The 55778-nt window shown below is 63.3% G+C and carries 56 protein-coding genes, 1 tRNA gene and 1 pseudogene (2 of these 58 running past the window's edge); 23 read left to right on the top strand and 35 right to left on the bottom strand.

The features are described from left to right. Together CAG00_RS21470 and CAG00_RS21465 are read left to right on the top strand one after the other, a co-directional pair. Positions 1 to 108: the 3' portion of a MoxR family ATPase gene (locus tag CAG00_RS21470; RefSeq protein ID WP_013973748.1), read on the top strand. The gene continues 738 nt to the left of window position 1, outside the view; only the last 108 of its 846 coding nucleotides appear in the window; its start codon lies off the left edge, out of view; the stop codon is at positions 106 to 108. A gap of 13 nt (positions 109 to 121) precedes the next feature. Continuing rightward, on the top strand, positions 122 to 1300 hold the full coding sequence (locus tag CAG00_RS21465; RefSeq protein WP_013973749.1) for a VWA domain-containing protein: 1179 nt from the start codon (positions 122 to 124) through the stop codon (positions 1298 to 1300). Between the two features lie 114 nt (positions 1301 to 1414). Here CAG00_RS21465 and CAG00_RS21460 read toward each other — a convergent pair whose 3' ends face one another. From CAG00_RS21460 to CAG00_RS21445, 4 genes are read right to left on the bottom strand one after another with little or no spacing between them, the layout of a single operon-like run. Continuing rightward, positions 1415 to 2332, bottom strand: coding sequence for a biotin-dependent carboxyltransferase family protein (locus CAG00_RS21460; RefSeq protein ID WP_085665288.1), 918 nt, complete (start codon positions 2330 to 2332; stop codon positions 1415 to 1417). After that, the gene (gene pxpB / locus CAG00_RS21455) at positions 2329 to 3015 is read right to left on the bottom strand and encodes a 5-oxoprolinase subunit PxpB (protein ID WP_085665287.1); all 687 of its coding nucleotides are present in this window, start codon (positions 3013 to 3015) and stop codon (positions 2329 to 2331) included. The genes CAG00_RS21460 and pxpB overlap by 4 nt, the downstream gene beginning before the upstream one ends. Further along, positions 3012 to 3791, bottom strand: a complete 780-nt coding sequence (locus CAG00_RS21450; RefSeq protein WP_085665286.1) for a 5-oxoprolinase subunit PxpA — start codon at positions 3789 to 3791, stop codon at positions 3012 to 3014. Before CAG00_RS21450 ends, pxpB begins: the two co-directional genes overlap by 4 nt. 9 nt (positions 3792 to 3800) lie before the next feature. Then, positions 3801 to 5087, bottom strand: a complete 1287-nt coding sequence (locus CAG00_RS21445) for an MFS transporter (RefSeq protein ID WP_013973753.1) — start codon at positions 5085 to 5087, stop codon at positions 3801 to 3803. A 128-nt stretch (positions 5088 to 5215) separates the two neighbouring features. Between CAG00_RS21445 and CAG00_RS21440 the strand changes: the two genes are divergently transcribed. After that, positions 5216 to 6127, top strand: coding sequence for a LysR family transcriptional regulator (locus CAG00_RS21440; protein ID WP_015271343.1), 912 nt, complete (start codon positions 5216 to 5218; stop codon positions 6125 to 6127). Between the two features lie 134 nt (positions 6128 to 6261). On the opposite strand, the gene CAG00_RS21435 is transcribed toward CAG00_RS21440, so the two are convergent. Genes CAG00_RS21435 through CAG00_RS21425 form a run of 3 tightly spaced genes read right to left on the bottom strand, consistent with a single transcriptional unit; the run spans position 6262 to position 8087 of the window. Continuing rightward, entirely contained in the window at positions 6262 to 6783 is a 522-nt protein-coding gene (locus CAG00_RS21435; RefSeq protein ID WP_085665285.1) for a DUF2937 family protein, read from the bottom strand. Positions 6784 to 6792: 9 nt separating this feature from the next. Next, positions 6793 to 7566, bottom strand: a complete 774-nt coding sequence (locus tag CAG00_RS21430; RefSeq protein WP_085665284.1) for a class II glutamine amidotransferase — start codon at positions 7564 to 7566, stop codon at positions 6793 to 6795. 14 nt (positions 7567 to 7580) lie between these two features. After that, positions 7581 to 8087 (bottom strand): MFS transporter, encoded by a 507-nt coding sequence (locus CAG00_RS21425; protein ID WP_085665283.1) that lies wholly within the window; start codon positions 8085 to 8087, stop codon positions 7581 to 7583. A gap of 246 nt (positions 8088 to 8333) precedes the next feature. Here CAG00_RS21425 and CAG00_RS21420 point away from each other — a divergent pair, with 246 nt between their 5' ends. Next, complete coding sequence (locus tag CAG00_RS21420; protein WP_085665282.1) at positions 8334 to 10376, top strand: S9 family peptidase; 2043 nt, start codon at positions 8334 to 8336, stop codon at positions 10374 to 10376. Positions 10377 to 10514: 138 nt separating this feature from the next. On the opposite strand, the gene CAG00_RS21410 is transcribed toward CAG00_RS21420, so the two are convergent. Further along, positions 10515 to 10793: a hypothetical protein gene (locus CAG00_RS21410; protein WP_085665281.1), complete on the bottom strand. Its 279-nt coding sequence runs from the start codon at positions 10791 to 10793 to the stop codon at positions 10515 to 10517. A gap of 131 nt (positions 10794 to 10924) precedes the next feature. Here CAG00_RS21410 and CAG00_RS21405 point away from each other — a divergent pair, with 131 nt between their 5' ends. Next, the gene (locus CAG00_RS21405) at positions 10925 to 11296 is read left to right on the top strand and encodes a YajD family HNH nuclease (RefSeq protein ID WP_003259546.1); all 372 of its coding nucleotides are present in this window, start codon (positions 10925 to 10927) and stop codon (positions 11294 to 11296) included. Positions 11297 to 11368: 72 nt separating this feature from the next. After that, positions 11369 to 11839, top strand: coding sequence for an RNA methyltransferase (locus tag CAG00_RS21400; protein ID WP_025340213.1), 471 nt, complete (start codon positions 11369 to 11371; stop codon positions 11837 to 11839). Between the two features lie 168 nt (positions 11840 to 12007). Here the strand turns inward: CAG00_RS21400 and CAG00_RS21395 are convergent, their stop codons facing one another. The 6 genes from CAG00_RS21395 to gabP all read right to left on the bottom strand — a co-directional run bounded on the left by CAG00_RS21395 (position 12008) and on the right by gabP (position 19863). Next, entirely contained in the window at positions 12008 to 13498 is a 1491-nt protein-coding gene (locus tag CAG00_RS21395) for an aldehyde dehydrogenase (protein WP_025340214.1), read from the bottom strand. Between the two features lie 2 nt (positions 13499 to 13500). Next, the gene (locus CAG00_RS21390; RefSeq protein ID WP_085665280.1) at positions 13501 to 14403 is read right to left on the bottom strand and encodes a dihydrodipicolinate synthase family protein; all 903 of its coding nucleotides are present in this window, start codon (positions 14401 to 14403) and stop codon (positions 13501 to 13503) included. A gap of 74 nt (positions 14404 to 14477) precedes the next feature. Then, positions 14478 to 15806 (bottom strand): MFS transporter, encoded by a 1329-nt coding sequence (locus CAG00_RS21385; protein WP_075046027.1) that lies wholly within the window; start codon positions 15804 to 15806, stop codon positions 14478 to 14480. A 182-nt stretch (positions 15807 to 15988) separates the two neighbouring features. Beyond that, the gene (locus CAG00_RS21380; RefSeq protein ID WP_085665279.1) at positions 15989 to 17308 is read right to left on the bottom strand and encodes an FAD-binding oxidoreductase; all 1320 of its coding nucleotides are present in this window, start codon (positions 17306 to 17308) and stop codon (positions 15989 to 15991) included. Between the two features lie 61 nt (positions 17309 to 17369). After that, positions 17370 to 18086, bottom strand: coding sequence for a GntR family transcriptional regulator (locus tag CAG00_RS21375; protein WP_085665278.1), 717 nt, complete (start codon positions 18084 to 18086; stop codon positions 17370 to 17372). Positions 18087 to 18465: 379 nt separating this feature from the next. After that, entirely contained in the window at positions 18466 to 19863 is a 1398-nt protein-coding gene (gabP, locus tag CAG00_RS21370) for a GABA permease (protein WP_025340219.1), read from the bottom strand. A 273-nt stretch (positions 19864 to 20136) separates the two neighbouring features. Between gabP and CAG00_RS21365 the strand changes: the two genes are divergently transcribed. After that, a complete protein-coding gene (locus CAG00_RS21365) occupies positions 20137 to 20478 on the top strand; it encodes a DUF2892 domain-containing protein (protein WP_075046031.1) in 342 nt (113 codons plus the stop codon). 240 nt (positions 20479 to 20718) lie between these two features. On the opposite strand, the gene CAG00_RS21360 is transcribed toward CAG00_RS21365, so the two are convergent. Both CAG00_RS21360 and CAG00_RS21355 read right to left on the bottom strand, forming a co-directional pair. Beyond that, positions 20719 to 21927 carry a hypothetical protein gene (locus CAG00_RS21360; protein ID WP_085618063.1) on the bottom strand — a complete coding sequence of 403 codons (1209 nt, stop codon included), beginning with the start codon at positions 21925 to 21927 and terminating at the stop codon, positions 20719 to 20721. 41 nt (positions 21928 to 21968) lie between these two features. Then, a complete protein-coding gene (locus tag CAG00_RS21355; protein WP_025340222.1) occupies positions 21969 to 22418 on the bottom strand; it encodes a YcgN family cysteine cluster protein in 450 nt (149 codons plus the stop codon). Positions 22419 to 22562: 144 nt separating this feature from the next. On the opposite strand from CAG00_RS21355, the gene CAG00_RS21350 reads away from it, so the two are divergent. Further along, entirely contained in the window at positions 22563 to 23156 is a 594-nt protein-coding gene (locus CAG00_RS21350; RefSeq protein ID WP_075046033.1) for a nitroreductase family protein, read from the top strand. Positions 23157 to 23287: 131 nt separating this feature from the next. On the opposite strand, the gene CAG00_RS21345 is transcribed toward CAG00_RS21350, so the two are convergent. The 5 genes from CAG00_RS21345 to CAG00_RS21325 all read right to left on the bottom strand — a co-directional run bounded on the left by CAG00_RS21345 (position 23288) and on the right by CAG00_RS21325 (position 28008). Continuing rightward, on the bottom strand, positions 23288 to 24220 hold the full coding sequence (locus CAG00_RS21345; RefSeq protein ID WP_085665277.1) for a D-2-hydroxyacid dehydrogenase: 933 nt from the start codon (positions 24218 to 24220) through the stop codon (positions 23288 to 23290). Between the two features lie 2 nt (positions 24221 to 24222). Then, positions 24223 to 24516 (bottom strand): YcgL domain-containing protein, encoded by a 294-nt coding sequence (locus tag CAG00_RS21340; protein ID WP_015271354.1) that lies wholly within the window; start codon positions 24514 to 24516, stop codon positions 24223 to 24225. After that, positions 24513 to 25646, bottom strand: coding sequence for a ribonuclease D (rnd, locus tag CAG00_RS21335; protein WP_075046034.1), 1134 nt, complete (start codon positions 25644 to 25646; stop codon positions 24513 to 24515). The genes CAG00_RS21340 and rnd overlap by 4 nt, the downstream gene beginning before the upstream one ends. A gap of 193 nt (positions 25647 to 25839) precedes the next feature. Further along, positions 25840 to 27477 (bottom strand): phosphoethanolamine transferase, encoded by a 1638-nt coding sequence (locus CAG00_RS21330; protein ID WP_085618055.1) that lies wholly within the window; start codon positions 27475 to 27477, stop codon positions 25840 to 25842. Between the two features lie 165 nt (positions 27478 to 27642). Then, positions 27643 to 28008 carry a 5-carboxymethyl-2-hydroxymuconate Delta-isomerase gene (locus tag CAG00_RS21325; RefSeq protein ID WP_085665276.1) on the bottom strand — a complete coding sequence of 122 codons (366 nt, stop codon included), beginning with the start codon at positions 28006 to 28008 and terminating at the stop codon, positions 27643 to 27645. A 118-nt stretch (positions 28009 to 28126) separates the two neighbouring features. Here CAG00_RS21325 and CAG00_RS21320 point away from each other — a divergent pair, with 118 nt between their 5' ends. After that, entirely contained in the window at positions 28127 to 28366 is a 240-nt protein-coding gene (locus tag CAG00_RS21320) for a YdcH family protein (RefSeq protein ID WP_085665275.1), read from the top strand. Positions 28367 to 28512: 146 nt separating this feature from the next. Here CAG00_RS21320 and CAG00_RS21315 read toward each other — a convergent pair whose 3' ends face one another. Further along, entirely contained in the window at positions 28513 to 29697 is a 1185-nt protein-coding gene (locus CAG00_RS21315) for a PLP-dependent aspartate aminotransferase family protein (protein ID WP_085665274.1), read from the bottom strand. Between the two features lie 92 nt (positions 29698 to 29789). Between CAG00_RS21315 and CAG00_RS21310 the strand changes: the two genes are divergently transcribed. Then, positions 29790 to 30251 carry an Lrp/AsnC family transcriptional regulator gene (locus tag CAG00_RS21310; RefSeq protein WP_039613985.1) on the top strand — a complete coding sequence of 154 codons (462 nt, stop codon included), beginning with the start codon at positions 29790 to 29792 and terminating at the stop codon, positions 30249 to 30251. Positions 30252 to 30368: 117 nt separating this feature from the next. Here CAG00_RS21310 and CAG00_RS21305 read toward each other — a convergent pair whose 3' ends face one another. Next, positions 30369 to 32699, bottom strand: coding sequence for an FdhF/YdeP family oxidoreductase (locus CAG00_RS21305; protein WP_085665273.1), 2331 nt, complete (start codon positions 32697 to 32699; stop codon positions 30369 to 30371). Positions 32700 to 33047: 348 nt separating this feature from the next. On the opposite strand from CAG00_RS21305, the gene moaA reads away from it, so the two are divergent. Together moaA and CAG00_RS21295 are read left to right on the top strand one after the other, a co-directional pair. After that, entirely contained in the window at positions 33048 to 34052 is a 1005-nt protein-coding gene (gene moaA / locus CAG00_RS21300) for a GTP 3',8-cyclase MoaA (protein WP_075046042.1), read from the top strand. Between the two features lie 20 nt (positions 34053 to 34072). After that, complete coding sequence (locus CAG00_RS21295) at positions 34073 to 34972, top strand: bestrophin family protein (RefSeq protein WP_075046043.1); 900 nt, start codon at positions 34073 to 34075, stop codon at positions 34970 to 34972. Between the two features lie 130 nt (positions 34973 to 35102). Here CAG00_RS21295 and moaB read toward each other — a convergent pair whose 3' ends face one another. Next, positions 35103 to 35642, bottom strand: a complete 540-nt coding sequence (gene moaB, locus CAG00_RS21290; RefSeq protein ID WP_003259533.1) for a molybdenum cofactor biosynthesis protein B — start codon at positions 35640 to 35642, stop codon at positions 35103 to 35105. A gap of 140 nt (positions 35643 to 35782) precedes the next feature. Between moaB and CAG00_RS21285 the strand changes: the two genes are divergently transcribed. Continuing rightward, on the top strand, positions 35783 to 36670 hold the full coding sequence (locus tag CAG00_RS21285) for a LysR family transcriptional regulator (RefSeq protein ID WP_085665272.1): 888 nt from the start codon (positions 35783 to 35785) through the stop codon (positions 36668 to 36670). Here the strand turns inward: CAG00_RS21285 and CAG00_RS21280 are convergent. Further along, positions 36658 to 37440 carry an AraC family transcriptional regulator gene (locus CAG00_RS21280; protein WP_085665271.1) on the bottom strand — a complete coding sequence of 261 codons (783 nt, stop codon included), beginning with the start codon at positions 37438 to 37440 and terminating at the stop codon, positions 36658 to 36660. The two genes, CAG00_RS21285 and CAG00_RS21280, sit on opposite strands and share 13 nt — an antisense overlap. Positions 37441 to 37820: 380 nt before the next feature. Between CAG00_RS21280 and CAG00_RS21275 the strand changes: the two genes are divergently transcribed. From CAG00_RS21275 to CAG00_RS21250, 5 genes are all read left to right on the top strand, one after another. Continuing rightward, on the top strand, positions 37821 to 39437 hold the full coding sequence (locus CAG00_RS21275) for an APC family permease (protein ID WP_085665270.1): 1617 nt from the start codon (positions 37821 to 37823) through the stop codon (positions 39435 to 39437). A 148-nt stretch (positions 39438 to 39585) separates the two neighbouring features. Beyond that, the gene (locus tag CAG00_RS21270) at positions 39586 to 40512 is read left to right on the top strand and encodes a 4-hydroxyproline epimerase (protein WP_085665269.1); all 927 of its coding nucleotides are present in this window, start codon (positions 39586 to 39588) and stop codon (positions 40510 to 40512) included. Positions 40513 to 40557: 45 nt separating this feature from the next. Continuing rightward, a complete protein-coding gene (locus CAG00_RS21265) occupies positions 40558 to 41505 on the top strand; it encodes a dihydrodipicolinate synthase family protein (protein ID WP_013973780.1) in 948 nt (315 codons plus the stop codon). A gap of 157 nt (positions 41506 to 41662) precedes the next feature. Continuing rightward, a complete protein-coding gene (locus tag CAG00_RS21255) occupies positions 41663 to 43240 on the top strand; it encodes an aldehyde dehydrogenase (NADP(+)) (protein ID WP_085665268.1) in 1578 nt (525 codons plus the stop codon). 2 nt (positions 43241 to 43242) lie between these two features. After that, positions 43243 to 44490 carry an FAD-binding oxidoreductase gene (locus CAG00_RS21250; RefSeq protein ID WP_085665267.1) on the top strand — a complete coding sequence of 416 codons (1248 nt, stop codon included), beginning with the start codon at positions 43243 to 43245 and terminating at the stop codon, positions 44488 to 44490. A gap of 135 nt (positions 44491 to 44625) precedes the next feature. On the opposite strand, the gene xenA is transcribed toward CAG00_RS21250, so the two are convergent. Further along, positions 44626 to 45717, bottom strand: a complete 1092-nt coding sequence (xenA, locus tag CAG00_RS21245) for a xenobiotic reductase XenA (protein ID WP_025340240.1) — start codon at positions 45715 to 45717, stop codon at positions 44626 to 44628. A 50-nt stretch (positions 45718 to 45767) separates the two neighbouring features. On the opposite strand from xenA, the gene CAG00_RS21240 reads away from it, so the two are divergent. Continuing rightward, the gene (locus CAG00_RS21240) at positions 45768 to 46103 is read left to right on the top strand and encodes a helix-turn-helix transcriptional regulator (protein WP_085665266.1); all 336 of its coding nucleotides are present in this window, start codon (positions 45768 to 45770) and stop codon (positions 46101 to 46103) included. Between the two features lie 36 nt (positions 46104 to 46139). On the opposite strand, the gene CAG00_RS21235 is transcribed toward CAG00_RS21240, so the two are convergent. The 5 genes from CAG00_RS21235 to CAG00_RS21215 form a co-directional block, all read right to left on the bottom strand. Continuing rightward, positions 46140 to 46766: a hypothetical protein gene (locus CAG00_RS21235; protein WP_085665265.1), complete on the bottom strand. Its 627-nt coding sequence runs from the start codon at positions 46764 to 46766 to the stop codon at positions 46140 to 46142. A 97-nt stretch (positions 46767 to 46863) separates the two neighbouring features. Continuing rightward, the gene (locus CAG00_RS21230; protein ID WP_085665264.1) at positions 46864 to 47484 is read right to left on the bottom strand and encodes a metalloregulator ArsR/SmtB family transcription factor; all 621 of its coding nucleotides are present in this window, start codon (positions 47482 to 47484) and stop codon (positions 46864 to 46866) included. Then, on the bottom strand, positions 47484 to 48128 hold the full coding sequence (locus CAG00_RS21225) for a hypothetical protein (protein WP_085665263.1): 645 nt from the start codon (positions 48126 to 48128) through the stop codon (positions 47484 to 47486). The genes CAG00_RS21230 and CAG00_RS21225 overlap by 1 nt, the downstream gene beginning before the upstream one ends. Before the next feature lie 260 nt (positions 48129 to 48388). Beyond that, on the bottom strand, positions 48389 to 50026 hold the full coding sequence (mqo, locus tag CAG00_RS21220) for a malate dehydrogenase (quinone) (RefSeq protein WP_075046052.1): 1638 nt from the start codon (positions 50024 to 50026) through the stop codon (positions 48389 to 48391). Between the two features lie 328 nt (positions 50027 to 50354). Then, complete coding sequence (locus CAG00_RS21215; RefSeq protein WP_003254720.1) at positions 50355 to 50546, bottom strand: YhfL family protein; 192 nt, start codon at positions 50544 to 50546, stop codon at positions 50355 to 50357. Between the two features lie 257 nt (positions 50547 to 50803). On the opposite strand from CAG00_RS21215, the gene CAG00_RS21210 reads away from it, so the two are divergent. From CAG00_RS21210 to CAG00_RS29150, 4 genes and pseudogenes are all read left to right on the top strand, one after another. Next, entirely contained in the window at positions 50804 to 51421 is a 618-nt protein-coding gene (locus CAG00_RS21210; RefSeq protein WP_025340245.1) for a LysE family transporter, read from the top strand. A gap of 440 nt (positions 51422 to 51861) precedes the next feature. Beyond that, complete coding sequence (locus CAG00_RS21205; protein WP_085665262.1) at positions 51862 to 52125, top strand: hypothetical protein; 264 nt, start codon at positions 51862 to 51864, stop codon at positions 52123 to 52125. A 73-nt stretch (positions 52126 to 52198) separates the two neighbouring features. Then, a complete protein-coding gene (locus CAG00_RS21200) occupies positions 52199 to 52471 on the top strand; it encodes a DUF3077 domain-containing protein (protein WP_085665261.1) in 273 nt (90 codons plus the stop codon). Then, positions 52468 to 52644 (top strand): annotated as a pseudogene (locus CAG00_RS29150) (putative addiction module antidote protein); the annotation flags it as partial. The gene CAG00_RS21200 and the pseudogene CAG00_RS29150, both read left to right, overlap by 4 nt. Positions 52645 to 52992: 348 nt before the next feature. Here the strand turns inward: CAG00_RS29150 and CAG00_RS21190 are convergent. The 4 genes from CAG00_RS21190 to purC form a co-directional block, all read right to left on the bottom strand. Further along, entirely contained in the window at positions 52993 to 54081 is a 1089-nt protein-coding gene (locus CAG00_RS21190) for a macro domain-containing protein (RefSeq protein ID WP_085665259.1), read from the bottom strand. Further along, complete coding sequence (locus tag CAG00_RS21185; RefSeq protein WP_063913089.1) at positions 54065 to 54685, bottom strand: DUF4433 domain-containing protein; 621 nt, start codon at positions 54683 to 54685, stop codon at positions 54065 to 54067. Before CAG00_RS21185 ends, CAG00_RS21190 begins: the two co-directional genes overlap by 17 nt. Positions 54686 to 54986: 301 nt before the next feature. Beyond that, positions 54987 to 55076 (bottom strand) — tRNA-Ser (locus CAG00_RS21180). 91 nt (positions 55077 to 55167) lie between these two features. After that, positions 55168 to 55778, bottom strand: the 3' portion of a protein-coding gene (gene purC / locus CAG00_RS21175) for a phosphoribosylaminoimidazolesuccinocarboxamide synthase (RefSeq protein ID WP_004375217.1). The gene runs 100 nt beyond the window's last position; only the last 611 of its 711 coding nucleotides appear in the window; the start codon falls outside the window, past its right edge — the gene reads right to left on this strand; it ends in the stop codon at positions 55168 to 55170.

The following is a 55778-nucleotide window of genomic DNA, read 5'->3' as shown; positions in this document are numbered from 1 at the left end:
GACCCGACCAAGGCCATTCCACCGCTGGCCGGGGCGCTGGTGAAGAACGAGCAGGACGTGCAACTGCTCGAGCGCCTGGCCTTCATGAGCCGGCGCGGCAACCGCTGACAGGAGCCGGGCCATGCTGCTCAACCTGTTCAATGAAATGCGCGCGGCCAAGGTGCCGGTGTCGGTACGCGAACTGCTCGACCTGCACCAGGCCCTGCAAAAGCGCGTGGTGTTCGCCGACATGGACGAGTTCTACTACCTCGCCCGCGCCATCCTGGTGAAAGACGAGCGCCACTTCGACAAGTTCGACCGCGCCTTCGCCGCCTACTTCAAAGGCCTGGAGAACCTCGACCGGCACATCGAGGCGTTGATCCCCGAAGACTGGCTGCGCAAGGAGTTCGAGCGTTCGCTGACCGATGAGGAGCGCGCGCAGATCCAGTCGCTGGGTGGCCTGGACAAGCTGATCGAGGAGTTCAAGAAGCGCCTCGAAGAGCAGAAGGAGCGTCACGCCGGCGGCAACAAGTGGATCGGTACCGGCGGCACCAGCCCGTTCGGCTCGGGCGGCTTCAACCCCGAGGGCATCCGCGTGGGCGAGGCCGGCAAGCGCCAGGGCAAGGCGGTGAAGGTGTGGGACCAGCGCGAATACAAGAACCTGGACGACCAGGTGGAGCTGGGCACGCGCAACATCAAGCTGGCCTTGCGCCGGCTGCGCAAGTTCGCCCGTGAAGGCGCCGCCGAAGAGCTGGACATCGACGGCACCATCGACCACACCGCGCGGGATGCCGGGCTGCTGAACATCCAGATGCGCCCCGAGCGGCGCAACACGGTGAAGCTGCTGTTGCTGTTCGACATCGGTGGTTCGATGGACGCCCACGTCAAGGTCTGCGAAGAACTGTTCTCGGCGTGCAAGACCGAGTTCAAGCACCTGGAGTACTACTACTTCCACAACTTCGTGTACGAGTCGGTGTGGAAGAACAACCTGCGCCGCACCTCGGAGCGCTATTCCACCTTCGACCTGCTGCACAAGTACGGCGATGACTACAAGGTTGTGTTCGTCGGCGATGCGGCCATGGCGCCCTACGAGATTACCCAGCCGGGTGGCAGCGTGGAGCACTGGAACGAAGAAGCCGGGTATGTGTGGATGCAGCGATTCATGGAGAAATTCAGGAAGATCATCTGGATCAACCCGTACCCGAAGCAGGCCTGGGACTACACCGCATCGACCCACCTGGTGCGGGACTTGATCGAAGACAAGATGTACCCGCTGACCTTGCAGGGGTTGGAGGAAGGGATGCGTTACCTGTCCAAGTGATTTTGCCGGTACCGGCCTCTTCGCGGGCTCGCCCGCTCCCACAGGTATTGCGCAAGCCTTGAGGCCTGTGGGGTACTTGTGGGAGCGGGTTCACCCGCGAAGAGGCCGGCAGCCTTAACGCCAACGGTCCAGATATACCTGCTGCTCCCGCCACGCCTCATCCTGCACCACCGCCCGGAACCGCACCACCGCCCCCGGCATGCACTGCGCCAGTTGCGCCAGCGCCAACGGCGTCAATGCCCCCAGCCGCGGATAGCCGCCAATGGTCTGCCGGTCATTGAGCAACACGATCGGCTGCCCATCCGGCGGCACCTGCACCGCCCCCAACGGAATCCCCTCGGAAATCATCGGCGCGCCCTGGTAGACCAGCTGCGGCCCCAGCAGGCGGATGCCCATGCGGTCGGCACGGCTGTCCAGCGTCCAATCGCGGTTGAACGCCTCGAACAGGCTGGTACCGCTGAAGTCACCGATCTGTGCGCCGATCACCAGGTCAAGCACTGGCTTTTGTGCGTACTGTGGCCGCAGCGCTGCCGGTACCTCACGCAAGGTCGCTGAAGCGCTGGAAAATGCCAGCAGCTGGCCTTTGCCGAGCGCAGAGCCCTGGCCATCGATACCGCCCAGTTCTTCCCGCACGACCGTGGCACGGCTGCCCAGCACATCCTCGCCCAGGAAGCCGCCAGGTGCTGCCAGGTACGCCCGCACGCCCTGCTTCGGCTGCTTCAGGGTCAACCGCTGGCCCTTGACCAACGCAAAGCTGCGCCAAGGCGCCAGCGGCTGATCATCGACCCGCGCATCCAGGTCGGCACCGGCCAGGGCCAGCACACAATCCTGCTCTGCGACCACACAGAAACCACCTAGCGCCACCTCGACCACCGGCGCCGCCAACGGGTTGCCCAGCAGCCAGTTGGCCCAGTGCATCGCCACCCAGTCCAGCGCCCCGCCCTGGGTCACGCCCAGGTGGCGTACGCCAAAGCGCCCGGCATCCTGCAACTGGCACAGCGGCGTACTGGCCTCGATCTTCAACTGCTTCATGCTTGTGCCTCCACATCACCGCCCAACGCCACGAACTCGCTGCGCGTAACCGGCACGAAGCGCACCCGATCACCGGGTTGCAACAGGCTGTAGCCCTCGCGTTCACGGTCGAACAGGCGCACCGGGGTACGCCCGATCAGGTTCCAGCCACCCGGCGATACCGCCGGATAGGCCGCCGTCTGGCGCTCGGCAATGCCGACGCTGCCGGCCGCCACGCGCTTGCGCGGGGTGCTAAGGCGCGGGCTGGCCAGGCGTTCGTCCACCAGGCCCATGAAGCCGAAACCGGGGGCGAAACCCAGGGCGAACACCGGGTACTCGCGCTCGCTGTGCAAGCGGATCACCTCTGCTTCACTCAAGCCACTGCTGGCCGCCAACACCGGCAGTTCCGGGCCGACGCTGGCGTCGTACCACACCGGGATCTCATGGCGGCGGCCACCGCTGCCCGTGTCTGGCTGCAAGCCCTCCAGCGCACGGATGATCAGTGCCCTCGCCTCACCCGGTGGCAGGTCGAACTGCACCATCAGCGTGGTGTAGGACGGCACCAGGTCCAGCAAGTGCTCGCCGAACGCCGCACGCAAGCGCTGGCTGGCAGCAAGCATCCACGGCATGTTGCCCTCGTCGATGGAATCGAACAGGCGCACCATCAGGCTGTCGATGGCCACAACTTCAATACGCGGCTTCATCGCGACTCCAGGGCATCGAGGGCCTGGCGAATCTGCCGCACTGCCGCAACCGAACTGTCGTTGTCGCCGTGTACGCACAGGGTGCTGGCCGCCAGCCTCAACGCACTGCCATCGTCCGCCACCAGCGTGTCGCCACGGGCCAGGCGCACGGCCTGCTCCACCACCAGCGCCGGGTCGTGGTGCACCGCGCCGGGCAGGCGCCGCGACACCAGGTGCCCACTGGCGGTGTAGGCGCGGTCGGCGAATGCTTCGAACCACAGCGGCACGCCAATTTCATCGCCCAGGGCCTGGGCGGCGCGGTTGTCGGCGGTGGCCATCAGCATCAGCGGCAGGCCGCCGCCATAGGCCGCCACAGCCTCCAGTACGGTACGCAGCTTGAGCGGGTCGGCCATCATGTCGTTGTACAGCGCACCATGGGGTTTCACGTAGGCCACACGGCCGCCCAACACTTTGCAGATGCCGTCCAGCGCACCGATCTGGTAATGCAGCAGGTCGCGGATTTCCTCCGGGCTGCAGGCCATGGAACGGCGGCCGAAGCCGACCAGGTCCGGGTAGGCCGGGTGCGCGCCGATGGTCACGCCGTGCTCCAGCGCCAGGGCCACGGTGCGGCGCATGATGCTGGGGTCGCCGGCGTGGTAGCCGCAGGCGATGTTGGCGCAATCGATGTAAGGCATGACTTCGGCATCCAGGCCCATGCGCCAGCTGCCGAAACTCTCGCCCATGTCGCAATTGAGTAGCAAGCGTTCCACCGCACGGCCTCCGTTGTCGTTGTTCATATGCCTACCTTAACGCGCCTGCAGCTGTTTGCCGCGGGTTTCCGGCAGGCTCAGCGCCGCCACGATCACCACCCCGTAGGACACGGCGGAGAACACGCCGATACCCAGGCCCAGCGGTACCTTCTGGCCGAGCACGCCGATCAGCAGCGGGAACAGTGCCGCGATGACCTTGCCGATGTTGTAGCAGAAGCCCTGCCCCGAACCGCGGATACGCGTGGGGAACAGTTCGGTGAGGAACGCGCCCATGCCGCTGAAGATGCCCGAGGCGAAGAAGCCCAGCGGGAAGCCCAGCCACAGCATCACGCCGTCGCTGACCTGCATTTGCGTGTACAGCAGCACGATGACGAACGAGCCCACGGCGAACAGGATGAAGTTCTTCTTGCGCCCCAGCAGGTCGGACAGGTACGCACTGACCACATAGCCGACGTAGGAGCCGACGATCACCATGGCCAGGTAGCCACCGGTACCCAGCACGCTCAGGCCGCGCTCGTTCTTGAGGAAGGTCGGCAGCCACGAGGTAATGGCGTAGTAGCCGCCCAGCGCGCCGGTGGTCAGCAGGGACGCACGCACGGTGGTCCAGAGCATGCCCGGGGCAAAGATCTCGTAGAACTGCGCAGGTGCCTCGGCGTTTTCCACCGCCTTGGCCTCGCGGTATACCTCGGGGTCCTTGACCAGGCGGCGGACGAAGATCACGAAGATCGCCGGTACCAGGCCCAGCAGGAACAGCGCGCGCCAGGCCTGCTCGGCCGGCAGCCAGGAGAACAGCAGTGCGTAGAGGATGGCGGTGAGGCCCCAGCCAAGGGCCCAGCCGGACTGCACCATGCCCACCGCCTTGCCACGGTCCTGGGCGCGGATCACCTCGCCGATCAGCACCGCGCCGGCGGTCCACTCACCGCCAAAGCCGAAGCCCATCAGGGTACGGGCGATCAGCAGCTGTTCGTAGTTCTGGGCGAAGCCGCAGAGGAAGGTGAAGAAGGCAAACCACAGCACCGTCAGTTGCAGGGTGCGCACGCGGCCAATGCGGTCGGAGAGAATGCCGGCCACCCAGCCACCCACGGCCGAGGCGATCAAGGTGCTGGTGTGGATCAACCCGGCTTCGGTGGTGGTGATGCCCCACAGCATGATCAGCGTCGGAATGACGAAGCTGAGCATCTGTGTGTCCATGCCATCCAGGCCGTAGCCGATCTTGCAGCTCCAGAACGTCCGGCGCTGCTGTGAGTCGATGTCGCGATACCAGGCGAAGGGCCCGGACGAAGATGGGGAGCTGACCTGCTGCTGCACGCCGGTGGGGTTCATGCTTGCCTCGGCTTGTTGGTATTGTTTTATGGGCGACAATGAGTCGCGGCCTGGCTGCCATTGTTCAGACGCCGCGCCATTTGCGTCCAACGAGAAAAACCGCCGGTCTGGAACAAGAAAAACTGATCATGAACCTTCGCTTCCTCGAAACCTTCGTCTGGGTCGCCCGGCTCAAGAGCTTCCGCCTGACCGCGGAAAAGCTGTTCACTACCCAGGCCTCGGTGTCCAGCCGCATTGCCGCGTTGGAGGCCGACCTGGGCGTCAAACTGCTGTTGCGCGACTCACGTGGCGTCAGCCTGACCCCGGAAGGCGGCAAGGTGCTGGAATATGCCGAGCGCATGCTGGAAACCGCCAAGGCCATGAAGCAGTCGCTGGACAGCGACCGGGCCAAGGTCGGGCGCATCCGTATCGGGGTGATGGACACGGTGATCCACACCTGGATGAGCGCGCTGGTGGCGGAGCTGACCGAGCGTTACCCGCAGGTGGAGATCGAACTGGTGGCCGACACTGCGCTGAACCTTCGCGAGCAATTGCAGAAGGGCTTTCTCGACGTGATCCTGCAGACCGACCTGCTGCGCGAGCAGTCGATCCGCAGCCTGGACCTGGCGCGCTACCCGATGGGCTGGGTGGTGGCCGCCGGCTCGCACCAGCACCGCGACTACGCCTCACTGGCCGAGCTTGGGCGCGAACGCATCATCACCTTCTCGAAGAACTCGCGGCCGCACCAGGAAGTGTTGAGCCTGCTGCTGAGTGCCGGGGCCGAAACGCCGCGGCTGAACTGCGTGAACTCGGTGGCGGCGATTACCCGGCTGTTGCGCGACGGGTTTGGCATTGGTGCGTTGCCGCCGGCGCTGGTGGATGCCGAGTTGAGCCGGGGCGAGCTGGTATTGCTGCAGGGGCTGCAACCGCCGCCGAGCCTGGAGCTGGTGGTGGCCTGGCAGACTGGGGTGGCGTTGGTGGATGAAGTGGTCGGGGTTTGCCGGCAGGTGCTGGAGCGGTATGCGCGGGATGTGGGTGGGCAGCGCATAGTGTTGGTCTGACAGATTTGCAGTGCCTGTGCTGGCCTCTTCGCGGGTAAACCCGCTCCCACAGAGTCACCACAGGTCTTGAGGGCTGCGCAGTACCTGTGGGAGCGGGTTCACCCGCGAAGAGGCCAGCACAGGCACTGCAAAAATCAGCGCCAGCTCTCTTTCACCGCCCCACGCCGCCCGCCCAGGATCACCCAGCCAATCGCCAGCAACAGGCTCTCGACCACGAAGGCCAGCACAAACCCTGCACCAAGCCCCCAGCCAACCGCCTCGGGCACCAGCAGGATCTGGTAGCTGTAGCCATTGAGGGTTTCTTCGCGCAACCGCGGGTCGGCCTGTACCAGCACGTGCCAGGTACGCTGCGCCCATGGCGCTTGCAGCGCCTGCCATTCGTTTTCCAGCAGTTCGTTGCGGATCATCAGGCTTTCGATGCTGTTGGCATCACTGTTGAACACTGGGTCGTCGCTGCTGCGGTAATGCCGCAGCAGCGCCTGCAGGTCACCATTAAAGAAACGTTCGGCGGTCTGCCGGAAGCCGTCGAGCGCCTCGCGTGATTCGAACAGGTGCGCCTCGACCCGCTGGCTGTAGTCCTTCACCAGCCCCGGGACCTGGATACCGGCCAGCAGGCCGAAGGTAAACAACAGCAACCGCAGGTAACTTCTGAACATGCCGCGTCCTTAGCTCTGGCCGTGCGCTACGCACTCGCCGTGCCGCCACAGGGCCCACTGACCCGGCTCGTAGCGCTGCCAGGTCTCGTTCTCGGTCAAGGCCTCGGTGGCGATCACCGTGACCACGTCATTAGGGGTGGTTTCGGTGTGAAAATCGACGATCAGGTCGACATCCTTCAACCGCGCCGCACCAAAAGGTGCCCGGCGGGTAATGTGCACCAGCTTGGTCGAACAGAAGCAGAACAGCCAATCGCCGTCGCTGAGCATGCAATTGAACACGCCCTGGCCGCGGTAGCCGACACAGGCTTCGACCAGCACCGGCAGCAGCTGTTCCACCGGCACGGGCTCGGGGAAGGCGCTGCGAATGCGGTTGAGCAGGTCGCAGAAGGCCGCCTCGCTGTCGGTGTCGCCCACCGGCCGGTAGAAACTGGCCTGGCCCTTGAAGTCGCCCAGCTGGCCATTGTGCGCGAAGCACCAGTTGCGGCCCCACATCTCCCGCACGAACGGGTGGGTGTTGGACAGGCACACCTTGCCGACGTTGGCCTGGCGTATGTGGCCGATGACCACTTCGCTCTTGATCGGGTAACGCTGCACCAGGTTGGCCACTTCCGACTCGCTGCTCGCGGCCGGGTCCTGGAACAGGCGCAGGCCACGGCCTTCGTAGAAGCCGATGCCCCAGCCGTCACGGTGCGGGCCGGTACGGCCGCCGCGCTGCATCAGGCCGGTGAAGCTGAAGACGATGTCGGTGGGGACGTTGGCACTCATGCCCAGCAGTTCGCACATAGGCGTGTCTCCGCTTACAGACGTGGCTCGACCCGGCCGCCGCCTCGGGAGACGGCTGGGGCGGCAGGGGGTGGCGCATCACGGTAACGGTCGCGGCGCTCTGCGGCCAGCGGGCCCTGGGCGCCAATCTGGTCATCTTCGGCAGCCTGGCGCTGGGCAGCGGCCTCGGCCTGCGCGCGGCGCTCGCGGGCGCGCTTTTCCAGCGGCAAGCGCAGCAGTACGAAAAGGAAATACAGGGAAAACGCGCCCATGCCGTACATCGCGAAGTCGGATACCGCGCGCCAGGCGTTGTTGCCGACCTTGAAGGCGACATCCAGGGCGGTGATGGCAATGGCCGGGGCGAAACTGTCCTTGACCGGGTCGACGATGGTCGGGGTCAGCAGCAGCACCGCCAGCACCACCCGCAGCGGTTCGCGCAGCCAGCGCCACATCCAGCCGGTGAGCTTGAAGCCCACCATCAGGCAGCCCAGGGCGGCAACGGCGTAAAGGCCCCAGGCGAGGGTGTAGTCGTTCTCGGTCATGGTGTTCGTGCAAGCCAGGCAAAGAGATGCCTATGATAAACACTTTTCCGGGCGCAGACAGTGTTTGCCTGTACCGGCCTCTTCGCGGGTAAACCCGCTCCCACAGGATCACCACAGATCTTGAAACTGTGCAGTGCCTGTGGCTCTCACAGGAACACCACAGTTCTTGAAAGCTGTGCGGTCCCTGTGGGAGCGGGTTTACCCGCGAAGAGGCCGGCACAGGCAACCCCAATCAAGAGATCCTCAATGCCAACCAAGCCCCAACCCCCGATTGCCCACCAGGCCCAGGCCAGCGACCCGTACGCCTGGCTGCAACAGCGTGACACCCCCGAGGTGCTTGCCTACCTGCAGGCCGAGAACGCCTACCAGGAAGCCTGCCTGGCCGACCAGGCGCCGCTGCGCGAACAACTGTTCGAAGAGATCAAGGGCCGCATCCTGGAAACCGACCTGTCGCTGCCGGCGCCCTGGGGCCCCTACCTTTACTACACCCGTACCACCGCGGGCGACGAGTACCCGCGCCACTACCGCTGCCCGCGCCCGGCCGACGACTCCAACACGGTCGATGAAAGCCAGGAACAACTGCTGCTCGACCCCAACGCCCTGGCCAATGGCGGTTTCCTGTCCCTCGGCGCGTTCAACGTCAGCCCCGACCACCGCCTGCTGGCCTACAGCCTGGACACCAGCGGCGACGAAATCTTCACCCTGTACGTGAAGGACCTGGCCAGTGGCAGCGTCACTACCCTGCCCTTCGACGACTGCGACGGCAGCCTGACCTGGGCCAACGACAGCCAGACGCTGTTCTTCGCCGAACTGGACGACACCCACCGCCCATGGCGCCTGCGTCGCCACACCCTGGGCAACGAAGGCGCGCAGACCGTGTTCGAGGAGCCCGACGGGCGCTTCTTCCTGCACTGCTACCGCACCAGCTCCGAACGCCAGCTGGTGCTGCTGCTCAACAGCAAGACCACCAGCGAAGCCTGGGTACTGGACGCGGAAACCCCGCAGGCACCGTTCACCTGCCTGGCGCCACGGGTCGAAGGCCACGAGTACTTCCCCGACCACGGCCAGCTCGACGGCCAGTGGCGCTGGTTCATCCGCACCAACCAGGACGGCATCAACTTCGCCTTGTACCACGCCCCAGTCGCACCGGTGCCCAGCCGTGAGCAATGGCAGGTGCTGGTAGCGCACCGCGACGCGATCATGCTCGAAGGCCTCAGCCTGAATGCCGGCGCGCTGACCCTGAGCCTGCGCGAAGGCGGCCTGCCGATCATCGAGGTACGCCCGCAGGGCCTGGCGGCCTACCGCGTCGAACTGCCCGACGCGGCCTACAGCCTGTACGTGCAGGACAGCCTGGAGTTCGCCAGCCCACGCCTGCGCCTGCGCTACGAAGCACTCAACCGCCCGGCCCAGGTACGCCAGCTGGAGCTGGCCAGCGGTGCCCAGGCGGTGCTCAAGCAAACCCCGGTGCTGGGGCCGTTCGATGCCGACGACTATGTCAGCGAGCGCCTGTGGGCTACCGCAGCGGACGGCACCCGGGTGCCGATCAGCCTGGTGCGCCGCCGCCAGGACCTGGGCCAGACCGTGCCGCTGTACCTGTATGGCTACGGCGCCTATGGCGAAAGCCTCGACCCGTGGTTCTCGCACGCGCGCCTGAGCCTGCTGGAGCGCGGCGTGGCCTTTGCCATCGCCCATGTGCGTGGCGGCGGTGAACTGGGCGAAGCCTGGTACCGCGCCGGCAAGCAGGAGCACAAGCACAACACCTTCAGCGACTTCATCGCCTGTGCCGAGCACCTGATCGCCGAGGGTGTCACGGCTGCCGACCGCCTGGCCATCAGTGGTGGCAGCGCCGGTGGCCTGCTGATGGGCGCGGTGCTCAACCTGCGCCCCGAGCTGTTCCGCTGTGCGATTGCCGAAGTGCCGTTCGTCGACGTGCTCAACACCATGCTCGACCCCGAGCTGCCGCTGACCGTGACCGAGTACGACGAATGGGGCAACCCTGAGGAGCCGGAGGTGTATGAGCGGATCAAGGCCTACGCACCGTACGAGAACGTGAAGGCACAGGCCTACCCGGCGATGCTGGTGGTGGCGGGCTACAACGACAGCCGCGTGCAGTACTGGGAAGCGGCCAAGTGGGTGGCGCGGCTGCGTACGCGCAAGACCGACGACAACCTGCTGCTGCTCAAGACCGAGATGGGGGCTGGGCATGGCGGGATGAGCGGGCGGTATCAGGGGCTCAAGGATGTGGCCCTTGAGTACGCGTTCGTGTTCGGCGAGTTGGGTGCGGTGTAAACCCCGGATTTGAGCACCCGCGCGATCCCTGTGGGAGCGGGCAAGCCCGCGAAGAATTCAACGCGGTAGTTGGCACCGGCTGCGCCGGTGTTCGCGGGCATGCCCGCTCCCACAAGGGGCGGTGCAGGCCGGTTGAATTCAATCATCCTGCACCGCCGGCTTCGGCGGATCCTGGCGCAACCCCGGCAATGACTGGTCCTTCGGCGGCCCGGGCACCGGCATCGGCGGCAACAGGGGCGCCCCCGGCTGGCTGTCATAGGCCTTGGGCGGCGTACTCGGGGTAATCTGCGGATATGGCGTAGGCGTCGGCGTACCCGGTGCACCGGGCACCGGCGTGCTCAACCGGGGTGGCGTGCTGGCAGCTTCGGCCATGGGCAGGCCGGCGAACAACAGCACAACGAGGATCGCGCGAAACATCAGCAACCTCCTGTCGGGAACCTTCCTACAGGCTACGCCTAAATCACGGCTTTCGCCTGTCCGCCTGCCCCGCAAGCGCGCTAGACTCAATGCATAACCGTCATTTGCCTGATCAGAACAAAGGAAACACCATGAGCTCCACCTCTTCCGCCGCCGCCACCGCGCGCCTGGACCGCATCCTGGCCGATGCCAAGCGCGACAAGGAAATGGGTTACCGCGACAAGGCCCTGAAAATGTACCCGCACGTCTGCGGCCGCTGCGCCCGCGAGTTCTCCGGCAAGCGCCTGAGCGAGCTGACCGTGCACCACCGCGACCACAACCACGACAACAACCCGCAGGACGGCTCCAACTGGGAGCTGCTGTGCCTGTACTGCCACGACAACGAGCACTCGCGCTACACCGACCAGCAGTACTTCAGCGAAGGCTCCACCAGCACCCCGAGCATCGCCAAGGCCACCCACAACCCGTTCGCCGGGCTGGCGGGCATGCTGAAGAAAGACTGACCATCGATTCGGCCCCCGCTGCTACCGGGCAGCCCGTATAATCGCGCTTTTTTTCGCGAAGGGCCCCGGTACGTGGCAAACAAACGATACAGCTGCATCGGCCTGTTCAACCCCAAGTCGGCAGAAAACGTCGGCTCGGTGATGCGCGCCGCGGGTTGCTACGGCGTCAATTCGGTGTTCTACACCGGCAAACGCTACGAGCGTGCCCGTGACTTCGTCACCGACACCAAGCGCGTGCACTACGACATCCCGCTGATCGGCATCGACGACCTGCAGCGCATCATCCCGCTGGGCTGCACGCCGGTGGCCGTGGAATTGGTGGAAGGCGCGCGGCCATTGCCGGAATACACCCACCCGGACCGGGCCATCTACATCTTCGGGCCGGAAGACGGCAGCCTCAGTGCCGATGTGCGGGCGTGGTGCGAAGAGACCATCTACATTCCGACCGAGGGCTGCATGAACCTGGCAGCGACGGTGAATGTGGTGCTGTATGACCGCATGGCCAAGGGGCTGAATACCCGTTCGGGGCCCAAGTTCAAGTAGTAAAAAGGCCGCCACTGCGGCAGCAGGACCGGCCCTTTCGCGGGTAAACCCGCTCCCACAGACTGTGCATTCCCTGTGGGAGCGGGTTTACCCGCGAAGAGGCCGGCACTGACAACACAGGGCGGCCAGGTGCCGAACTCCGTCAGAACAGCACCGGTCTTGCTCAGGTCACGAAGCGTTGATCCAGATGGTCTTCAGCTCCGTGTACTGGTCATGGGCCCAGATGGACTTGTCGCGCCCACCGAAGCCGGACTCCTTGTAGCCACCGAATGGCGTGGTGACATCCCCTTCGCCGAAGCAGTTGACCGTAACCACGCCCGCACGGATTTCACGCGACAGGCGCAGCGCATTGCGCAGGCTGCCGGTGTAGGCCGAGGCCGCCAGGCCGTAGACGGTGTCGTTGGCCAGCTCGATCGCCTCGTCGATGGTCTCGAAGCTGGTCACGCTCAGCACCGGGCCGAAGATTTCCTCGACGAACAGCTTGTTGTCGCGGCCAACGTTGTCGACGATGGTCGGCTGCACGAACACGCCGTCCTCGGTCTCGCCACCCTGGACGATACTGAGCTTGTGCTCGGCGGCGTATTCCAGGTACGACTTGACCTTCTCGAAGTGCGACTTGCTGACCATGGCGCCCAGGCGGTTGTCCGGGTCCAGCGGGTCGCCCAGCTTCCAGTCCTTCAGGTGCTTGGCGATCAGGCCCAGCAGCTGGTCCTTCACATCCTTGTGCACGATCAGGCGCGAGGAAGCGGAGCAGTTTTCGCCCATGTTCCAGAACGCACCAGCGGTGACGAACTGGGCCACTTCGTCCAGGTCCTCGCAGTCGTTCATGACCACGGCCGGGTTCTTGCCACCCAGCTCCAGGACGATGCGCTTGAGGTTGGACTCGGCGGCGTACTTCAGGAACAGGCGGCCGGTGTCGGTGGAGCCGGTGAAGCTGACCATCGGGATGTCCATGTGGCGGCCAATGGCCTCGCCCACTTCACGACCACCGCCAGGCACCAGGTTGAACACGCCTGCAGGAATGCCCGCCTCATGGGCCAGTTCGGCCACGCGCAGGGCGCTGAGGGTGGTTTCCTTGGCCGGCTTGACCACGATCGAGCAACCGGCGGCCAGCGACGGGGCAATCTTCCAGGCCAGCATCAGCAGCGGGAAGTTCCACGGCAGTACCAGGCCGACCACGCCGATGGCCTCGCGCACCACCATGGTCACGGCGGCATTGCCGGTCGGGGCCGTGGCGTCGTAGATCTTGTCGATCAGCTCGGCGTGCCAGCGGATGGTGTGGATGGTTTCCGGCACGTCGACGTTCTGGCACTCGCTGACCGGCTTGCCGCTGTCCAGCGCTTCCAGCACGGCCAGTTCGTGGGCGTTGTCTTCCAGCAGCTGGGCGAACTTCAGCAGCACGTGCTTGCGGTCGTTCGGCTGCATCTTCGACCAGGTGCCCTGTTCGAACACGCGCTTGGCGGCGGCCACGGCCACGTTCACGTCGTTGACGTCGCAGGCGGCGACTTCGGCCAGCTGCTTGCCGGTGGCCGGGTTGGTGGTGACGAAGGTGTTGCCCGAGATGGCATCGCGGAACTCACCGTCGATGAACGCCTGGGTACGCAGTTGCAGTTCGGCGGCGAGGGCCGCGTATTGTTCCTTGCTCAGCAAATCGGCCATTTTCAGGCACCTCCGGTGATCTGTGCGATGTTGCGCTTGAGTTCGGTGACCACGCGCTGCAGTTCCTGCTTCTCGGCCGCATCCAGGTCATACAGCGGCTTGCGTACGCCACCGGTGCTCAGGCCATTGAGGGCGCAGCCGTACTTGATCGACTGGACGAACTTGCCGCCTTCGAGGAAGTCCATCAGCGGCATCATGGCGCCCATGATCTTGCGGCCTTTGTCGAAGTCCTTCTCGATCACACAGGCCTCGTACAAGGCCACGTGCTCGCGCGGGATGAAGTTGGAACCGGCGCAGACCCAGCTCTTGGCACCCCAGGCAAAGAACTCCAGGGCCTGGTCGTCCCAGCCGCACGACAGCTGGATGTTCGGGCGCTGGATGGCCAGGCGGTGCAGCTGGCCCATGTCACCGGAGCTTTCCTTGATGGCGACGATGTTCTTCACGTCGGCCACGGCGTCGAAGAACTCTTCGCCCATGCTCACGCTCATGCGGCCCGGGTAGTTGTAGAGCATGATCGGCAGGCCGGCGGCGGCGTCGACGGCTTTGACGTGCAGGGCGATTTCCTGCTGGGTCGGCAGTGCGTACGGCGGGGTGCCCACCAGCAGTGCGTCGGCCTTGATTTCCTTGGCGTGCTGGGCGAAAGCCACGGCGTCTTCGGTGCGGATGCCACCGGTGCCGACGATCAGTGGCAGGCGGCCGGCCAGCACGTCCTTGGCCTGGGCGGCCAGGTCGATGCGCTCCTGGGTGGTGTGGGCGTAGTACTCGCCGGTGGAGCCACCAATGATGACGCCGTGGATTTTCGACTCGACCAGGTATTCGAGGACCTCGGCGAACGCCGCCTTGTTGATCGAGCCGTCCGCAGCCAGTGGAGTGATTGCCGGGGTGTAGATGCCTTCGAATTTCACGGTAGGTTCTCCAGTGCGTTGCTCAGTGTTGTAAAGGCCGCAGCGGATCGACGCTGCGGCGGGTCGTCATGAATTCAGCTCAGCGAAGCCGCTTGTTGCAGGTTGAGCGAGCGGGTTTCCGGGGCCAGGGCAACGGAGAAGGCCAGGCCGACGAAGGTCACCGCGGCGGCGGCATACATGGTGGCGCCGATGCCATAGCTATCGAGGGCGATGGGCACCAGCCAGGTGCCGACCGCAGCACCGACCCGCGACATCGAGGTGCCCACGCCAACGGCACCGGCACGGATTTCGGTAGGGAACAGTTCGTTGGGGTACACCAGCTGCAACACCTGGGCGCCACCGATAAACAAGGCGTAGGCGCCGAACAGGGCGAGGATCAGCATCTCGTTGCCGTTGCTGAAAGCGCCCAGGCCCAGCAACGCCAGCCCCGACCAGAAGAAGCTGTGCAGCAGCGTGGTGCGGCGGCCGATGGTGTTCAGCAGGCGGGTGCCGATGATGCAACCGACCACGAACAGGCAGGTGATGGCGACCGACCCGATGGCGGCCCAGTCCCCTTTCAGGTTCAGTGCACCCAACACTTTCGGAGCGAAGGCGTAGACGGCGAACACCGGGATCACCGAGCAGGTCCAGAACATGGTGACGAACAGCATGCGCTTGCCGTAGCCGGAGTGCAGCAGGCTGAAGAACGACAGCTTGCGGGTCTTGGGCTCTTCCGGCAGGTTCTTCAGCGAGAAATCTCTGCCGTAGACGCGCTTGATCACCTGCTCGGCTTCGGCCGAACGGCCTTTGCTGATCAGCCAGCGCGGCGATTCGGGGGTGCCTATACGGATCGCGAACAGCAGCGCGCCGATCACCGAGGCACTGGCCAGCACCAGGCGCCAGGCATCATCGCCACCGTGGCGCAGGATCGCTTCACCGACCATGTAGGCGCAGGCGGCACCGGCGAACCACAGCACGGTCAGGGTGGCCAGGCGTGGGCCACGGTTCTTCTTGGGCAGGAACTCCACCAGCAGCGAGGTGGCCACCGGGTATTCGATGCCCACCGCGATGCCGATGGCGAAGCGCAGCAGGAACAGGACCATCGCCGATTCCACCCAGAACTGCGCGATCGAGGCCAGGATGAACAGGGTCGGGCCAACGAAGAACACGCGCTTGCGGCCGAAGCGGTCGGTCAACCAGCCGCCGAAGAAGCCACCGAAGAAAATGCCGATCAGCGCCGAAGCGGCGATCATGCCCTGCCAGAAACTGGTCAGGTTGAGGCCTGCCGACATCTGCACCATGGCAACGCCGATGATGCTCAATACATAGCCATCGACGAACGAGCCGCCACCGGAACGCAGGGTCAGCAACTGGTGAAAGTTGTTGATCGGTACATCTTCAATCGAAACATTTGGACTTGTCATTGTTGTTCCTGCCACTTCTGTTACATGCACAAATTCAAGGCGAGCGTGCCCGCGAAACTGAAAACAGCGTTCAGCCCCGGGTGACCGGCCTGTTGGCCAATCATCAATTTCGGGCAAAGGGTGCCCGTGCCGGCTAAATCGCCACCGGCATCAAGTGTTCAAAGTTGCAACGCGGTCAGCGGTCAGCTTTCTTTGCCAGCGCGGAACTGCCCCCACATCAGGTTGGCGTTCAAGCCCAGGGAAACCAGGGGCTGCGGCGGGTTTGCACAAGGCCCGGGAGCGTTGAGCAAGAACTCGATCAGTTCGTTCTTGTCGCCGGCCAGCCAGTCGGCCAGCAACTTGCCGGTGACAGTGCCACGGGTAACACCCAGGCCGTTGCAGCACATTGCGCCGACAACATTGGGCGCCAACTTGCCAAAGAACCCCATGTGGTTACGCGACAGTGCCAGTGCACCGCCCCAGGTGTATTCGAAGTTCACTCCGGGCAGCATCGGGAAACGCCGGGCGAACGATTCGCGGTGGCGCTGGACGAAGCGGTCCAGGTATTTGCGGTTGCTGCGCCCGTCGGGGTTGTAGCTGAAGCTGTTGCGGATCAGCAGGCGGTTGTCGACGGTGCGGCGCATGGTGGTGCCGAACGGGTCGGCCGGGATCACGCCCCAGTAGGGTTTGCCGCCCAGGCGCGCCTGCTCTTCCTCGGTCAGCGGGCGGGTGATGCTGCCGTAGGTGAACACCGGCAGCATGCGGCCCTTGAGGAAGCCGAAGCTCATGCCGAAGGCGTTGGTGGTGAGCACCAGCTTGTCGGCGGTGATCGAACCGTTGGCATGACGCAGCACTACCTTGTCGCCGTAGTCGACCTCGGTGATGGGCGTACGTTCATACAGCGAAACGTTGGACGGCAGGCTGTCGGCCAGGCCTTTGACCAGCGCCGACGGCTGCAGCAAGGCGGTGCCGGGGGTGAACAGGCCCTTGCGGTAGAAATGCGTGCCGATGTGCTCGGGCAGGTCGCGGCCTTCGATCACTTCGTAGGGCTGGCCGAGCTTGTCCAGACCGCGGCGGTAGGCATCCAGCACGGCGATGCCGCGGTCTTCGACGGCCGCCTGGTACTTGCCGCAGTGGCGGAACTGGCACTCGATATCGTAGCGCTCGATCAGCTCCTTGATGTAGGACTGGCCACCCAGGTTGAGCTTGAGGATGGTCTTGGCGATGTCGATGTCGCCGATGTAGTCCTCGGCGCCGATGTCGTGCGGCAGGTCGATGGCAAAGCCGGCGTTGCGCCCGGAGGTGCCAAAGCCGACCTCCTGGGCCTCGATCAGCACGATCTCGTCGTCCGGGAAGTTCGTTGCCAGCTGCCGTGCGGCAGCCAGGCCGGTGAAACCGGCGCCGACCACCACCCAGCGCGCCTGACTGTGGCCACTGTGGGCCGGCCTTGGCGTGCGGGGCTTGCTCAGGTGATACCAGCCACAGGTGGCATCATCGGCAGGTAACGAACTAATTCTTGTCATGTCACTAACCTGGTTCTTGTTGTCGACGGGTGGTCAGCGCCAGTTGCCTGACCTTGGTAACTCATATCTGAATCGGTACATCCAGCCCTTGCGGCGCGGCGTACTCGGCCATGCGCCGGCGCGACAGCTCGAAGTGCTCGCGCACCAGCTGGCCGGCAGCTTGCGGGTCGCGGCGCTCGATGGCCTGGATCATCTGGTCGTGCTGCTCGCAGGCGATCTCGAGGTCGTGCTGCATGTCATCGGTGGTCGGGTGGCGGTAGAAAATCTTGCCCAGCCGGGTGTGGTCGATCAGCAGGCGACGCAGGCTTGGCAGCAGGTAGTCGTTGTGCGCCATCTTGCCGATTTCCAGGTGGAAGGCGTCGTTGTAGAGCACACGGTTTTCCACGTCGCGCTCTTCGATGGCCTGGCGGAACAGGGCCTGGATACCTTTGAGCACTTCGATCTCGGCGGCGCTGGCATAGGTGGCGGCCAGCTGGGTGGTGGCGATGTAGATCAGCGGGGCGGCGACGAAGAAGCTGTGCAGCGACTCGTGGTTCATGGCAGCGACACGTGGCGCGCGGTTGGCTTCCAGTTCGATGTAGCCTTCGGCGGCGATCTGGCGCAGCAGCTCACGCACTGGCGGGCGCGACAGGCCGAACTCGTCGCACAGGGCCAGTTCGTCCACCACCGCGCCCGGGGCCAGTTCCATGCTGAGGATCCGGCGGCGCAGCGCTTCGGCGAGGACGGCCTTGCGGTCCTGCGGCACTTCTGCACTGAGTGGTTGGACGGTGGCTTTCATGGCGGCCTTCTTTGTTGTCATAGAGCTGTGTCTACTATTTGTATAACGACTATAGGGCACTGTTAGACAATATGTCTACAGCATTTTCGATGAACGGTGAAATCTGTCTGGGCCTTTGTTTTCAGGGGGTCCAGCGGGTTCAAGGGTGAGATTAAACACCCCTTGGGGCTGCATTGCCAAACCGGGCAGAAAATTATCCATATCAGACAAATGGGCAAAATTTGCCGGCCCTTTCGCGGGTAAACCCGCTCCCACAGGATCACCACAGGACTTGAGCACAGTGGTACCCCTGTGGGAGCGGGTTTACCCGCGAAAGGGCCGGCACAAACAAAAAAGCCACCTGCAGGCAGGTGGCTCTCTTCCATTCACACAAATTTCTTCACGCGGTTGCCAAGGCCTCCCGCCGCGCATGCCGCTTGCTGGTAATCACCCCCAGCACCAGGATCACCAGGGCCAGCGCCAGGGTCAGCGATACCTCCATGCGGTGCTTGGGCATGACGAACATGGTGCCGAGGGCAAAGATGATGAAACCGATCACCGCATAGGTCAGCCATGGGTACAGCCACATGCGGAAGGCAATCTCGACATTCTGCCGCTGCAGGATGGCGCGCATGCGCAGTTGCGAGAAGGCAATCGCCAGGTACACCAGCAACGCGATCGACCCGGAACTGGCCAGCAGGAAGGCAAACACCTCGGCCGGGGCGAAGTAGTTGACGATGGTCGCCAGCATGCCGATCAGCGTGCTGCCGATCACCGCCGCACGTGGCACGCCCACCTTCGAGGTGCGCTGGATGAAGCCTGGCGCATCACCGCGCTTGCTCAGCGAGTAGAGCATCCGCGACGAAATGTAGATCGACGAGTTCAGGCAGCTGGCCACCGCCACCAGTACCACGATGTCCACCAGTTGCTTGGCGTAAGGAATGTTCATGATTTCCAGCGCCCGCTGGTACGAACCCTGTACCGGCAGCAGCGGGTCGTTCCACGCCACCACCGAGATGATCACGAAGATCGACAGCAGGTAGAACACGCTGATGCGCCAGATCACCGAACGGGTGGCCTTGGCGATGTTGCGCGCCGGGTCTTTCGATTCGGAGGCGGCGATGGTGACCGCTTCGGTGCCCAGGTAGCTGAACATGGTGGTCAGCAAGGCACCGATGATCGCGGTCCAGCCATTGGGCATGAAGCCGCCCTGCTGCTCCAGCAGAAGTGGCAGGCCACTGACTTCACGCCCCGGCAATACGCCAGCCAGGGCTGCGGCGCCCAGGGCGATGAAGGCGACGATGGCGATGACCTTGAGCATGGCGAACCAGAACTCGAACTCGCCGTACTTGGCCACGCTGAACAGGTTGGTGGCGGTCAGCAGCACGGTCATGCTAAGGGCGAAGAACCAGGCATCGATGTGCGGGAACCAGTTGTTGAGCACCACGCCGGCGGCAATGGCTTCGATGGGAATCACCAGCACCCAGAACCACCAGTACAGCCAGCCGATGGTAAAGCCGGCCCAGCGGCCGATGGCGCGGTCTGCGTAGGTGGAGAACGAGCCGGTATCGGGGCTGGCGACGGCCATTTCCCCGAGCATGCGCATCACCAGCACCACCAGCGCGCCGGCCAGTGCATAGGCGACGATGGCTGAAGGGCCGGCCGCCGCAATGGCGTGCCCGGAGCCGATGAACAACCCGGCACCGATCACCCCGGCGATGGAGAGCATGGTCACATGGCGTTGCTTGAAGCCTTGCGCCAGCTGATTGCTGGCGCCACTCGCGCTTGTCATTGTCATCCTGATCCCTGCTTTTGTTTTCTTTGTGGGGGGACGTGAAGCTCCTGGATCGAAACCCAGCGTGGATGAGCTTCGCGCCCGGTCACGGTACGCCAGCGAGGGGGCGGTCAAGTTGACTGGATCCGCCACGGACTTGACCATAAGTGACATCGGTTCCTTTGAAAGGCGCATGGCAGAGCCTTCTATGCGACAGGGGATGTCGTTCGGCATACCGAGTGAACGATGACGGCGGCCAGCGGGTCAGCTGCTTACACTTCACGAGGAGGCCTTGCCATGCTCGATATCCATTCCGCGACGGCATCGTCGCAGCACAATGTTCATGGGCTGGAACGGGTCAGCTCGCTGGCCGGGGGGGCGCTGATGTTCAGCAAGGGGATGCGCCATGGCGGCCTGGTCGGCTTGCTGCAGATGGTGGTGGGAGGTTTGGCGGTGGCCCGCGGTGTCAGCGGGCATTGCTCGACCAAGGCCTGGTGGCAGCGGCATCGCCAGGAATACCAGCGGCTGCGTGCGGACATCGAGCGCAGTGCGGCGGAGCTGGAGGCGTTGCGGGCCAGTGCCGACGCGGCGACGCAGGGGGTGACGGTGACCGGGAAGGATCCGTTGGCTGGCAGTTGAGTTTTGCACTGCCTGTGCCGGCCTCTTCGCGGGTGAACCCGCTCCCACAGGGACGGCACCGTCTTGAGGGCAGTACATTACCTGTAGGAGCAGCCTTGTGCTTCGAAAGGGCCAGTATGATCAAAGAGGGTCTGTGGCTGTAATTGCCTCTTCGCAGCACAAGGCTGCTCCTACAGGGCAACGAGAAACCTGTGGGAGCGGGTTCACCCGCGAAGAGGCCGGTACGGGCGAAAGAGGTGCTCAGCGCAACGCCTTGCTCTGCAACACCTCGGAGCGCCGCCCCAGCACGTTCTCGCTGATCTGTATGAAGTCTTCGGTGCTGACGCTGGGCAGGCGCATCAGCCCGCGCGCCACATCGTCCAGCGAGCGTTTGGCCTGGGTGTGGATGCGGATTTCCTTGTCCAGCGCCTGCAGCAACATCACCCCCCGCGCCACCTGCGCCGGGGTGGCATGCTCGCCCTTGAGCCGGGTGACCTTGGCGCCCTGCTTGCTCAGGCGCGCCTGCCAGGCCTGGTAACGGTCGTCACTCACCCCGCCCGAGCGGCGCAGCAACTCGCTGGCGTAGTAGTCGGTCAGGCTTTCCACCAGCCAGTCACTGCCGTCACGCCCATGGATCTGCGCAAACAGTTGCACCACTTCGCGCAGCAACGGGCTGCTGCCGTTCTCGCTGACCATAGGCCGGGCACTGTGCAGGTACAACGAGCCCTGCGCGGCCATCGCCCCGCGCCACATGCCGTCGCGGGCACCGACCAACAGCAGCTTCGGCGGGTTGCGCGGGAACACCGCCTGCAATTGCGGCCAGACAAAGGTCAGCATGGTCAGGTTGTCCATGCGCCGCATACCCTGCCCCACCGGTGCGGCCACGGTGACGTCGGTTTCGCCCAGGCGGGCGCGGCGGCTACCCAGGTCGCCGGCGAGCATCCAGCCGGTAGGGCGGTCGAACAGGCGCGAAACGTTGTCGATGCGGAACTTGTCCTTGCCGATGCGCGGCCAGGAAGTCTCGATGCTCTTCCAGCCTTCGGGCAGGTCGAACGCCAGCCGCGCCACCAGCTCGGTGCCATCCTGCTGGTCGAGGCGCGCAGGCGGTACCAGCTGGTCGCCGAGGAACAGCGCCCAATGCGGGGTGATGCGCGACGAATAGGCGCCGCTGCCGCGTTTCTGGTCCAGCTGCACGCGGTAGCTGAGGCTGGTCTTGCCGGCCGCCGGTTGCCACACGCCGCGCTGGCCCTGCAGTTGCCATTGGCCATCAGCCTGGAAGCCGCTGTAGGCCCCGGCCTTGCCCAGGTCGAAGTCCAGGCTGCGCACGGCACTGCCTTCGGCCAAGGTGAGGCGGACCTCCGCCTGGCCACTGGCCGGCAACAGGCGCACCTGGTAGTCGAGGTCGACCTTTTTCGCCCAGGCCGGCGAACTGGCCATCAGGCCAAACAGCAACAACAGCTGGCAACGCATACAGAAACTCCTTGTTTCCCCGTGGCAGCGGGCCGCGCCGGTCAGCTGGCGCGGAAGATCAGGTGGTCTTCCCAGTCGTCTTCGTGCACATCGTGTTCACTGAGCATGCGCCCCGACTGGGAAATGCGCTGTTCATGGACCTGCTGGCGATCGCCGCAGACCAGGTGGTGCCAGGCCGGCAGGTCCTTGCCCTCACTGACCAGGCGGTAGCCGCAGGTGCTCGGCAGCCACTTGAACTGGTCGGCCTTGCCCGGGGTGAGCTGGATGCAGTCAGGTACCTGGGCGAAGCGGTTGGGGTAATCGCTGCACTGGCAGGTGTGCAGATCCAGCAGTTTGCAGGCGATGCGCGTGTAATAGACGCTGTTGTCGTCCTCGTCCTCGAGCTTTTGCAGGCAGCACAGGCCGCAGCCGTCGCACAGCGACTCCCACTCTTGCGGGCTGAGTTGTTCGAGGGTCTTGCGCCGCCAGAACGGCGCGTTTTCAGCGATCATGACACGGGTTTCCTGCATTCATCGTGGGGCCACGGCGCGCGGCGGCGCCAGTCTAGAGCCTGGCCTTCGGCAAAGCCAGACCGCTTGTCAGTCGCGACGCAACGCAGTAGCGTGCGCGTTTCCCGTCCTTTTGCAGGAGCCGCCATGAGCGCCACCCCCCGCATTGCCGATTACGCCATCAACGAGCAGTTCATCAACCGCTGGTCGCCACGTGCCTTCACCGCCGAGCCGATCAGCGAAGAGACCCTGCTGAGCTTCCTCGAAGCCGCACGCTGGGCACCGTCGGCGTACAACTCGCAGCCTTGGCGCTTCCTGTATGCCCGCCGCGACACGCCGAACTGGGAGCGCTACCTGAACCTGCTGGTGCCGTTCAACCGCAGCTGGGCGCAACAGGCTTCGGCGCTGGTGCTGGTCATTTCCAAGACCACCTTCGCGGCACCCGGCGCCACTGAAGAAAAGCCGGCGCTGTGGCACACCTTCGACACAGGTTCCGCCTGGGGGCACCTGGCCCTGCAAGCCAGCATCAGCGGCTGGCACACCCATGGCATGGCCGGTTTCGACCAGGAACTGGCGCGTCAGGAGTTGAAGGTTCCGGAAGGCTACGTGCTGCATGCCATGGTGGCGATTGGCAAGCTGGGTGACAAGGCCAGCCTGGACGAAGCCCTGCAGGCGCGGGAAGTACCGAGCCCGCGCAAGCCACTGAGCGAGCTGGCTGCCGAGGGTGATTTCAGCCTGTAAGCCTTGCATTGGCTGTACCGGCCTCTTCGCGGGCTCGCCCGCTCCCACAGGTACAACACACCCTTCGAGGGCGGCGCAATACCTGTGGGAGCGGGCAAGCCCGCGAAAAGGCCAGCACAGGCACTACAAAATCAATAGCCCCGGGCGAAGTCCACTTCACCTCGCAACCCCTGCCCCGCCACATACGCCCGCACATTCTCGACAAACAACCGCACCATCGCCGCCGGCGAGGTGGGCGCCGAGCTGTGCCCGGTCAGCAGCAAGCCCCACGCCGTCCAGAACGGGTGTTGCCTGGGCAACGGCTCCTGCCGGCAGACATCGATCACCGCCCCAGCCAGGTGCCCTTCCTTCAGCGCCTCGACCAGGTCAGCGTCGACCACCGCCGCCCCACGCCCGGCATTGATGAACAGCGCCGTGGGCTGGAAGCACTTGAACAGTGCCGCGTCATACAGGTCGTGGGTGGCCGGGGTATCCGGCAGCAGGTTGAGCACGTAGTCGACCTGGCCAACCATGCGCGGCAGGTCGGCCAACGCCGCGACCTCGACGAACGGCGCCTGCTCGCGGGCGCTGCTGGCAACGCCATACAGCACCACGCCAAACGCCTGCAGGAACTCGGCCACCCGCTGGCCAATGTCGCCAGTGCCGACGATCAGCACCTTGCGGCCTTCCAGGGTACGCCCCGGGCGGTCGTCCCAACGCCGCTCGACCTGGCTGACCAGGCGCGACAGCACCTCGCGCTCATGGCCGAGCATGTAGGTGAGCATGTACTCAGCCATCACCTGGCCAAAGATGCCCACGGCGCGGGTCAGGCGATAGTCGCGCGGCAGGCCCTCGGCCAGCAGCGGGGTGATACCGGCCCAGGTGGACTGCATCCAGACCGGCTTGTGGCCCTGGCGCAGCAGGCTTGCCAGCAGGTCCGGCTGGCCCAGCCACACCGGGCACTGTGGCGCCTGGCCGGCCAGTTCGGCGGAGTCGCCGCTGGTCAGGATCTCCAGCTCTGGCGCGGCTGCGCGCAAAATCTCGGCGTATCGAGCATGATCATGCTCAGCAATCAGTACTCGCATGATCAGGCAGGGTCGTTACGGCGCAGCAACTCTTCGGGCAGATGCTCGATGTAGTCGTCTTCCGGCGGCGGCATCTGCAGGTGGTAACCCTGGTTGTCGAGGTTTTCCAGCACCTTGGCGATATCCTCGCGGGCCAGCTTGCGCTCGGGGGTAAGCACCAGGTCGAAGGCGTGCACGGGGGTGCCGAAGAACGGCAGCAGGCCTTCGGGCACGCGCTCCAGGCCGTCGGCCTTGAGCACGTACAGGTACATTTCGTTCTTGCGGGGGCTCTTGTAGATAGAGCAAATGCGTTTCATCGGGTCTCTCCGGCGCCTGCCAGGCTGTCCAGCAGGGCCTGGCCCATGCGCTCACGGCGCCAGCCGCGCAGCGAATCGGGCAATTGATAGGGGCCATTGGGGTAGCCGCTCTTGAGCAGCGCTTCCAGGGCTTTCTTGCGCAGCATCAGCTCGGGGGCAATGCCCAGGCGCTCACCTTCGGCCTGGCCGATGGCACGCAGCTGCTTGAGGATGCCGCTGGCCTCGATCGGCAAAGGCTCGGGCAAGGCCTGTGGCCATTGCTCGGCTGGCAAGCTGGCGGCACGCTTGATCAGCTGGATGAGGAACTCACCGTCCTGACGAATGGTGCGCGGATGCATCTCGTCGATCTTGGCCAGCGCCGACAGGTTGTTCGGCTGGCTCTTGGCCATGGGCCACAGCGAGTGCTCCTTGAGAATGCGGTTGCGCGGCACGTCGCGGTTGCGCGCTTCACGCTCGCGCCAGGCGCACAGCTCACGCAGCACTGCCAGTTGCTGGGGGGCCAGCTTCCAGGCCAGCTTGACGTCGCGGTACAGGCTTTCGGGCTCGACTTCGCGGCGCAATGCGGCCACCAGCTCGGCGCCGTCCTCCAGCACCCAGGCGTACTTGTCGTCACTCAGGCGCGGGCGCAACACGGTGAACAGCTCGGCCAGGTGCACGGCATCCTCGGCGGCATAGCTGACCTGGGTTTCCGAGAGCGGGCGCTGCAGCCAGTCGGAACGGGTTTCGCCCTTGGGCAGGTCGATCCCCAGCACTTCCTGCACCAGGCGCGAATAGCCCATGGAGAAGCCCAGGTTCAGGTAGCCGGCGGCCAGTTGGGTGTCGAACAGCGGCTGTGGCAGCTTGCCGGTCAGGCGCAGCAGCACTTCGAGGTCTTCGCTGCAGGCGTGCAGCACCTTGACCACGCCGCTGTCATCCAGCAGTTCGGCCAGCGGTTGCCAGTTGCCGATCAGCAACGGGTCGATCAGGAAGGCACGCTGGCCATCGCCGATCTGGATCAGCCCGGCTTTCGGGTAGAAGGTGTCGACCCGCATGAATTCGGTGTCGACGGCGACAAAGGGCAGCTGATGCCAGTCGCGGCAGTGTTCGGCCAGGCTCTGGTCGTCACGGATCCAGTGTATTTCGATGGCCACGAGGCTCTCCCACTAACATTGGCGCGCAGTATATACGGCGCGGGCACTGCTGGTGAAACCCGGGCCATCCTTGATATCGATCAGCGGTGCTGTTGGCGTGTGCAGGCAGCAGCAACTCTCGTGCGCAAAATCCGCAAGCTTCGCGCTCCCACAAAGACCGCGCAAGCTAGCGGTTTTTTGAATGCGCTTTGCCTCAGCGCTTGGCCGCCAGCCATGGCCGGCAGCTGGCGAACATGTCCAGCGACTGCTGGTAGACCTCGGTGTGCACCTGCAACAGGCCGAGCATCGAGTGGAACAGGTTGTCCTGCGACAGCGGTGCATCGCTGAGCTTGGCCAGGCAGTCGGTGTCGACGCCGAAGTCCTCCTTGTAGCTGTCGGAGAACCAGGTCAGCAGCGGCACGTGCTTCTGCTGCTCGGGGGCGATGGCGTAAGGCGTGCCGTGCAGGAACAGGTTGTACTCACCCAGCGACTCGCCATGGTCGGACAGGTAGATCATCGCCGTGTCGACCTTGTCCTGCTTGCTGCGCAGGGTGTCGATCAGCGAGGCCAGTACCTTGTCGGTATAGGCCAGGGTGTTGTCGTAGCCGTTGACGATTTCCTGTTCGCTGCACTGGTCCAGCGCGTTGCTCTGGCACACCGGGGCAAAGCGCTGGTCGGCGCCGGGGTAGCGCTTGAAGTATTCAGGCCCGTGGCTGCCCATCTGGTGCAGCACCAGCACGGTGTCCTTGTCGAGGTTGTCGATCAGCTCACCCAGGCCCTGCAGCAGGATCTGGTCATGGCATTCACCATCAGCGCACAACTGCGGGTCCTGGAGTTTGCTGACATCGATGAACTGCACGCGGTCGCAGGTGCCCTTGCAGCCCGACTGGTTGTCACGCCACTGCACCGCCAGGCCGGTACGCTGGAGGATGTCCAGCAACCCTTCGCGGTTCTTCGCCACGCGGGCATCGTAGTCCTTGCGCTTCATGCCAGAGAACATGCACGGCACCGAAACGGCGGTTTCCGTGCCGCAGGAGTGCACATCGGAGAACGCCAGCAGGCCCTGTTCCCTGGCAAGGTTCGGTGTGGTATCGCGGTTGTAGCCAAGCACGCCGAAGTGGTCTGCCCGCGCACTTTCGCCCACCACCAGCACGGTCAGCGACTTGCGTTCGTGCTTTTGCCAGGCGGCATCACGCTTGGCATCTTCGCCATAATGCTGGAAGGGCCGCGATGCGGTACCGACGCGCTCGCTGACATAACCGATGGAGGCACCCACGATATTGCTGGGGGTGAGCATCAGGCGCAGTTCGTGGTGGTTGCGAAACAGCGACGACAGGCCCTGGTAGTTGACCAGTGCCACCGAGCCCAGGGCCACCACGCAGGCACCGCCAACCACCAGCTTGCCGAGCAGTTCACGGTGCCAGGCGCGATAGGCGATCGGCGCCTTCCACAACAGCACCGAAGGCACTACACCGAGGCCCAGGATATACAAGGCAAACTTCAACGAAAGCAGGTCACGCACTTCCGCCACGTTGGTTTCCGCGATATTGCGGAACATGCCCGCGTCAATAAGTACGCCGTACTGGTTCATGAAGTAAGCCACGCCCGCGCCGCTCATGAACAACACGACAAGTATTGGCTTCAATATATAACGGAAGGCGAACAACGTGAGGATCAGGTTGAACGCGAACAGCATCAGCACGGCAAACGCCAGGCTCAGCCAAAGCCCCGGCAAACCGGGCGGCACGACTTGTTCAAGATGCTGCCAGAGGAAGACATTGAAGCCGATCAGCAGGTAAAGGCTGGCCAGCAGCGTGACCCATTCAGTCCGCAGGGATTTGAAGTTGAGCATCAGTGTTCGCAATCAAGAGTGATTATCAGCCCGAGGGCCTGCGCGGCACCGGGGAAACTTGGCTGAACTCTAGAAAGCATGCCATCAATATTTTGTGAAAAAGACGCCAACAAATTCGTGAGCAGGCGCCTTTTCTACATTAAAAGAAGTTCATTCAGCGCTTGTTCAGCCTGGCAGGCGTGCCTTGGCATACGGCTCGCGGTCGATGTCCAGCACTTCCACGCACAGCTGGATATCAAGCCCGGGTTGCTCGGGGATGGCGTCACGCAACACGTCGAGCAGGCTGGTGGACAATTGCGTCTTGACCTCGGGCGAGCGCCCGCTGAGGATGGCCAGGCGCACATGGGCAAAGGCACGCTCGCCGGGCGCAGTGCCCACCCGATAGTGCTTGAAGGCTTCGGCGCGGCTTTTGATATCGGCCTCGTCGGCGAACTGGCCACTTCCGACCAGGGCATGGTTCAGGCGCAGCAGCAGGACGTCGACATTCAGCTCACGCAGGTTGTCGCTGTATTCGAGGTTCAGGTGAGGCATGGCGCAGGTTCCGGGTCACGGGGGAGATGCGACAGCCTACCCCAGTCCCCTACCTGCGCAAAGACGACTATCCTCAAAGGTCAGAACCATCCGCCAACCCCCCGACAGAGGTGAAGAAATGCCAGTTCCGCATGATCTGCTCGCTGACCTGCACGTTACCGCTGATGCATTCCAGGCGCTCATGGACAAGGACCAGACGCTGCACTCACTGCACAAGGAATACAACGCAAAAGACAAAGAGGTGGTCGCTGCCGAAGGCAACGGCACCAACGACGAAACCGTCAACCGCCTGCGCAAGGAGCGCTTGCAGATCAAGGACAAGATCGAACGGATCATTCATCCGCCCAAATCCAGATAGATACCACAGGCCTGCACGGCCCCCTGTAGGAGCGGCCTTGTGTCGCGATGGGCTGCGCAGCAGCCCCGAAAATCTCGACAGAGACATAGATTTTGGGGCTGCTGCGCAGCCCATCGCGACACAAGGCCGCTCCTACAACCGCATCATCACGAGCCAGCAGCCGCAGCCTTCAACGCCCCATCCAGGTCCTCGACCAGGTCACGGTAATCCTCGATCCCCACCGACAACCGCAGCAGGTTCTCGCTGATCCCCATCACGCCCTTCTGCTCCGGGCTCAGCGAGCAGTGCGACATGCTCCAGGAGTGGTTGATCATGCTTTCCACCCCGCCCAGCGAGTCGGCCAGCACGAAGATCTGCAGCGCCTCCACCAGGCGGTTGAGCGCGGCGCGGTCGCCCTTGACCTTCATCGCCACCACCGCCCCGCCACTGCGCATCTGCCGTTTGCACAGCTCATGCTGTGGGTGGCTCTCCAGCCCCGGGTAATACACCTGCTCGATCTGCGCGTGGCTTTCGAGGAAGCGAGCCACCTGCAGGGCATTGGCACACTGGCGCTCCATGCGCACATCCAGGGTCTTCAGACCGCGCAGGGCCAGGTAGCAGTCGAACGGCCCCTGCACCGCGCCAATCGCCATGCTGATGCGGCGCAGGCGCGCCAACAGCGCATCATTGGCAGCTACCACCACGCCACCGGTGAGGTCGGAGTGGCCGCCGATGTACTTGCTGGCCGAGTGCATCACCAGGTCCACGCCCAAGGTGATCGGGCGCTGGTTCCACGGCGAGCAGAAGGTGTTGTCGATGCAGGTGAGGATGCCCCGCGACTTGGCCAGGTCGCACACCGCCTTGATGTCGACCAGGTGCAGCAACGGGTTGGTCGGCGACTCGATCCAGATCAGCTGGGTTTCCGGCTTGATGGCGGCGGCCACCGCCTCGAGGTCGTTGAGGTCGACGTAGGTGGTGGTCAGGCCCGAGGTGCGGCTGCGGTAGTCTTCCATGATGCGGAAGGTGCCGCCGTACACGCCGTTCATCACCACCACGTGGGCATCCTTGGGCAGCAGCTCCAGCACGGTGGCGGTGGCGTTCACACCCGAGGCGCAGGCGACCGCGCCAACGCCCTCTTCCAGGGCGGCGACACAGGTTTCATAGGCATGCCGGGTGGGGTTGCCGACGCGGCTGTAGGAGTATTCCGGCTTGTCGTCCAGGCTGCGTTTGGTGAACGAGCTGGCGGTGACGATCGCCGGGAAAATAGCGTTATCGGCGACGCTGAACTGCTCACCGGCGTGAATGGTACGGGTGGCGAAATTGCGCGGCTTGTCGGACATGGTCAGGCCCATTGGCAGAGTGAAAGCTGCAACTATCGCACAACCCAAATCTTCTGGCCTTGGGGTAATCTGTGAAATATTTTTCTCCACGGCCCACGCGCGATATGGACAGCTTCGACCAGCACATTCTCACCCTGCTTCAGCGCGACGCCTCGATCTCGCTCAAGGACCTGGCCGAGGCCGTAAACCTGTCTACCACGCCGTGCTGGAAGCGGGTCAAGCGCCTGGAGGAAGACGGCTACATTGTCGGCCGTGTCGCCCTGCTCGACCCGGAACGGCTGGGGTTGGGGCTGACGGTGTTCGTCCAGCTCAAGACCCAGCGCCACGACAGCGCCTGGCTGGAGCAGTTTGCCGCGACCGTGACCGGGTTCGAGGAAGTGATGGAGTTCTACCGCATGTCGGGGGACTGGGATTACATGCTGCGGGTGGTGGTGGGGGATATTGCGGCGTATGACCGGTTTTACAAAAAGCTGATCACCAGTACTGATGGGCTGTCGAACATCACTTCCAGTTTTGCCATGGAGCAGATGAAGTACACCACGGCTTACCCGGTGCATCGTTCCTGATCGGTGCTGGATTCTTCGCGGGCTTGCCCGCTCCCACAGGAGTACCACAGGTGCTGAAAACTGTGGGGTCCCTGTGGGAGCGGGCAAGCCCGCGAAGAGGCCAGCACAGGCAACCGATCAATCCGCGGCCAGCACCGCCGCAATCCGGTTCCCGGCCTTGGCTTTCTCGACCTTGATCGCCACGAACTTCGAGGTCGGGGTATAGGTCCCCTCGCCATAGCTTTCCAGCGGCACCAGCGGGTTGGTCTCCGGGTAATAGGCCGCCGCCTGCCCCTCGGGCACGTCATACGCCACCAGGCGGAAGCCCGACACCCGCCGCTCCACGCCATCCTCCCACAGCGACACCAGGTCCACATGCTCGCCCGGCTCGAAGCCCATCCGGCGGATGTCCACCTCGTTGACGAACACCACTTCACGCAGGCCGAACACCCCGCGATAACGGTCGTCCAGGCCATACAGGGTGGTGTTGTACTGGTCGTGCGAGCGCAGGGTCTGCAGGATCAGGTCGGGCTTGTCGCCGCGCGCCAGCACCTTGGCATTCACCAGTTGCTCCGGCAGCTGGTGCGGGCTGAAGCGCGCCTTGCCTGTGGCCGTGCGCCAGGTACGGTCGGCGGCGTTGTTGCCCAGGTGGAAGCCGCCCGGGTGCTGCAGGCGCTCGTTGAAATCGGTAAAGCCGGGGATCACATCGGCAATCATGCTGCGGATACGGCCATAGTCGGCAACTGCGTATTCCCAGTCGATCGGCTGCTTGCCCAGGGTCGCCTGGGCCATGCCGGCGATGATCCACGGCTCCGAGCGCAGGTGCGGCGAGCGCGGGCGCAGCTGGCCGTGGGAGATGTGCACCATGCTGAAGGTGTCCTCCACGGTCACGCCTTGCGGCCCGCTGGCCTGCATGTCGATTTCGGTACGGCCCAGGCACGGCAGGATCAACGCATCGCGGCCGGTGACCAGGTGCGAGCGGTTGAGCTTGGTGGAAATCTGCACGGTCAGCGCGCAATTGCGCATGGCCGCATGGGTGCGCGGCGTATCCGGCGTGGCCTGGGCAAAGTTGCCACCCAGGCCGATGAACACCTTGGCCCGCCCCTCTTCCATGGCCTTGATCGCCAGCACCGCGTTGTGCCCGTGGGCACGCGGCACGCGGAACTGGAAGCGTTTTTCGATGGCATCGAGCAGCGCCGCCCCGGGCTTCTCGTCGATGCCCATGGTGCGGTCGCCCTGCACGTTGCTGTGGCCACGCACCGGTGACAGGCCGGCGCCGGGCTTGCCGACGTTGCCGCGCAGCAGCTGCAGGTTGACGATTTCCTGAACGGTCGGCACCGAGTGGCGGTGCTGGGTGACGCCCATGGCCCAGCACATGATCACCCGTTCGGCCTTGCGGTACATGCGCGCGGCCAGTTCGATCTCGGCCTGGGTCAGGCCCGATTGCTCGACGATGTGCGCCCAGGGCGTGGCATCCACGGTTTCCAGGTATGCGTCGATGCCACTGGTGTGCTCGGCGATGAAGGCATGGTCGAACACCGCCGGTTCACCATTGGCCTGGGCTTCGCGTTCCCACTGCAGCAGGTACTTGGCAATGCCGCGCATCACTGCCATGTCGCCGCCCAGGGCCGGGCGGAAGTAGGCCGTGTTGGTTGGTTCGGAGCCATTGCTGAGCATCTCGAACGGGTGCTGCGGGTGCTGGAAGCGCTCCAGGCCGCGCTCCTTGAGCGGGTTGAAGCAGACCACCTGGGCACCACGCTTCACCGCTTCACGCAGCGGCTCGAGCATGCGCGGGTGGTTGGTGCCGGGGTTCTGGCCGATGACGAAGATGGCGTCGGCCAGCTCCAGGTCGTGGAACACCACGGTGCCCTTGCCCACGCCGAGGGTTTCCGACATGCCCACGCCGCTGGCTTCATGGCACATGTTCGAGCAGTCGGGGAAGTTGTTGGTGCCGTAGGCGCGGACGAACAGCTGGTAGAGGAACGCCGCCTCGTTGCTGGCCCGGCCCGAGGTGTAGAACTCGGCCTGGTCGGGCGATTCGAGTGCGCGCAAGTGTTGGGCAACCAGCGCGAAGGCTTCTTCCCAGCTGGTTTCCACATAGTGGTCGGTGGCCGCGTCGTAGCGCATCGGGTGGGTCAGGCGGCCCTGGTACTCCAGCCAGTAGTCGGTCTGCTCGGCCAGGGCGCTGACGCTGTACCTGGCGAAGAATGCCGGGTCCACCGAGCGGCCGGTGGCTTCCCAGTTGACTGCCTTGGCGCCGTTCTCGCAGAACTTGACCATGTCGTTTTCCGGCGACTCGCCCCAGGCGCAGCCGGGGCAGTCGAAGCCGCCGTTCTGGTTGGTCTTGAGCATGGCCCGCAGGTTCTTGAAGGCATTTTCGCTGCCCAGCCAGCTCTTGGTTACGCTCTTGAGCGCCCCCCAGCCGGCGGCGGCGCCCTTGTAGTCCCTGATGTGTTGGTCCTGGCTCATGCGATGAATCCTCACGCTTCGATGCTTTTTTTCAGCCTATGGAGCGTGGGGTAGAGCCGTCCAATCGAAAGATCTTACGGGGTGATAGGTGGTATCGATCATGGGTTGGAACCGCGCCAGGGCCTTCGCGGGTGAACCCGCTCCCACAGGGCCACCACAGGTTTCGAGCCCTGCGCTTTACCTGTGGGAGCGGGTTTACCCGCGAATTGGGCGACGCGGTCAACACTTTGAAATACGTGGCCTGCAGCCATGATAGAGGCCATCGATCAATCGGTCGGACAAAGCAATTTGACGGCCCTGCGCCCAAGTTATAGCTTGAATCGAGTCCCTACCCATTCGAGCGCGAACGTGGAACAGAACAGCCGGGCCCTGATCGACGGCTTCAACCGGAAAATCGACTACCTGCGGATGTCGGTCACCGACCGCTGCGACTTCCGTTGCGTGTACTGCATGGCCGAAGACATGCAGTTCCTGCCGCGCCAGCAAATCCTCAGCCTCGAGGAACTGTTCCAGGTGGCCGAGCGCTTCGTCGCCCTCGGCACCCGCAAGATCCGCCTGACCGGCGGCGAGCCGCTGGTGCGCCAGGGCATCGTCGACCTGTGCGGGCGCATCGCCGCCCTGCCCGGCCTGCGCGAATTGTGCCTGACCAGCAACGGCTCGCAACTCGGGCGCCTGGCCCAGCCGCTGTTCGACGCCGGTGTCACGCGCCTGAACATCAGCCTCGACAGCCTGGACGCCGAGCGCTTCAAGCAACTGACCCGCACCGGCGACCTGCACCAGGTCATCGCTGGCATCGACGCCGCCCGCCAGGCCGGCTTCAAGCGCACCAAGCTCAACTGCGTGGTCCTCAAGGGCCGCAACGATCATGAACTGGTCGACCTGGTGCGCTTTGCCATCGACCGCGAGCTGGACATCACCTTCATCGAAGAAATGCCCTTGGGCGTGATCAGCGAACATGAACGCGGCGAGTCGTTCTGCTCCAGCGATGAAGTACGTGCGCTGCTGGCCGAGCAGTTCACCCTGGTCGAATCGACCGAGTCGTCCCAGGGCCCGGCCCGCTACTGGCGCCTGGCCGAAGCCGCCAACACTCGGGTCGGCTTCATTTCGCCACACAGCCACAACTTCTGCGCCACCTGCAACCGCGTGCGCCTCACCGTCGAAGGCCGCCTGCTGCTGTGCCTGGGCAATGAACACTCGGTGGACCTGAAGCAGGTGCTGCGCGCCCACCCCGGCAACCCCGAACGCCTGGAAAAGGCCATTCGTGACTCGCTGCACCTCAAGCCCTACCGCCATCATTTCGAAGTCGGTGGCGACGTGCAGATCCTGCGCTTCATGAACATGACCGGCGGCTAGGCAGCCGTCTCTGGATTTCCATGATCGTCCACCCCACCCCCGATGTGCTGCGTGTGCTGTTCACCCTCAAGGGTTCGATCGTCAAACGCATTGCCCTGCGCTGCCTGACGGTCACCCTGCTGGCCGCGCTGATCGTGTTGGTCGAGCGGCATTTCCCGGCGTTTTTCTACCCGGTCAGCGCCACCCCGTTCACCTTGCTGGGCCTGTCGCTGTCGATTTTCATGAGTTTTCGCAACAACGCCTGCTATGACCGCTGGTGGGAGGGGCGCAAGGCCTGGGGCAAGCTGATCATCGAAACCCGTTCGTTCGTGCGCGAAAGCCTGGTAATTACCGACGAAACCCTGCGTGCCGAACTGTTGCGCAGCCTGTGCGGCTTTGCCCATGCGCTGAATGCACGGCTGCGCAGCGAGGACGAACTGGCCGCCGCCCGGCCCTGGCTGGCCCGGCCCGAAGCGATCAGCCCGCACAACGTGTGCGACGCCATCCTGCGCGAAATCGGCGGGCACTGCTCGCGGTTGGCCGAACAGCAGCAGATCAGTGACTGGCGCTACAGCCTGCTGGAGCAGCGGCTGGTGGGCCTGACCGAAGTGCAGGCCACCTGCGAGCGGATCAAGGGCACACCGTTGCCGTTCCCCTACACGCTGTTGCTGCACCGCACTATCTACATCTTCTGCCTGCTGCTGCCGTTTGCCCTGGCCGAGCCGCTGGGCTGGCTGGCGCCGCTGTTCACCACCATCGTGGGGTACACATTCTTCGGGCTGGACGCGATTGGCAACGAACTGGAAGACCCGTTCGGGCGCGATGAGAACGACCTGCCGACCGATGCCATGGTGCGGACCGTGGAGCGCGATGTGCTGGCGGGGTTGGGGGAACAACAGCTACCGCCGGCGTTGTTGCCGGTGGACCATGTATTGAGCTGACTGAATGCAGTGGCCTGTGCCGGCCCTTTCGCGGGTAAACCCGCTCCCACAGGGACCCCACAGGTTTCGAACCCTGCGCGGTACCTGTGGGAGCGGGTTTACCCGCGAAGAGGCCGGTACAGGAGAAAACTCAGCCCCGGCTTGCACAGGCCTCGATCGGCTTCAGGTGCTTGACGAAGTTGCACGGCCGGTGCCGCGCATCCAGTTGCTCGGCCAGGATGCCCTCCCACGCCGTACGGCAGGCCCCGGTGGAGCCCGGCAGGCAGCACACCAACGTGCGGTTGGACAGCCCGGCCAGCGCCCGGCTCTGCACGGTCGAGGTGCCGATATCGAGAATCGACAGGGCCCGGAACAGTTCGCCAAAGCCATCGATGCGCTTGTCCAGCAGGCACTCGACCGCTTCCGGCGTGCTGTCACGCCCGGTAAAACCGGTACCGCCGGTGATCAGCACCACCTGCACCTGCTCGTCGGCAATCCAGGTGGCGACCTGGGCGCGGATCTTGTAAAGGTCGTCCTTGAGCAACGCCCGCGCCACCAGGCGGTGGCCGATCTCCACCGAGCGGCTGGCCAGCAGCTCACCGGAGGTGTCGTTGTCGTAGGTACGGGTGTCGCTGACAGTCAGCACGGCGATGTTGAGCGGTACGAAGACCGCGTCGGGTTGGACGCGCACGGTGGGGCTCCTCGAGTGGCAGTGCCGCCACGCTAGAGGCATGGCCCGGGGTCGTCCAATCGATATGGCGTACCGACTGATCAATGACATCTATCGCAGACGTGGGTTAAGGTCTGCATAACCCGACATCAGGCACTTCCATGGACATCAAGCAGCTCAAATTCCTCATCGCGCTCGACCAGACACGCCACTTCGGCCAGGCGGCGGCGCTATGCCATATCACCCAGCCGACGCTGTCCATGCGCCTGCGCAACCTGGAGGACGAGCTGGACCTGGTGCTGGTCAAGCGCGGCCAGCGCTTCGAAGGTTTCACCGAGGCCGGCGAGCGCATCCTGGCCTGGGCCCGAACGCTGCTCGCCGCCCACGACGGCCTGCAGGCCGAGGCCGCCAGCTGCCGCGGCCAGGTGGTCGGCAGCCTGCGCCTGGGCACGGTGCCGCTGGCCAGTTTCAACCCCATGCACCTGCTGCTGCCGCTGCGTGAAAAATACCCCGAGCTGCACTTCCAGATCAGCTCGCTCAGCTCGGAACAGGTCATCGACGGGCTCAGCCGCAACCAGCTCGACCTGGGGATCTGCTACCTGGACCAGGTCAACACCAGCTTCTTCGAAGTGATCGAACTTGGCACCACCACCATGGGCCTGCTGCACGATACCCGGCACTTCAAGTTCACCAGCGACACCTTGCGCTGGGACGAGCTGGGCGACATTCCGCTGGGCCTGCTGAGCAAGGGCATGCACTACCGCCAGTCGCTGGACCTGAGTTTCCGCAGCCGTGGCCTGGAGCCGAATGCGGTACTGGAAAGCGACTCGAGCTTCCAGCTGATCCAGGCCATCAACACCGGCATGTGCTGCGCGGTCATGCCGCTGGGCTGCGGCTTGGAAGACCTGAGCGAGCACCTGCGCATCCTGCCGGTGGCCGACGCCGCCATCCACAGCCCTGTCGGCCTGCTGCTACGCCGCAGCGAACCGCGTTCGGCAATTGCCGAGCAGTGCTTCGATGAGGCGCGGGCGCTGTTTCAGGCCAACTGATCGCTGGTTGCCTGGCGGTACTGGCGCGGGGTGAAGCCGGTCAGTTGCTTGAACTGGCGGCTGAAGGCGCTGTGGTCGGTATAGCCGCAGCACATCGCCACTTCAGTGATCGGCAGTTCCGAATGCAGCAAACGGTGGGCGTGCTCCAGGCGCGCCTTGTGGATCATCTGCCGTGGCGTGAGGTGGAACACCCGCTTGCAGTAGCGCTCCAGCTGGGCCACGGAAATGCCGGCGATACGGGTCAGCTCGCCCATGCTGATCGGCTGGTGGAAATGCCGACGGATATGCTCGTCCACCGCCGCCAGGCGCTGGTAGGCGGGGTGGCTGTCGGCGGCTGACTGCAAGTCGACCGAGATGCCGACCAGGCCGATGATCTCGCCGGCCTGGTTGTACAGCGGGCGCTTGTGGGTCAGGCACCAGCCAGGCTCGCGGCTGCCGTACAGGTGCAGCTCCAGCTGGTCTTCCAGCACCAGGCCTTCCTTGAGAACGCGACGGTCCTGCTCGGTGTAGCCGGGGCCCAGCTGTGCCGGGAACACTTCGGCACTGGTCTTGCCCAGCAGCGGTTGCAGGCGCTTGAGGCCACAGCGCTGGACCAGGGTGTTGTTGGCCAGCACATAGCGGGCGGCCGGGTCCTTGATGAAGATCGCGGCGTTGGGGATGGCGTCGAGAATCGGCAGCAGCAGGGACACACCGGCGAGCAGGGCCTCGAGGTTGGCGGGGCGGTGCTGGTCGAGGGACTGGTACAGGGTTGCCAGGGGGGGGTCGGTCATCTGTCGGTTCTCTGTTGGCTGTGCCGGCCCTTTCGCGGGTAAACCCGCTCCCACAGGTATCTGCGCAGCCCTCGAAAGCTGCGCAGATACCTGTGGGAGCGGGTTTACCCGCGAAGAGGCCGGCACAGCGAGTAAATGTCTACAACCCTTATGCGGTATGGCTTACAGCCTATCCACCGCCCTTCCCTGCCACCACTGTTTTTTTGCAACTGTGCCGATTTCGTCATCCCCCCTGCAGAAAACCATCAAGAACCGCCGCCCCGATCGGTCCACTCTATGCCCCACGCAAGCCGCCCCAAGTCCTACAAGAGCGCGGCCCAAAAAGCCGCATCTCGTGACATCAGACCTGCCTATCCAATAACCAACAAAAAGGCGAACCCATGTCAGGCAAATTCAAAAAACAGTTGTCATTGCTGGACCTCACCTTCATCGGCCTAGGCGCCATCTTCGGCTCCGGCTGGCTGTTCGCCGCCAGCCACGTCTCGGCCATCGCCGGCCCGGCCGGCATCCTGTCCTGGTTCCTTGGCGGCTTCGCCGTACTGTTGCTGGGCATCGTCTATTGCGAACTGGGCGCCGCCCTGCCGCGTGCCGGGGGCGTGGTGCGCTACCCGGTGTACTCCCACGGCCCGCTGCTGGGCTACTTGATGGGTTTCATCACCCTCATCGCCTTTTCCAGCCTGATCGCCATCGAAGTGGTCGCTTCGCGCCAATACGCCGCCGCCTGGTTCCCCGGGCTGACCAAGGCCGGCTCCAGCGACCCGACCGTGCTCGGCTGGCTGGTGCAGTTCGCCCTGCTGGGGCTGTTCTTCTTCCTCAACTACCGCAGCGTGAAAACCTTCGCCAAGGCCAACAACCTGGTCAGTGTGTTCAAGTTCATCGTGCCGCTGCTGGTGATCGGCGTGCTGTTCACCTTCTTCAAGCCGGAAAACTTCGAGGTCCAGGGCTTTGCCCCGTTCGGTCTGTCCGGCGTTGAAATGGCGGTATCGGCCGGTGGCATCATCTTCGCCTACCTGGGCCTGACGCCGATCATTTCGGTGGCCAGCGAGGTGAAGAACCCGCAACGCACCATCCCCATCGCGCTGATCCTCTCGGTACTGCTGTCCACCGCGATCTACGCCCTGCTGCAACTGGCCTTCCTCGGCAGCGTGCCGACCGGAATGCTGAGCAACGGCTGGGCCGCAGTGACCAAGGAACTGGCCCTGCCCTACCGCGACATCGCCCTGGCCCTGGGTGTGGGCTGGCTGGCCTACCTGGTGGTGGCCGACGCGGTGATCTCGCCCAGCGGCTGCGGCAACATCTACATGAACGCCACCCCGCGCGTGGTCTATGGCTGGGCGCAGACCGGCACCTTCTTCAAGTACTTCACCCGTATCGACGCCGAGTCCGGCATCCCGCGCCCGGCGCTGTGGCTGACCTTTGGCCTGTCGGTGTTCTGGACCCTGCCGTTCCCGTCCTGGGAAGCGCTGATCAACGTGGTTTCCGCCGCCCTGGTACTGAGCTACGCCGTGGCCCCGGTCACCGTCGCCGCCCTGCGCCGCAACGCCCCCGACATGCCGCGCCCGTTCCGGGTCAAGGGCATGGGCGTGCTCGGCCCGCTGTCGTTCATCATCGCCGCGCTGATCGTGTACTGGTCGGGCTGGAAGACCGTGTCGTGGCTGCTGGCCCTGCAGATCGTGATGTTCGTGCTGTACCTGCTGTGCGGCCGCTTCGTGCCGACCCAGCACCTGTCGCTGGCCCAGCAAGTGCGCTCGTCGGCATGGCTGATCGGCTTCTACGCGGTGACCATCCTGTTGTCGTGGCTGGGCAGCTTCGGCGGCCTGGGAGTACTCGGCCACCCGTTCGACACCGTGGTCGTGGCCGCTTGTGCGCTGGGCATCTACTACTGGGGCGCTGCCACCGGCGTGCCTGCCCACCTGGTGCGCCTGGAAGGTGAGGACGAAAGCGAAGCCAGCCATGAACCTCTGGTAGGCCAGCGCCCGGCTGCACTGGCTCCGTAACGGCTACTGGCCCTATCGCCGGCAAGCCGGCTCCCACAGGGGCCGCGCTGCCCCAGAGGCCGATGCAATACCTGTGGGAGCTGGCTTGCCGGCGATGAGGCCCGCACAAACAGCACAAGACTTGGCTGATCAAAGAATGGACAAGCTCATGAAACAGATTCACGTCATCGACTCGCACACCGGCGGGGAACCGACCCGCCTGGTGATGAAAGGCTTCCCGCAACTGCATGGCCGCAGCATGGCCGAGCAGCGCGACGAGCTGCGCGAGCTGCACGACCAGTGGCGCCGTGCCTGCCTGCTGGAACCACGTGGCAACGATGTGCTGGTCGGTGCGCTGTACTGCCCACCGGTATCGGCCGACGCCACTTGCGGGGTGATCTTCTTCAACAACGCTGGCTACCTGAACATGTGCGGCCACGGCACCATCGGCCTGGTCGCCTCGCTGCAGCACCTGGGCCTGATCGCACCGGGCGTGCACAAGATCGACACCCCGGTCGGCCAGGTCAGCGCCACCCTGCATGAAGACGGCGCCATAACCGTCGGCAACGTGCCGTCCTACCGCTACCGCCGGCAGGTACTGGTGGACGTGCCCGGCCATGGCCTGGTGCGCGGCGACATCGCCTGGGGCGGCAACTGGTTTTTCCTCGTCTCCGAACACGGCCAGCGCATCGAGCTGGGCAACCGCGAGGCGCTGACCGAGTACACCTGGGCGATGCTCAAGGCCCTCGAAGCCCAGGGCATCACCGGTGAAAACGGTGCCCCCATCGACCACGTCGAACTGTTCGCCGACGACGCCAACGCCGACAGCCGCAACTTCGTGATGTGCCCCGGCAAGGCCTACGACCGCTCGCCCTGCGGCACAGGCACCAGCGCCAAGCTGGCCTGCCTGGCCGCCGACGGCAAGCTCGACGAAGGCCAGACATGGGTACAGGCCAGTATCACCGGCAGCCAGTTCCAGGGCCGCTACGAGCGCGACGGCAAACGCATTCGCCCGTTCATCACCGGCCGCGCCTACATGACCGCCGACAGCACCCTGCTGATCGACGAACAGGACCCGTTCGCCTGGGGCATCTGACCCCGGCTTTTTCCAAAAAATCGAATATCGCGAGGAGTGACAACAATGACCAACAACATCTTCACCGGCACCATGCCCGCCCTGATGACCCCCTGCACCGCCGAGCGCAAGCCGGACTTCGACGCCCTGGTGCGCAAGGGCCGCGAGCTGATCGAGGCCGGCATGAGCGCCGTGGTGTACTGCGGCTCGATGGGCGACTGGCCGCTGCTGACCGAAGCCGAGCGCCAGGAAGGCGTGGCGCGCCTGGTGGCCGCCGGCATCCCGACCATCGTCGGTACCGGCGCGGTGAACACCCGTGAAGCAGTATCCCACGCCGCCCACGCGGCCAAGGTTGGCGCCGCCGGCCTCATGGTCATCCCTCGCGTGCTCAGCCGCGGCGCCTCGCTGATTGCCCAGAAGCACCACTTCTCGGCCATTCTGGCAGCCGCGCCGAAGCTGCCGGCGGTGATCTACAACAGCCCGTACTACGGCTTCGCCACCCGCGCCGACCTGTTCTTCGAACTGCGCAGCGAGTTCCCCAACCTGATCGGCTTCAAGGAGTTCGGCGGCGGTGCCGACCTGCGCTACGCCGCCGAGCACATCACCTCCAAGGATGACGATGTGACCCTGATGGTCGGCGTCGACACCCAGGTGGTGCATGGCTTCGTCAACTGCAACGCCACCGGCGCCATCACCGGCATCGGCAACGCTCTGCCGCGTGAGGTGCTGCACCTGGTGAGCCTGAGCAAGCAGGCGGCCAAGGGTGATGCCAAGGCCCGCCGCCTGGCGCGTGAGCTGGAGGCGGCGCTGGCGGTGCTGTCGTCGTTCGATGAAGGCTGCGACCTGGTGCTCTACTACAAGCACCTGATGGTGCTGAACGGTGACAGCGAATACAGCCTGCACTTCAACGAGACCGACGTGCTGACCGACGCCCAGCGCAACTATGCCGAACAGCAGTACGCGCTGTTCCGCAGCTGGTACGCCAGCTGGTCGGCTGAGCAGAACCTGGCCTGATCACCTGATTCCAGGCCGAGCCGCAGCCCCTGTGGGAGCGGGTTCACCCGCGAACACCGGCGAAGCCGGTGCCAGGCACCGAGTCGCCTGCTTCGCGGGTAAACCCGCTCCCACAAGGGCCGCGGTCTCCCTTGATATTGATTCCAAAGGAGGCTCCATGACCCTCACAGGCAACCTGCTGATCGGCCAGACGCCGGTAACCGGCAGCCGCGAAGCCATCCGTGCCATCGACCCGGCCACCGGCCAGGCGCTGGAACCGGCCTACCTCGGCGGCACCGGCGAACACGTGGCCCAGGCCTGCGCCCTGGCCTGGGCGGCGTTCGATGCCTACCGCGAAACCTCGCTCGAGCAACGGGCACAATTCCTCGAAACCATCGCCACGCAGATCGAAGCGCTGGGCGATGCCCTGATCGATCGCGCCGTGGCCGAAAGCGGCCTGCCCAAGGCGCGCATCCAGGGCGAACGTGGCCGCACCTGCACCCAGCTGCGCACCTTCGCCCGTGTGGTGCGGGCCGGCGAATGGCTGGATGTGCGGGTCGACAACGCCCTGCCCGAGCGCCAGCCCCTGCCGCGTGCCGACCTGCGCCAGCGCCAGGTGGCCCTGGGGCCGGTGGCGGTATTCGGCGCCAGCAATTTCCCATTGGCCTTCTCGGTGGCCGGTGGCGACACCGCCTCGGCCCTGGCCGCCGGTTGCCCGGTGGTGGTCAAGGCCCACGGCGCCCACCCGGGCACCAGCGAGCTGGTCGGCCAGGCAGTGGCAAAGGCCGTGAAGCAGTGCGGCTTGCCGGCCGGTGTGTTTTCGCTGTTGTACGGCTCCGGTCGTGAAGTGGGCATTGCGCTGGTCAGCGACCCGCGCATCAAGGCCGTTGGCTTTACCGGCTCGCGCAGCGGTGGCATTGCGCTGTGCCAGGCGGCCCAGGCCCGCCCGGAGCCGATCCCGGTGTACGCCGAAATGAGCTCGATCAACCCGGTGTTCCTGTTCGACACCGCCCTGCAGACCCGCGCCGAGGCGTTGGCACAAGGCTTCGTCGCCTCGCTGACCCAGGGTGCCGGCCAGTTCTGCACCAACCCCGGCCTGGTGATTGCCCGCCAGGGGCCGGCGTTGCAGCGTTTCATCGACGCCGCCAGCGAACACGTACGCCAGGCTGCGGCGCAGACCATGCTTACCCCGAGCATCTTTAGTGCCTACCAGGCCGGTGTCGGCGCCCTGGCCGCAAACGCCAATGCCCAGGCCGCCGCCAGTGGCCAGGCCGGGCAAGGCCCCAACCAGTGCCAGGCGCAGCTGTTCGTGACCCAGGCCGAAGCGTTCCTCGCCGACCCGGCGTTGCAGGCCGAAGTCTTCGGCGCGGCGTCGCTGGTGGTGGCCTGCGCCAACGATGAGCAAGTGCGCCAGGTGGCCGAGCATCTGGAAGGCCAACTGACCGCCACCCTGCAACTGGACGAAGCCGACATCGCCAGCGCCCGCGCGCTGCTGCCGACCCTTGAGCGCAAGGCTGGCCGCATCCTGGTCAATGGCTGGCCGACCGGTGTAGAGGTATGCGACGCGATGGTCCACGGCGGGCCGTTCCCGGCCACCTCCGATGCCCGCACCACTTCGGTGGGCACGGCGGCGATCCTGCGCTTCCTGCGCCCGGTGTGCTACCAGGACTTCCCCGATGCCCTGCTGCCGCAGGCGCTGAAACACGGCAACCCGCTGCAACTGCGGCGCCTGCTCGACGGTAAACGGGAAGGCTGAGCATGGTCGAAACCGCTGAAACCGATATCGCCGTGGTCGGCGCCGGCATTGTCGGCGTCGCCTGTGCCCTGCAACTGGCCCGCCAGGGCCGCCGGGTAACCCTGGTGGACCGCCAGGCACCCGGCCAGGGCGCGTCCTACGGCAACGCCGGGCACCTGGCCACCGAGCAGGTATTCCCGATTGCCGACCTGTCGATTCTCAAACGCCTGCCGCGCATGCTGCTGGACCCGATGGGCCCGCTGCGCCTGGACTGGAAGTACCTGCCCAAGGCCATGCCGTGGTTCACCCGCCTGCTGCTCAACCTGCGCCCGGGCCCGTTTCAGCGCAGCGTGGCCGGCATCCGCACGTTGAACGAAGGCAGCCTGGGTGCCTGGCAGCGGCTGCTGGGTTCGATCGGGCGCAGCGAGCTGTTCCAGGAAGATGGCTCGTTGCTGGTGTTCGAGCGGCCGGAGTCGCACCAGACCCTGGAGGCCTTGCGCGCACGCATGCAACAGCAGGCGGTGCCGGTGGACTTCTGGTCGGCCGACACCGTGCGCGAGGCGGCGCCGCAACTGAGCCCGTCGTTGCAGGGTGGGCTGTTCTTCCCACGTACCGGGCACTTCATCGACCCCTACCGGGTGGTGTGCGAACTGTTCGAAGCGGCCAAGGCCAGTGGCGTGCGCTTTATCCAGGCGCAGGTCGATGGCGGGCAGCTGCACAGCGGTGGGGTCAGCCTGGCCAGCGACCAGGGCACGCTCGAGGCCCGCCAGGTGCTGATCAGTTGTGGCGCGCATTCTGCACGGTTGACCGGCGCGCTGACCGGCAAGCAGGTGCCACTGGACACCGAGCGCGGCTACCACCTGATGTTGCCTGGCGAGCATCAGCGTTTGCCGTTTGCAGTTACATCGCTGGAGCGCAAGTTCATCATGACGCCCATGGCCGAGGGCTTGCGCCTGGCCGGCACGGTGGAATTCGCCGGGCTGGACGCGCCGCCGAGCATGCAGCGGGCGTGGCAGTTGCACCACTTGAGCAAGGGGTTGTTCCGGAGGGACCTGAGTGTTGAGGGAGCGACGCCGTGGATGGGCTTCCGGCCTTCGTTGCCAGATTCGTTACCGGTGATCGACCGGGTGTGTGATGGGCGGGTGCTGTTGGCGTTCGGGCATCAGCACCTGGGGTTGACCCAGGCGGCGGTGACGGCGGAATGGGTGGGGAGGTTGGCTGACAGGGAGAGTGGGGCTGATATGGCGGCTTACCGGTTGGATCGGTTCTAGATTCGTGGGGCCGCTGTGCGGCCCATTCGCCGGCAAGCCAGCTCCCACAGGTACTGCATAGACCTCAAGCCCTGTGCGGTACCTGTGGGAGCTGGCTTGCCGGCGATTGGGCTGCAAAGCAGCCCCTTTCATGCCTCAGCGATAACGCTCGAGCCAGTGCGCATACGGCGCCGGCAAGGTCCAGGAGGCTTTCTCCACGCCCAACTCCTTGGCCGCAAAGTAAGCCCAGTGCGGGTCTGCCAGGTGCGCACGCCCTACCGATACCAGGTCCAGCTGGTTGGCCTGCAGCGCCGCTTCCGCCAGTTGCGGCGTACCAAACCCCCACGCCGAGGTCACCGGCAGCTTCGCCTCACGGCGCACGCGCTCGGCAATCGGCCCCATGAACGCCGGGCCCCATGGGATCTTGGTGTCGGGAATGGTGAAGCCGACACTCACGCTCAGCAGGTCGAGGCCGCCAGCCTTGAAGCGGCGCGCCAGTTCGATCGACTCTTCCAGGGTCTGCTCATCGCGGCCGTCGTATTCCAGCACACCAAAACGCGCGGTCAGTGGCAGGTTCTCTGGCCATACCTCACGCACCGCTGCCAGGGTTTCCAGCAGGAAGCGGCTGCGGTTGTCAAAGCTGCCACCGTAGGCGTCGGTACGCTTGTTGGAGTGTTCGGAGAAGAAACTCTGGCCCAGGTAGCCATGGGCAAAGTGCAGTTCGATCCACTCGAAACCGGCATCGCGCGCACGGCGGGCGGCATCGACGAAGTCCTGCTTGACCCGGGCGATGTCGTCCAGGGTCATCTCGCGCGGCACTTGTGGCAGGTGCGCGCCGAAGGCGATGGCGGACGGGGCGATGGTTTCCCAGCCGCGGGCGTCGTCGGCGGCAATGTGGTCGTCACCTTCCCACGGGCGGTTGGCGCTGGCCTTGCGCCCGGCGTGGGCAATCTGGATACCCGGCACGGAACCGGCGGCCTTGATTGCCTGCACCACCGGCACGAAAGCCTGGGCGTGGGCATCGCTCCAGATACCGGCGCAACCGGGGGTGATGCGCCCTTCCGGTGCCACGGCAGTGGCCTCGACCACCAGCAGGCCGGCACCGCCACGGGCCAGGCCGGCCAGGTGCACGTGGTGCCAGTCGTTGATCATGCCGTCCTCGGCCATGTACTGGCACATCGGCGGAATGGCAATGCGGTTGCGCAGGGTGACGTCCTTGAGGGTATAGGGTTCGAACAAGGCGGACATGAGCAAGCTCCCGGGCTGTCTGATTACGATAGTTCGATCATAATCGAACTATGGCAATTAATGATAGCCCCGTTATCATGACGACCATGCGAGCCTATCAACATCCCAATTCTGAAGACCTGACTCTAGAGCGTGTGCTCTATGCGCTGAGCGACCCGGTGCGCCTTGGCATTGTCCGCCACCTGGCCGGCGTGGCCGAGGCCAGCTGCGGTGAGCTCGATGGCGGGCGGCCGAAGTCGAGCATGTCGCACCACTTCCGCGTGCTGCGTGATGCAGGGTTGGTGCATACACGCAATGTAGGAACCACCCACATGAATTCGCTGCGCCGTGAAGTCATGGAGGGGCGGTTCCCAGGGTTGCTGATTTGCATTTTGCAGCAGCAGTGATGTTTCAACTATCCCGTTTACGCGGTAACGCGCAACTCAAGTCGGGTTAATATGCACGGCCGTAAATCCGGCCACATAGTCACCGGCTAGGTTTTTTCGACTGCCATAACAATATCTCTGCAATTTGTCGATGATTTCAAAATCACCAATCTGACCATATTTATTCTTTTCAGCAGACTCACACGTTTCGTAGTACTTTTCGTCTGATTGAGTACGCACCACTACATAGTCACTCCCATTAATTTTATGGAAGGTTCGATCCTTAGCAATTTGGACCTTGTCACCGTCCATAAAGATCTTGCCCCGCGTAATCGCTAACAGCCCCGTGAGTGGCTCCATACCTGCAAGGCTGTCTTTGCACACCGGAATTGGCGCCTTTTTAATTTCTACCTTGTCGCCAGCCGAGACCTTGGTAACGCTGTAAAAAACGTCATCCTCAAAAACAAGATCACGATTATTCACATGCGACAGTACATCGTCATTGGTGATATCTGCTTGGTAGCTGATATTCTCAGAATTTCTCACATAAACCTTGGGGCTATCCGTCTTACTCAGTCGAAAAATGCGGATAGTGATAGGGTATTCCAGCACATCGCCCATCCCGAGGCCTAACAGAAGAGACTTCGCAACTACCCGCGGCGGTAATTCTTTTAAATCATTCATGTTCAAGCGCTCCATACAAGATGAGCGCTGAATATATCCGCCGCTACTCCACAGAAAAACTAGCAAAAACATCAGTTACCAAAATATTGAAATAGTGCTAACCAATATCCTCTTTGGACAAAGTAAAGCGGCAGGCCCTGCCACCACGCAACATGCACTCTTGATGCTCTACCTCAGCCCCCCCCAATGCCCCGATCAAGGCCAGATCCAACTCGCACACCACGGGGTGCGCCTTGGCCAGGTGATGAAACACGCAATTGTGGGCAACGATCTGCGGCTCGCCCCCCGAGCGGAAGAACACCTGCGCCTCGTACCCGGCATTGTTCATATGCTCGACGATGCGTGCTTCATCCACCACTTGATGCTCCAGGTCCGCCGCCAGCTTGCGCCCCAGCTGGCGCATCAGCGCCAGCAATGCCTCCTGCCCCAGCAAGCCGGCCACTTCCGCAATCAGCAGGTTGGCCAGCAACGGGTACTGCCGCGGGAACAGTTCGCGGGCCTGTTCGGTCAGCTCGTGCAACTGCTCCGGGCGTCGCCCTGTGGGCCGGGTAGCGCCACGCTTGACCAGGCCGTCGCGCTCCAGCGCTGCCAGGTGCTGGCGCACCGCCGTGCGGGTGATGGCCAGGGCCTGCGCCAGGTCGTCGATGCTCATGCCGGCCGGCTGGAGCAGCAACGCATGGAGCAGGTCCTGTTGAGTACGGCCCAGGCCTTCGAGCATCAGAATTTGTCCGGGAACTGTTTGACCAACGCCGCAGCCAGGGCGTCGGACAGGGTCAGGATATGCTCGCGCATCATCGCCCAGGTGCGCGCCTCGCCCACGTAGTCAGCGGCCGCCAGCTGGTCGATCTGGGCCACGTGGTGCCCGCCGTGGGCGCTGAGCAGCGTCAGCAGGGTCGGTTCGGGCAGGTTCGGGTTGGCCTTGGCCAGGAACGCAGCGATGCCCTTGGCATTGCTGGTCAGCTCATTGACCGCGGCTTGCTGGCCTTTTTTGTCCTTGGCCACGGTGGCGTCGCTGTAGTGCTTGATGGCTCCCCAGTGGCCGGCCAGCAGTTTCAGCAACTGATCGGCGGCGGGCTGGCCGTACAGCGGGGCAATGCTGTTGGCGATCCTGGTAGCGTCGGTAACCACCTCCTTGGCAGCGACTTCAGCCTCCTTGGCGTTGCCGGCCTGGTTTGCGACAGCATAGTTGCGCACCCAGAAGATGTGCTCGACCCAAAGGTCGCGCAGGGCCATGCGCGTGGTCATTGCAGCAGATTCGGCGGGTTTGGCGGCGGGGGAGTCGCTGGAGTAGGAGTAGCTTTGGCTCCATGCCGGCTGGGCGCACAGGGCGAGCAGCAGTAAGGCGGCAATCTTGATGTTCATGACGGCACCCTCCTGGAGGGGGATCGACTGACAAGATTAATTTAAGCATCAAAATATGTTTTTATTGGGGCTGAGCTGGGTTTCCGATCAGTGGTTTCCTGAACTGGCCTCTTCGCGGGTAAACCCGCTCCCACAGGGATAGCGCCAAGCCTGTGGCCAGCGCGGTCCCTGTGGGAGCGGGTTTACCCGCGAAAGGGCCGGAACAGGCAACAAAAAAGCCACGAGGTCTCCCCCGTGGCTTCTGTCACAACAATGGCCAATTACAGCGCCATGTCATTCTCAGGCTTGCTCTCGACCGGCTGGCTCGGTGCAACCGTGGTGCCGACGCTTTCGTCGATCACCGGTGGCTTCTCGAGCTGCAGCACTTCAGCGGTGTAGTTCCACTCTTTCTGGGTGGCCGCCGCCGAGTCGTTCAGCTTGGTGCCGTAGCTCGGCACGATCTGCTTGATCTTGGCCTGCCACTCAGGGGTAGCGACCTTCTCCTTGAACACGGTTTCCAGCACGTTCAGCATGATCGGTGCCGCAGTCGAAGCACCTGGCGATGCACCCAGCAGGCCGGCGATGGTGCGGTCTTCGGAAGCGACCACTTCGGTGCCCAGCTTCAGCACGCCGCCCTTCTCGGCATCACGCTTGATGATCTGCACGCGCTGACCGGCCTGCCACAGGCGCCAGTCTTCCTTCTTGGCGTTCGGGAAGTAGGTGCGCAGGGCTTCGAAGCGGTCGTCGTCAGACAGCATCAGCTGGCCAGCGAGGTATTCCACCAGCGGATACTGATCGATGCCGACCTTGGTCATCGGCCACACGTTGTGGGTGGTGGTGCTGCTCAGCAGGTCCAGGTACGAGCCGTTCTTCAGGAACTTGGTCGAGAAGGTGGCGAATGGGCCGAACAGGATCACGCGCTTGCCATCCAGCACGCGGGTGTCCAAGTGCGGAACCGACATGGGTGGCGCACCGGTCGAGGCGATGCCGTAGGCCTTGGCCATGTGCTGCATGGCCACGGTCGGGTTCTCGGTCACCAGGAACGAGCCGCCCACCGGGAAGCCTGCGTATTCCTTGGCTTCAGGAATGCCCGACTTCTGCAGCAGCTTCAGCGCGCCGCCGCCGGCACCGATGAACAGGAACTTGGCGTCAGTGGCCGATTCGCTACCGTCCTTCAGGTTCTTGTACTCGACGTGCCACGAGCCGTCCTTGTTGCGGGTGATGTCCTGCACTTCGCTGGACAGCTTCAGGTCGAAGTTTTCCTGGGTTTTCAGGTGGCCGACAAACTGGCGGGTGATCTCGCCGAAGTTGACGTCGGTGCCGATTGGCGTCCAGGTCACGGCCAGCTTCTGGTTAGGATCGCGGCCTTCCATCATCAGCGGGACCCACTTGGCGATCTGCGCGTGGTCCTCGGAGTACTGCATCGGGCGGAACAGCGGGCTGGCCTGCAGTGCGTCGTAACGCTTCTTCAGGAACTTGATGTTGTCATCGCCCCACACGAAGCTCATGTGCGGCGTGGTGTTGATGAACGAATGCGGGTTCTTCAGCACGCCCTGGCGGACCTGCCACGACCAGAACTGACGGGAGATCTGGAAGGCCTCGTTGATTTCGATGGCCTTGGTGATATTGACGTTGCCGTCCTTGTCTTCCGGGGTGTAGTTCAGCTCGGCCAGCGCGGAGTGGCCGGTACCGGCGTTGTTCCAGCCGTTGGAGCTTTCTTCGGCCACGCCATCCAGGCGCTCGACCATTTCCATCGACCAGCTTGGCTCCAGCTCGTGCAACCACACGGCCAGGGTCGAGCTCATGATGCCGCCGCCGACCAGCAGCACATCTACTTTCTTGGTTTCTGCGGCGTGCGCTTGCATGACGCTTGCAGCGACAGCCAGACCCAGCAAGGTCTTGCCAGCTTTCTTGAACATTGATCGATTCCAGTCAGGAGAACAGGGGGTGGGCCTGTGGCTGGCCCAAGTAAAGCATGTTCTGCAGCGCAGGCTTGTTGTTGATCATTGTTCAGCAGCCAGAGAACCAGAAAACGACTCGGCCTTTTGTCGAATTGACCGACAAGGCTGAATCGTTTTTCCGATTGTAGCTCAAATGCCAGCACAAACAAATTGCCACCCGGAGCGTCAAGGCGACGGGTTGCCTCAGTGGCAGATTGTCACGCGGAAAAACAAAAACCCCCGATCACGTAAATGACCGGGGGCCTTGGATCACGCCGCAAGCGTCGCGATCAGGGTACCGCCAAGATTACTGCTGCTGAGGCAGCTTATCGATCGGGCCGCAGCCACCGATGATCTTGGAGATGGAAACCGAAGGGTGGAACAGGTAGTCGTAGGTGCAGTTTTTCGGCTGGTTGTAAACCTGGCCAGTGCAACCCGACAGCAGGGCAACACCCGAAACGACAGCAACGGCTACGGTAGCCTTGAACAGCTTTTTCATACTAAGTCCTTTAAATGAATCATCTTCGGCCATCATTCTGATGGCGGCGGGATGATACAGAACCTAGGCATTGGATCCAAGTCGCAAAGTGCACTGGCTGGTTGCACGTGTGCAACAACAAGTTGCCCTTGTAGGAAATTTCTCGCACTTCTGAAAATTCAGAGCTTGTTTCCAATTTCCTGGTAGACGGTTGAAAAGCGGGCCGGTGGCGACGATAGTCTTGAGCTCTGCCTACGCACCACCAACAGGAGTTCCCCATGCTCGGCGTCACCGACTACGGCGCGTTCGTCATCGCCTTCATCATCGTCCTGGCCATCCCCGGCCCGGGCAACTTCGCCCTGATCACCGCCACCGGCAAGGGCGGGATCAAGGCCGGCATGGCCGCGACGTGCGGGGTGATCCTGGGTGACCAGGTGCTGCTGTGGCTGGCGGTGGCCGGCGTTGCCACCCTGCTGGCGGCCTACCCTGCCGCCTTCCACGTGGTGCAGTGGGCCGGTGCTGCGTACCTGGCCTACCTGGGCCTGCGCATGCTGCTGAGCAAACCCGGAGGCGCGCCGCGGGCCAGCCGCATGGACAACGGCCAGTACCTGCGCCAGACCATGATGATCACCCTGCTCAACCCCAAGGCGATCATGTTCTACATGGCGTTCTTCCCGCTGTTCGTCGACCCGGTGAAGCACCAGGGGCTGGTGACCTTCGGCTTCCTCGCGGCGACAGTGGCAGTGGTGACCTTCCTGTACGGGTTGATTGCCGTGGTGCTGACGCACCAGTTGGCCGAGCGCATGCGCGCCAATCCGCGGATTGCCAATATGTTCGAGCGGTTGGCGGGGGCTTGCCTGGTGGGGTTCGGCATCAAACTGGCGGCAATGCGCTGAAGGCCCTGGGGGGCGCTTTGCGCCCCTTTCGCGACACAAGGCCGCTCCTACAAGCGATCGCACCAGGCTGGACCTGTGCGCGATCCCCTGTAGGAGCGGCCTTGTGTCGCGATGGGCCGCAAAGCGGCCCCCAGTCCTACAGCTGAAACTCAGAATTATCCCCTTCCTTGTAGGCCATTTCCCAAACATACTGCCAACCCGCTCAAACTGTTGCGACGGATTAGGTCGCGCTCTAGTCTCGGCTTGTCGTTGTCAACTCAACGACCGGCTTTGACAGGCCGACAACTTCTCCGTGCACGTACACCCGTTATGGCGGCAGTACGTGGGGCACCTCGTGTGCGCCGAGTCTCCGGAGTCCTCGGTCTGTCAACCCGCGTACCGCTGCCACCCTCTTGTTTGACAGCAAGTCCGTAGCAGCTCGACTGACTCTGGAGCTAACTATGCGCAAGATGGTCCCCGATCCACCCCACTCCCTCGATTCCACCCAGGCTCTGCAAGACACGCTGGTCCAGTCCTCAGAGTACGTACTCTGCGCCCTGTTCGTGGCCCGCCAATCCGTGCAACTCAAACCCACGGCCCCAAGTTCGATCGTGATGCAAGCCGTGATCCATGAAATGGAGGCGGTACAGGGCCTGGTCGAGTCCGCATTGATGCAATTGCAGATGCAGGCCCATTTACCGGCTGAGCTAAGAACTTTGCACTAGCAGGCCTGGCCTCTTCGCGGGCACGCCCGCGAAGAGGCCGGCACAGACACCCAAGATTCCAGGGAGAAAAACAATGCCCACCGACGACACAAAGCAACCCACCACAGTCGGCAAGACCTGCTTCTACCAAGGCGAAAACAACACCCACCCGCTGTTCCGCATCGAGCCCGGCATTCCCTGCCAGGACGCCCGCGAACAGGCATCCGAACTGATGGGCTACGTCCGCGACCTGATCATCACCGGTTTGATGGATGGCGACCAGAAGCTGATCTGGGCCTCGCATTACCTGAGTGCGATGGCCAAGGCGCTGCTGGATGATGCTGAATTGGGGATGATGAAAAGATGAACGTCGATATGCCAATTCTCGACTTGGATTTGAGCAACACCAAGCGTTTCGAGGCTTCCCGGTTTCTCGATAGCCCCGAAACGATAAATGTATTTCTGCAAGAAGCCATGAAGACTAATGATGTTTACGTTCTGAAGCAAGCGTTGAGAGAAGTCTCAAAGACAACACGCGTGCAGTAGCCGATTACTACCTGTCCCGCAACGAAACAGCCCCGCAGGCCTACAGCTGCGGGGTACCAAATCCCAAGCGCAGTACTTGGAAAGACCACCTCTGCGGGAGCCCAGCAGTGCAAAATCCATTCCCCAGAAATAAGAAGGCCCGAACGTAATGCCGGACCAAGCCAGCACCAGAGGATCGGGCGCGATTGGAGATCAATACTGCCGGATACATCAGTAAGCGCCAAGTACAGCGCTTACGAAAATGTATCAAAATTAAATGCAGAAACGGAAAACCCCACAGATTTGAAACTGAGAGGTTTTTCGATGTGTGGCTGAGAGTTAGAGCCTTACCGCAATAAAATTCTAGCAGGTGCTGCTTCGAGACTCCGCATCCCAATTCAACTCCTTCAGTCGATGCCAAGCTCTTTCTAGGTGAGAGGGCTTTAGATAAGCTCTCTTCCGCTCGCTCCAGCCATGTACCGCCTTGACTGCCTGTTCAGGATCATCTTTGGCTCCAGGGGCATTACACATAACCCAATGAACGGTGCTAAGTAGCTCCATTCCATACGGATCTTCAAACCCATCAATTAACTCGGCAACCCTTTCCATTCGATGCATAGTTTCGACATCTTCGCACAAAAACTGCTCCGCTTCTTCGATAGAGCCCGCCTTCAGCTCCAACGGTTTGGTGGGGTCGTCCTGACCGTCTCCGTAGCCATGGATAAAGTGACCGTCTAGTTTTATCAGTACTTGCCTGAGATTCTTAGCATATGGGCCAAACTGCTTGGCCTCAAACTGCAGCCGAAGAGGCTTGCCACTTTCCTGCAAGAAATACATCAGCTTATGAACTTCTAACAAACTGACAAATGGATCCAGAAGCCCTTTGAGATAGCGGTCCATTAAAAGAATCAGTGCGGCACGACCGTCAGTCATTTTGGGACGCTCTGTTCTATTTGGCATTTCTTTTGCTACAGGTGCACCAGACGGAGGGTACAGCAGCACCTCAACATCTGGCAAAACTGAAAATGCCTCTTCAATTGCGGGCTGAACCTCTTCCCATTTTAGGCCACCCAACCCGCAACCAAGTGGAGGAATTGCAATAGACTTAATATGCAATTCATTCACCTTACGAACTAAATCATCAAGGCCGCTTTGAATATTCTCAAGTTTACTTTTTGACTTCCAATGCCCTTTGGTTGGAAAGTTTATAATCCAACGCGGACCTCCAACCAACCCGCCAAGATCAAAGATATGAACTTTACCCAGCCGAACGGCATCATTTTTGCAAGCATCCTGATAGCTTTTGAACATGCTAGGAAACGCCTGCTTGAATTGCAACGCGATACCTTTACCCATGACACCTTCCGTGTTCACGGTATTCACTAACGCTTCAGTAGGTGCTGTTAGAAGGTTGCCTTTGCTAAGCTTGATCATTTTAGAAGTACCAGTCATTTTTGACTCTCACCTCAGGCTGATGCGTCGAATTGCGCACGATCTCTTGCACTCTCTCAACCGCCGCCTGATTGTAGCAGCCAATGAAATGGATACCCTGCCAAGGGAACTGCTCCGCCACCAAGAATTCTGACTGTTTTTGGTGCCGTTTTTCTCCCCAATACTTGGCATTGATTGTGGACCAATCCAAGTCAGCTAGCTTACTAATATCGTTATAAAAATCCGTATGGTAAGCGCCAGCGTTGCCGTCGCTGAAGGCCCATTCTCGTTGAAGCCCAACACCAGTACCGACGGAGCTCACCAAATGCACGATGTCACTCTGACATCCTTCGGGCTTGCCGGTGTTACCTCTGTTGACGGTGTAGAGCATTGGAGTACGCGGACAAAAATAGAAGGGCACAAACTCCCCGACATACCGAGGCCCACAGCAGCCTACACCTATTTCTTGGAGCCTACGAAGCTTGATGTGATCGTAGCCAATAACTGAGTGCTGCCCTGATTGAACCATCACGGCATCTGACTGAAGGCCGGAAGCGATTATCCCAGGTAGATTGGCAATATCTGTGATGTGATAGATCAGTACGTCTTCAGGTCTGGATGTCATAGATCGCGCCCGGGTTGGCATTGAGTAGCCAGTCCGCTCGACGACCGTGACACCGACACGAAGGCGCGAGCCCTGAACTGTCCTTGTTTAGGGCAAATAGTATGTGCTTTCTGCTGAGTTTTCACCAGCTCACAACTGTCGATCAGCGTGACGCCAAGGACGGTGAGATCACTCAATCGCTTCCCACCATACGCACCAGCCGACCTGTCAGCGACGACAGTTCCAAAGTAGTACAAATGGGCAGTACAACCCAGAAAACGAAAAGCCCCGCAGAAGTTAACCTGCGGGGCTTTTCGATATATGGCGGAGAGATAGGGATTTGAACCCTAGGTACTGTTGCCAGTACAACGGATTTCGAATCCGTCCCGTTCGACCACTCCGGCATCTCTCCAATGCCGCGCATCATACCAGCGTTCTTTTAAAACGCAAACCTTTTTTTAAAAAAAATCGCGTGGTATCAGGCGCTTGCGTGAACGTGCCGCTTACAGCGGCACGCCCAGGCGCTTGGCAACTTCTTCGTAGGCTTCGATCACGTCGCCCAGGCCCTGGCGGAAGCGGTCCTTGTCCATCTTCTTGCGGGTCTCTTTGTCCCACAGGCGGCAGCCGTCCGGGCTGAACTCGTCGCCCAGCACGATCTGGCCGTGGAATACGCCGAACTCCAGCTTGAAGTCGACCAGCAGCAGGCCGGCGTCATCGAACAGCTTGCTCAGCACTTCGTTGACCTTCAGCGACAGCTTTTTCATTTCGGCCAGCTGCTCGGCGGTGCCCCAGCCGAACGCGACAACGTGGGATTCGTTGATGAAGGGATCGCCCTTCTCGTCGTTCTTCAGGAACAGCTCGAAGGTGGACGGCTCCAGCTTGATGCCCTCCTCCACGCCCAGGCGCTTGACCAGGCTGCCGGCGGCGTAGTTGCGCACCACGCACTCGACCGGGATCATGTCCAGCTTCTTCACCAGGCACTCGTTGTCGCCCAGCAGCTTGTCGAACTGGGTCGGCACGCCGGCTTCTTCCAGTTTCTGCATGATGAAGGCGTTGAACTTGTTGTTCACCATGCCTTTGCGGTCGAGCTGTTCGATACGCTTGCCGTCGAACG

This window comes from Pseudomonas sp. B5(2017) (assembly GCF_002112825.1).
Taxonomy (GTDB): domain Bacteria; phylum Pseudomonadota; class Gammaproteobacteria; order Pseudomonadales; family Pseudomonadaceae; genus Aquipseudomonas; species Aquipseudomonas putida_Z.
This window is presented reverse-complemented; position numbering and strand designations above follow the sequence as displayed.

Coding starts and splice junctions, on each gene's coding strand:
- CAG00_RS21425 (WP_085665283.1), bottom strand. CDS start 8,087: ATGACCGAGAACGACTACACCCTCGCCTGGGGCCTTTACGCCGTTGCC.
- CAG00_RS21295 (WP_075046043.1), top strand. CDS start 34,073: ATGATCGTCCACCCCACCCCCGATGTGCTGCGTGTGCTGTTCACCCTC.
- CAG00_RS21310 (WP_039613985.1), top strand. CDS start 29,790: ATGGACAGCTTCGACCAGCACATTCTCACCCTGCTTCAGCGCGACGCC.
- CAG00_RS21240 (WP_085665266.1), top strand. CDS start 45,768: ATGGCAATTAATGATAGCCCCGTTATCATGACGACCATGCGAGCCTAT.
- CAG00_RS21225 (WP_085665263.1), bottom strand. CDS start 48,128: ATGAACATCAAGATTGCCGCCTTACTGCTGCTCGCCCTGTGCGCCCAG.
- CAG00_RS21275 (WP_085665270.1), top strand. CDS start 37,821: ATGTCAGGCAAATTCAAAAAACAGTTGTCATTGCTGGACCTCACCTTC.
- CAG00_RS21450 (WP_085665286.1), bottom strand. CDS start 3,791: ATGAACAACGACAACGGAGGCCGTGCGGTGGAACGCTTGCTACTCAAT.
- CAG00_RS21430 (WP_085665284.1), bottom strand. CDS start 7,566: ATGTGCGAACTGCTGGGCATGAGTGCCAACGTCCCCACCGACATCGTC.
- CAG00_RS21380 (WP_085665279.1), bottom strand. CDS start 17,308: ATGACAAGAATTAGTTCGTTACCTGCCGATGATGCCACCTGTGGCTGG.
- CAG00_RS21375 (WP_085665278.1), bottom strand. CDS start 18,086: ATGAAAGCCACCGTCCAACCACTCAGTGCAGAAGTGCCGCAGGACCGC.
- CAG00_RS21465 (WP_013973749.1), top strand. CDS start 122: ATGCTGCTCAACCTGTTCAATGAAATGCGCGCGGCCAAGGTGCCGGTG.
- CAG00_RS21440 (WP_015271343.1), top strand. CDS start 5,216: ATGAACCTTCGCTTCCTCGAAACCTTCGTCTGGGTCGCCCGGCTCAAG.
- CAG00_RS21285 (WP_085665272.1), top strand. CDS start 35,783: ATGGACATCAAGCAGCTCAAATTCCTCATCGCGCTCGACCAGACACGC.
- CAG00_RS21185 (WP_063913089.1), bottom strand. CDS start 54,685: ATGACATCCAGACCTGAAGACGTACTGATCTATCACATCACAGATATT.
- CAG00_RS21250 (WP_085665267.1), top strand. CDS start 43,243: ATGGTCGAAACCGCTGAAACCGATATCGCCGTGGTCGGCGCCGGCATT.
- CAG00_RS21345 (WP_085665277.1), bottom strand. CDS start 24,220: ATGCGAGTACTGATTGCTGAGCATGATCATGCTCGATACGCCGAGATT.
- xenA (WP_025340240.1), bottom strand. CDS start 45,717: ATGTCCGCCTTGTTCGAACCCTATACCCTCAAGGACGTCACCCTGCGC.
- CAG00_RS21350 (WP_075046033.1), top strand. CDS start 22,563: ATGAGCGCCACCCCCCGCATTGCCGATTACGCCATCAACGAGCAGTTC.
- CAG00_RS21305 (WP_085665273.1), bottom strand. CDS start 32,699: ATGAGCCAGGACCAACACATCAGGGACTACAAGGGCGCCGCCGCCGGC.
- CAG00_RS21355 (WP_025340222.1), bottom strand. CDS start 22,418: ATGATCGCTGAAAACGCGCCGTTCTGGCGGCGCAAGACCCTCGAACAA.
- CAG00_RS21420 (WP_085665282.1), top strand. CDS start 8,334: ATGCCAACCAAGCCCCAACCCCCGATTGCCCACCAGGCCCAGGCCAGC.
- CAG00_RS21215 (WP_003254720.1), bottom strand. CDS start 50,546: ATGAAAAAGCTGTTCAAGGCTACCGTAGCCGTTGCTGTCGTTTCGGGT.
- CAG00_RS21255 (WP_085665268.1), top strand. CDS start 41,663: ATGACCCTCACAGGCAACCTGCTGATCGGCCAGACGCCGGTAACCGGC.
- CAG00_RS21340 (WP_015271354.1), bottom strand. CDS start 24,516: ATGAAACGCATTTGCTCTATCTACAAGAGCCCCCGCAAGAACGAAATG.
- CAG00_RS21405 (WP_003259546.1), top strand. CDS start 10,925: ATGAGCTCCACCTCTTCCGCCGCCGCCACCGCGCGCCTGGACCGCATC.
- CAG00_RS21435 (WP_085665285.1), bottom strand. CDS start 6,783: ATGTTCAGAAGTTACCTGCGGTTGCTGTTGTTTACCTTCGGCCTGCTG.
- CAG00_RS21365 (WP_075046031.1), top strand. CDS start 20,137: ATGCTCGATATCCATTCCGCGACGGCATCGTCGCAGCACAATGTTCAT.
- CAG00_RS21410 (WP_085665281.1), bottom strand. CDS start 10,793: ATGTTTCGCGCGATCCTCGTTGTGCTGTTGTTCGCCGGCCTGCCCATG.
- CAG00_RS21395 (WP_025340214.1), bottom strand. CDS start 13,498: ATGGCCGATTTGCTGAGCAAGGAACAATACGCGGCCCTCGCCGCCGAA.
- mqo (WP_075046052.1), bottom strand. CDS start 50,026: ATGTTCAAGAAAGCTGGCAAGACCTTGCTGGGTCTGGCTGTCGCTGCA.
- CAG00_RS21445 (WP_013973753.1), bottom strand. CDS start 5,087: ATGAACCCCACCGGCGTGCAGCAGCAGGTCAGCTCCCCATCTTCGTCC.
- CAG00_RS21210 (WP_025340245.1), top strand. CDS start 50,804: ATGCTCGGCGTCACCGACTACGGCGCGTTCGTCATCGCCTTCATCATC.
- CAG00_RS21265 (WP_013973780.1), top strand. CDS start 40,558: ATGACCAACAACATCTTCACCGGCACCATGCCCGCCCTGATGACCCCC.
- CAG00_RS21190 (WP_085665259.1), bottom strand. CDS start 54,081: ATGACTGGTACTTCTAAAATGATCAAGCTTAGCAAAGGCAACCTTCTA.
- CAG00_RS21235 (WP_085665265.1), bottom strand. CDS start 46,766: ATGAATGATTTAAAAGAATTACCGCCGCGGGTAGTTGCGAAGTCTCTT.
- CAG00_RS21385 (WP_075046027.1), bottom strand. CDS start 15,806: ATGACAAGTCCAAATGTTTCGATTGAAGATGTACCGATCAACAACTTT.
- CAG00_RS21200 (WP_085665261.1), top strand. CDS start 52,199: ATGCCCACCGACGACACAAAGCAACCCACCACAGTCGGCAAGACCTGC.
- CAG00_RS21270 (WP_085665269.1), top strand. CDS start 39,586: ATGAAACAGATTCACGTCATCGACTCGCACACCGGCGGGGAACCGACC.
- CAG00_RS21320 (WP_085665275.1), top strand. CDS start 28,127: ATGCCAGTTCCGCATGATCTGCTCGCTGACCTGCACGTTACCGCTGAT.
- CAG00_RS21325 (WP_085665276.1), bottom strand. CDS start 28,008: ATGCCTCACCTGAACCTCGAATACAGCGACAACCTGCGTGAGCTGAAT.
- CAG00_RS21460 (WP_085665288.1), bottom strand. CDS start 2,332: ATGAAGCAGTTGAAGATCGAGGCCAGTACGCCGCTGTGCCAGTTGCAG.
- CAG00_RS21280 (WP_085665271.1), bottom strand. CDS start 37,440: ATGACCGACCCCCCCCTGGCAACCCTGTACCAGTCCCTCGACCAGCAC.
- CAG00_RS21330 (WP_085618055.1), bottom strand. CDS start 27,477: ATGCTCAACTTCAAATCCCTGCGGACTGAATGGGTCACGCTGCTGGCC.
- pxpB (WP_085665287.1), bottom strand. CDS start 3,015: ATGAAGCCGCGTATTGAAGTTGTGGCCATCGACAGCCTGATGGTGCGC.
- CAG00_RS21315 (WP_085665274.1), bottom strand. CDS start 29,697: ATGGGCCTGACCATGTCCGACAAGCCGCGCAATTTCGCCACCCGTACC.
- CAG00_RS21230 (WP_085665264.1), bottom strand. CDS start 47,484: ATGCTCGAAGGCCTGGGCCGTACTCAACAGGACCTGCTCCATGCGTTG.
- gabP (WP_025340219.1), bottom strand. CDS start 19,863: ATGACAATGACAAGCGCGAGTGGCGCCAGCAATCAGCTGGCGCAAGGC.
- CAG00_RS21205 (WP_085665262.1), top strand. CDS start 51,862: ATGCGCAAGATGGTCCCCGATCCACCCCACTCCCTCGATTCCACCCAG.
- CAG00_RS21360 (WP_085618063.1), bottom strand. CDS start 21,927: ATGCGTTGCCAGCTGTTGTTGCTGTTTGGCCTGATGGCCAGTTCGCCG.